The 57,671-nt window shown below is 46.3% G+C and carries 41 protein-coding genes, 4 pseudogenes and 1 other annotated feature; of the genes and pseudogenes, 40 read left to right on the top strand and 5 right to left on the bottom strand.

What is annotated here, in order from left to right; genetic code table 11:
* Positions 1-176: 176 nt before the first annotated feature.
* The 33 genes and pseudogenes from HMPREF1548_RS30420 to HMPREF1548_RS30410 form a co-directional block, all read left to right on the top strand.
* Positions 177-443 (top strand): annotated as a pseudogene (locus HMPREF1548_RS30420) (DUF1016 N-terminal domain-containing protein); the annotation flags it as partial.
* Positions 420-1,040, top strand: coding sequence for a PDDEXK nuclease domain-containing protein (locus tag HMPREF1548_RS30415; protein WP_243003203.1), 621 nt, complete (start codon positions 420-422; stop codon positions 1,038-1,040). The pseudogene HMPREF1548_RS30420 and the gene HMPREF1548_RS30415, both read left to right, overlap by 24 nt.
* Positions 1,041-1,466: 426 nt before the next feature.
* A complete protein-coding gene (locus tag HMPREF1548_RS29855; RefSeq protein ID WP_021634924.1) occupies positions 1,467-1,814 on the top strand; it encodes a DUF6602 domain-containing protein in 348 nt (115 codons plus the stop codon).
* 28 nt (positions 1,815-1,842) lie between these two features.
* A complete protein-coding gene (locus HMPREF1548_RS29850; protein WP_198168616.1) occupies positions 1,843-2,262 on the top strand; it encodes a hypothetical protein in 420 nt (139 codons plus the stop codon).
* Positions 2,263-3,004: 742 nt separating this feature from the next.
* Positions 3,005-3,745 carry a plasmid pRiA4b ORF-3 family protein gene (locus HMPREF1548_RS05825; RefSeq protein WP_021634921.1) on the top strand — a complete coding sequence of 247 codons (741 nt, stop codon included), beginning with the start codon at positions 3,005-3,007 and terminating at the stop codon, positions 3,743-3,745.
* Between the two features lie 176 nt (positions 3,746-3,921).
* Positions 3,922-4,503, top strand: a complete 582-nt coding sequence (locus tag HMPREF1548_RS05815) for a shikimate kinase (RefSeq protein ID WP_021634919.1) — start codon at positions 3,922-3,924, stop codon at positions 4,501-4,503.
* Between the two features lie 226 nt (positions 4,504-4,729).
* Complete coding sequence (locus tag HMPREF1548_RS05810) at positions 4,730-5,995, top strand: MFS transporter (RefSeq protein ID WP_025490817.1); 1,266 nt, start codon at positions 4,730-4,732, stop codon at positions 5,993-5,995.
* Between the two features lie 502 nt (positions 5,996-6,497).
* A pseudogene (locus HMPREF1548_RS29845) lies at positions 6,498-6,782 on the top strand (DUF7309 domain-containing protein); the annotation flags it as partial.
* A 390-nt stretch (positions 6,783-7,172) separates the two neighbouring features.
* Complete coding sequence (locus tag HMPREF1548_RS05800) at positions 7,173-8,837, top strand: hypothetical protein (RefSeq protein WP_021634915.1); 1,665 nt, start codon at positions 7,173-7,175, stop codon at positions 8,835-8,837.
* Between the two features lie 125 nt (positions 8,838-8,962).
* Positions 8,963-12,373, top strand: coding sequence for an nSTAND3 domain-containing NTPase (locus HMPREF1548_RS05795; protein ID WP_021634914.1), 3,411 nt, complete (start codon positions 8,963-8,965; stop codon positions 12,371-12,373).
* Positions 12,366-12,839: a hypothetical protein gene (locus HMPREF1548_RS05790; RefSeq protein WP_021634913.1), complete on the top strand. Its 474-nt coding sequence runs from the start codon at positions 12,366-12,368 to the stop codon at positions 12,837-12,839. The genes HMPREF1548_RS05795 and HMPREF1548_RS05790 overlap by 8 nt, the downstream gene beginning before the upstream one ends.
* A 419-nt stretch (positions 12,840-13,258) precedes the next feature.
* Entirely contained in the window at positions 13,259-14,287 is a 1,029-nt protein-coding gene (locus tag HMPREF1548_RS05780) for an HNH endonuclease (RefSeq protein WP_021634911.1), read from the top strand.
* Positions 14,288-14,308: 21 nt separating this feature from the next.
* Positions 14,309-14,698: an MmcQ/YjbR family DNA-binding protein gene (locus HMPREF1548_RS05775; protein ID WP_021634910.1), complete on the top strand. Its 390-nt coding sequence runs from the start codon at positions 14,309-14,311 to the stop codon at positions 14,696-14,698.
* The gene (locus HMPREF1548_RS29835; RefSeq protein WP_021634909.1) at positions 14,695-15,450 is read left to right on the top strand and encodes an SRA domain-containing endonuclease; all 756 of its coding nucleotides are present in this window, start codon (positions 14,695-14,697) and stop codon (positions 15,448-15,450) included. Before HMPREF1548_RS05775 ends, HMPREF1548_RS29835 begins: the two co-directional genes overlap by 4 nt.
* 11 nt (positions 15,451-15,461) lie before the next feature.
* On the top strand, positions 15,462-15,842 hold the full coding sequence (locus tag HMPREF1548_RS05765) for a (deoxy)nucleoside triphosphate pyrophosphohydrolase (protein WP_025490829.1): 381 nt from the start codon (positions 15,462-15,464) through the stop codon (positions 15,840-15,842).
* Positions 15,843-16,155: 313 nt separating this feature from the next.
* Complete coding sequence (locus tag HMPREF1548_RS05760) at positions 16,156-17,691, top strand: DUF5605 domain-containing protein (protein WP_021634907.1); 1,536 nt, start codon at positions 16,156-16,158, stop codon at positions 17,689-17,691.
* Between the two features lie 287 nt (positions 17,692-17,978).
* Positions 17,979-19,721: a sensor histidine kinase gene (locus tag HMPREF1548_RS05755; protein ID WP_021634905.1), complete on the top strand. Its 1,743-nt coding sequence runs from the start codon at positions 17,979-17,981 to the stop codon at positions 19,719-19,721.
* Between the two features lie 56 nt (positions 19,722-19,777).
* Entirely contained in the window at positions 19,778-22,132 is a 2,355-nt protein-coding gene (locus tag HMPREF1548_RS05750; RefSeq protein WP_025490830.1) for an alpha-L-rhamnosidase-related protein, read from the top strand.
* Positions 22,133-22,209: 77 nt separating this feature from the next.
* Positions 22,210-23,655: an FAD-dependent oxidoreductase gene (locus HMPREF1548_RS05745; RefSeq protein ID WP_025490831.1), complete on the top strand. Its 1,446-nt coding sequence runs from the start codon at positions 22,210-22,212 to the stop codon at positions 23,653-23,655.
* A 224-nt stretch (positions 23,656-23,879) separates the two neighbouring features.
* Positions 23,880-25,565 (top strand): extracellular solute-binding protein, encoded by a 1,686-nt coding sequence (locus tag HMPREF1548_RS05740; RefSeq protein ID WP_162162494.1) that lies wholly within the window; start codon positions 23,880-23,882, stop codon positions 25,563-25,565.
* Positions 25,566-25,673: 108 nt separating this feature from the next.
* A complete protein-coding gene (locus tag HMPREF1548_RS05735) occupies positions 25,674-26,597 on the top strand; it encodes an ABC transporter permease (RefSeq protein ID WP_021634901.1) in 924 nt (307 codons plus the stop codon).
* Between the two features lie 9 nt (positions 26,598-26,606).
* The gene (locus HMPREF1548_RS05730; RefSeq protein WP_021634900.1) at positions 26,607-27,491 is read left to right on the top strand and encodes a carbohydrate ABC transporter permease; all 885 of its coding nucleotides are present in this window, start codon (positions 26,607-26,609) and stop codon (positions 27,489-27,491) included.
* 46 nt (positions 27,492-27,537) lie between these two features.
* Positions 27,538-29,163 carry a response regulator transcription factor gene (locus HMPREF1548_RS05725; protein ID WP_021634899.1) on the top strand — a complete coding sequence of 542 codons (1,626 nt, stop codon included), beginning with the start codon at positions 27,538-27,540 and terminating at the stop codon, positions 29,161-29,163.
* Between the two features lie 2 nt (positions 29,164-29,165).
* Positions 29,166-30,146 (top strand): cupin domain-containing protein, encoded by a 981-nt coding sequence (locus HMPREF1548_RS05720; protein WP_021634898.1) that lies wholly within the window; start codon positions 29,166-29,168, stop codon positions 30,144-30,146.
* Positions 30,147-30,170: 24 nt separating this feature from the next.
* Positions 30,171-32,699 carry a glycoside hydrolase family 3 protein gene (locus HMPREF1548_RS05715; protein WP_021634897.1) on the top strand — a complete coding sequence of 843 codons (2,529 nt, stop codon included), beginning with the start codon at positions 30,171-30,173 and terminating at the stop codon, positions 32,697-32,699.
* Positions 32,700-32,727: 28 nt separating this feature from the next.
* A complete protein-coding gene (locus HMPREF1548_RS05710; RefSeq protein WP_025490834.1) occupies positions 32,728-34,218 on the top strand; it encodes a carboxylesterase/lipase family protein in 1,491 nt (496 codons plus the stop codon).
* A 519-nt stretch (positions 34,219-34,737) separates the two neighbouring features.
* Positions 34,738-36,141: a GntR family transcriptional regulator gene (locus tag HMPREF1548_RS05705; protein WP_021634893.1), complete on the top strand. Its 1,404-nt coding sequence runs from the start codon at positions 34,738-34,740 to the stop codon at positions 36,139-36,141.
* A 60-nt stretch (positions 36,142-36,201) separates the two neighbouring features.
* Complete coding sequence (locus tag HMPREF1548_RS05700; RefSeq protein ID WP_021634892.1) at positions 36,202-38,427, top strand: response regulator; 2,226 nt, start codon at positions 36,202-36,204, stop codon at positions 38,425-38,427.
* A 34-nt stretch (positions 38,428-38,461) separates the two neighbouring features.
* On the top strand, positions 38,462-40,159 hold the full coding sequence (locus tag HMPREF1548_RS05695) for a methyl-accepting chemotaxis protein (RefSeq protein WP_021634891.1): 1,698 nt from the start codon (positions 38,462-38,464) through the stop codon (positions 40,157-40,159).
* Positions 40,160-40,361: 202 nt separating this feature from the next.
* On the top strand, positions 40,362-41,321 hold the full coding sequence (locus HMPREF1548_RS05690) for a hypothetical protein (RefSeq protein ID WP_146045302.1): 960 nt from the start codon (positions 40,362-40,364) through the stop codon (positions 41,319-41,321).
* A gap of 152 nt (positions 41,322-41,473) precedes the next feature.
* Positions 41,474-42,178: a LytR/AlgR family response regulator transcription factor gene (locus tag HMPREF1548_RS05685; RefSeq protein WP_021634887.1), complete on the top strand. Its 705-nt coding sequence runs from the start codon at positions 41,474-41,476 to the stop codon at positions 42,176-42,178.
* A gap of 12 nt (positions 42,179-42,190) precedes the next feature.
* A complete protein-coding gene (locus tag HMPREF1548_RS05680) occupies positions 42,191-43,456 on the top strand; it encodes a sensor histidine kinase (protein WP_021634886.1) in 1,266 nt (421 codons plus the stop codon).
* Positions 43,457-43,682: 226 nt separating this feature from the next.
* Positions 43,683-44,798 (top strand): annotated as a pseudogene (locus HMPREF1548_RS30410) (DUF6070 family protein); the annotation flags it as partial.
* Here the strand turns inward: HMPREF1548_RS30410 and HMPREF1548_RS05670 are convergent.
* Together HMPREF1548_RS05670 and HMPREF1548_RS05665 are read right to left on the bottom strand one after the other, a co-directional pair.
* Complete coding sequence (locus HMPREF1548_RS05670; RefSeq protein WP_025490836.1) at positions 44,798-46,639, bottom strand: BlaR1 family beta-lactam sensor/signal transducer; 1,842 nt, start codon at positions 46,637-46,639, stop codon at positions 44,798-44,800. The pseudogene HMPREF1548_RS30410 and the gene HMPREF1548_RS05670 sit on opposite strands and share 1 nt — an antisense overlap.
* 1 nt (position 46,640) lies before the next feature.
* Entirely contained in the window at positions 46,641-47,027 is a 387-nt protein-coding gene (locus tag HMPREF1548_RS05665; protein ID WP_021634883.1) for a BlaI/MecI/CopY family transcriptional regulator, read from the bottom strand.
* A gap of 418 nt (positions 47,028-47,445) precedes the next feature.
* Here HMPREF1548_RS05665 and HMPREF1548_RS05655 point away from each other — a divergent pair, with 418 nt between their 5' ends.
* Together HMPREF1548_RS05655 and HMPREF1548_RS05650 are read left to right on the top strand one after the other, a co-directional pair.
* Positions 47,446-48,726 carry an AGE family epimerase/isomerase gene (locus HMPREF1548_RS05655; RefSeq protein ID WP_021634880.1) on the top strand — a complete coding sequence of 427 codons (1,281 nt, stop codon included), beginning with the start codon at positions 47,446-47,448 and terminating at the stop codon, positions 48,724-48,726.
* Between the two features lie 149 nt (positions 48,727-48,875).
* The gene (locus tag HMPREF1548_RS05650; protein WP_021634879.1) at positions 48,876-49,733 is read left to right on the top strand and encodes an AAA family ATPase; all 858 of its coding nucleotides are present in this window, start codon (positions 48,876-48,878) and stop codon (positions 49,731-49,733) included.
* Between the two features lie 76 nt (positions 49,734-49,809).
* Here HMPREF1548_RS05650 and HMPREF1548_RS05645 read toward each other — a convergent pair whose 3' ends face one another.
* Positions 49,810-50,484 carry a helix-turn-helix transcriptional regulator gene (locus HMPREF1548_RS05645; protein ID WP_021634878.1) on the bottom strand — a complete coding sequence of 225 codons (675 nt, stop codon included), beginning with the start codon at positions 50,482-50,484 and terminating at the stop codon, positions 49,810-49,812.
* Positions 50,485-50,763: 279 nt separating this feature from the next.
* On the opposite strand from HMPREF1548_RS05645, the gene HMPREF1548_RS05640 reads away from it, so the two are divergent.
* The 5 genes from HMPREF1548_RS05640 to metG all read left to right on the top strand — a co-directional run bounded on the left by HMPREF1548_RS05640 (position 50,764) and on the right by metG (position 56,462).
* The gene (locus tag HMPREF1548_RS05640) at positions 50,764-51,144 is read left to right on the top strand and encodes a RidA family protein (RefSeq protein ID WP_025490839.1); all 381 of its coding nucleotides are present in this window, start codon (positions 50,764-50,766) and stop codon (positions 51,142-51,144) included.
* A 127-nt stretch (positions 51,145-51,271) separates the two neighbouring features.
* Positions 51,272-52,756 (top strand): Na+/H+ antiporter NhaC, encoded by a 1,485-nt coding sequence (nhaC, locus tag HMPREF1548_RS05635; RefSeq protein ID WP_025490840.1) that lies wholly within the window; start codon positions 51,272-51,274, stop codon positions 52,754-52,756.
* Positions 52,757-52,782: 26 nt separating this feature from the next.
* The gene (locus tag HMPREF1548_RS05630) at positions 52,783-53,958 is read left to right on the top strand and encodes a MalY/PatB family protein (RefSeq protein WP_021634874.1); all 1,176 of its coding nucleotides are present in this window, start codon (positions 52,783-52,785) and stop codon (positions 53,956-53,958) included.
* 95 nt (positions 53,959-54,053) lie between these two features.
* Positions 54,054-54,230, top strand: coding sequence for a hypothetical protein (locus tag HMPREF1548_RS29370; RefSeq protein WP_021634873.1), 177 nt, complete (start codon positions 54,054-54,056; stop codon positions 54,228-54,230).
* 148 nt (positions 54,231-54,378) lie between these two features.
* Positions 54,379-54,637, top strand: a binding site (T-box leader).
* Between the two features lie 115 nt (positions 54,638-54,752).
* Positions 54,753-56,462, top strand: coding sequence for a methionine--tRNA ligase (gene metG, locus HMPREF1548_RS05625; protein WP_021634871.1), 1,710 nt, complete (start codon positions 54,753-54,755; stop codon positions 56,460-56,462).
* A gap of 94 nt (positions 56,463-56,556) precedes the next feature.
* On the opposite strand, the pseudogene HMPREF1548_RS28815 reads toward metG, so the two are convergent.
* Positions 56,557-56,679 (bottom strand): annotated as a pseudogene (locus HMPREF1548_RS28815) (GNAT family N-acetyltransferase); the annotation flags it as partial.
* 489 nt (positions 56,680-57,168) lie between these two features.
* Positions 57,169-57,561 (bottom strand): VOC family protein, encoded by a 393-nt coding sequence (locus HMPREF1548_RS05620; protein WP_025490841.1) that lies wholly within the window; start codon positions 57,559-57,561, stop codon positions 57,169-57,171.
* Positions 57,562-57,671 lie beyond the last annotated feature (110 nt).

The following is a 57,671-nucleotide window of genomic DNA, read 5'->3' as shown; positions in this document are numbered from 1 at the left end:
ATGAAATGTATGTAATTTTATGAGGAATCAAATGGAACAACAATTTTATGAACAAATTAAAAAAAATTCTTTCTGAATCCAGAAACAAAGTATATCAAACTGCAAACTTTGCAATGGTGGAAGCATATTGGAATATAGGAAAAAGTATCGTGGAATAGCAGGGCGGAGAGGGAAAGGCAGAGTATGGAGCCAGATTAATAGTAGAACGCTCTAAACAGATGACGGCAGATTTTGGAAAAGGATTTACTGCTGCAAATCTTAAAAATACGCGTCAGTTTTATCTTGCTTTTCCAAAAAGCTACGCACTACGTAGCGAATTGAGTTGGACACATTAGCGCCTGCTTATGCGTGTGGAAAATGAAAATGTTCGTGAATTCTATGCAGAAGAAACAATAAAATCGAATTGGAGTACACGTCAGTTGGAAAGGCATATTAATTCTTTCTTTTATGAAAGACTGCTGTCCTGCCTGAATAAAACGGAAGTTTCAGAAGAAATTCAAAAATTAGAATCCATAAAAGTACCAGAAAATATTATCCGTGACCCATATGTATTAGAGTTTTTAGGATTAAGTCCGAATGATAATTTTTATGAGAGCGATTTAGAAGAAGCATTGATATTGCATTTGCAGATATTCCTCTTAGAATTAGGGCGAGGGTTTTCTTTTGTTGCCAGACAAAAGAGGATTACATTTGACGGGCGGCATTTCCGAATAGGTCTTGTTTTTTATAATTATATTTTGAAATGCTTTGTACTAATTAATTTAAAAATTGGAGATCTGATACATCAGGATTTAGGGCAGATGCAGATGTATGTACATTACTACGAACGTGAATTGATGAATGAGGGAGACAATCCACCGATAGGAATTGTTCTTTGTGTGGATAAAAGTGAATCTGTAGTAAAGTATACCTTACCAGAAAATAAAACGCAGATTTTTGCGTCAAAGTATAAGCTATATCTTCTAAGTGAAGAAGAACTGTCACGGGGATTGCAAAGAGAGTATAGAACATTGGAATATGATAAAGAAAAATCAAGTTAACCTTTCTTAGAGATAGTGTAATTTTGGTAAGAGGGGTAAATTTATTCATCAAGGGGTGATTTTCGTTCAAAAGGGGTAAGAGGGGGGAAAATTTGACGAAGAAATTTATCCCTCCACTATATAATGAAAAAAATTTGCCATGTAGTATAAAATATCCGTCCCACAGCATGTGGAGACGGTCTGCTTGCTATCACGAAAACTGCAGTAAATCAAAGGGTTCTGCGATTTTGGAAGAAAAATGGATGTGTGTTTCTGTTTCCGCAGAGTGATGATATAACCGGAGGTTTACCCCAGGAGATTGGCTTTTGGGAATAAAAGATATATAATTTGGCGAAAGGATACTTTTTGGCAAAAGTGATGTATTTGGGGGGAAGTGATATGGACGGTAAAAGAATTCAAGGGTATTGGTCAAATGAAATGTAGTCCATGTTGTATACTTATAAACAATTTCAAATACTAATTCCAGCAGAGAATAGAGATGGTGCAGCACATAATGGGGAAGATGGACGATATGTAGACACATTGATACGGGAATATCTGAAAAGGTATTTACCTAAAGATTTGGAAGTTTTAACGGGATTTATTTTGAGACCAGCAGTAAAAACCGGACTAAAAAACAAAAGTAGAAAACATGAAGTAGATAGACATTCAACACAATTAGATATATTGATTTATGATAGTGCTAAGTATCCCGTTTTTCAGCGATTTGGAGAAAATGTTATAGTGCCTCCAGAAGGTGTTGTGGGGATTATTTCTGTAAAAAAAATTACATGAAAATGACATAGTGCATGAGACTCAAGCATTGAAAGCTGCATCAAAATTGTGTCATTGTATTGATGATCGAGGACAGCATTTGAGAGGACCGTTTTTAGCACTGGTTTCAATGGATACATTTGAGAAAACAGAAAAAATTACAGAGCAATGGATTTTTGAAAAATTGATTGGGGTATATTCAAAAGAAAATGACTGTTTTGATGATTTGATAGGATATATTGGCTCATTTAATAAATGGAGTATATTTAAAAGGCGTCCGAAGAGCGGAAAAGTTGGTGAATATATATTTTTTAATCACAGTGAAGAAGAAATTCACATGGGTTTTCAGTTTTTATTAACAGGAATATTGAGCGTATATTATGATGAAACTCGTAACTATATTTCACGGCCTGGATTTACAGCATTTCCTTCTCAGCGGGATTGTGATAAGAAATTAGGAGATATATAAGTTAAGAAAATTCGATAACTCCTATGGATGGGGAGGGGTAAAATGTTGCCCCGCTTTAAAGATGTAAGGTTCTCCTTCGCCATGTAGTATAAAATAAAACTTCAGAGGCATGTCGAAACCGCCGCGCTTTTTGTGCGGAAACCTTGATTTTATGCAGGTTTGCAGGAATGTTTGAAGGAGATGGAGTTGTGCTTTTTCGGAAAGTAAGATGGATAAGTTTCCATCTGGATGGGGATAACGCAGGATAGTTCAAAAATAAGGGCTTTTTTGGGAAAATATATACTTTTAAGAAAAGACACGTTTTGGATAAATGTTTTTCTTGCAAAAAATAATAACAAGGGAAAATGGTGATTGCTGATCATACACTGGTGATATAAACAATTATGATTGTAGAATCAAGTCCAGAGGAAAAAGGGATGATGATTAGTGCGGTTATGAATGATATCAAGTAATTAAGACGTATGGGATTCCGCCCAGGGTCAATTCTGCGCTGTGAACATCATTATTACCCACTCAACACATTGCGAGGTTTGTGTGAAATTGTGTCGAAAATAAATATATTTTGGCTGAATTAACTCGTTGAGTTACTTTCATAATTAAACAATAAGAGGAATTTCTTGTTAGTGAGGAATTACCAGAAGGGGTTTGAGTATGTGGAATATTGCTATTAACAAAACCTGTCATATACTCATGGAGATTATGAAAACGGTAAAAACTTTATAGAAGCAAGGAGGAGTGTGTAATGGCTTCACTGCCGATTTATCAATTTTATGTAGAATTGCAAGATTATACACCCATAATATGGCGTCGCTTCCAGGTGCTTGGAAATGTTACTGCGGCAAGGCTTGGCTATATGATCATGACGATGTTTGAAATGCAGGCAAGCCATTTGTTCTGTATCGATGTAATGTACCGTCGAAATTTTTATCAGGCTATGGGTAAATCATTTTCAGCAGAAGAGATAGAAAAACTATTTCCACCAGATAAAATAAAAGAAACCTGCCGTTATGAAGTACAGAATCAAATGACTGTTGATTTTGACGATGAAGAAGCGGAGAATGCAGTGTATGCCAAAATATCACAGTTGGTATCAAACAGCGGTGATGAAATGGTTCTTTTCTACGATTATGGTGATGGCTGGGAGGTTTCCATCACTCTTGAAAAAATATTTGAGGATAAGGAATTGCCGGGCAGAGAGCTACCGCGGGTTCTTGAGGGCAACGGTTATGGGATTATTGAGGACTGCGGTGGACCAGGCGGTCTTAATAAATTGGCAAGGGCATTCAAGAAGAAAAGCGGAAAGCAATACTGGGAATTTTGTAATTGGCTTGGATTTGAGGAATTGGATCTGACATCCTTTGATGTTGACGATATGAATTACAGACTGAAAAAAGTCCCAAGAATTTATGCCGATGCATATGAATTGGGTTTAGAGCCGACAAAACAATCATTAAACTTGCTCATGAGAAAATATAAAAAGTAAATGTTTATTGTAAAGTATGTTTTTATGAAAAGAAGAGGGGACTATCGTGGACAAAAAGCATTGTATGAAACAATTGAAGATCTGTCATTGGCGCTATTGTATTTGACGAGGTTTCAGAATAATTATAAATTCTGCCGGTATATGGATTTTGATGTAGTATTCATGGAGGAGAGCTTTTGATTATATTAATTTTTGGTGTATCCAATGTGGGAAAAACTGCGATAGGAAAGAAGTTATCAGAAAAGCTGAATTATGCCTTTTTTGATCTGGATCATGAAATTAAAGTGTTTTTTCACACTACATTGGAAGATTTTATGAGGGAAAATCCGTGGCCCCATGAAAGATTCATAAAAAAGGGGAGCGTTTTAAAGAAAATTATTTTAGACAACAAGGATAATATGGTGATAGCTGTAAGCCCCATTTATGAGGCGCGTAATTTTAATTCCCTGCTTGATAAGGAACAGGTCATAGCGGTTGAATTGCAGGATACGGAAGAACATATTTTTGAGAGACTTATATTCTCTGATGAAAATGATAATATTTATCAGGATGATGAATATAAAAATGCCCATAAGGATTACTATATAAGAGATATCCATCGAGATATTGTATATGTGAGAAGGATATATAAAAAGATTCAGTGGAAATATTTTGTTGATAACAAATCCATAGATCAGGCAGCAGAGGAATTATTAGAGTTGCTTCCGGAAAAATTCAGGGAGAAGAAAGAGAATTATGGGCAGGAGGTCCGGATTTAAAGGATAATGAGGAAAAATTAAAAACCCTAAATAACCTTGTCTGGAGATAATTTGCTCTGGTTAAAATCAATGCTGTCAAGTATAAAGATTTCCGGATAAGAACTTAGGCTTAGGCATTGAATATATATTCCACAGAACATATAATAGATAAGTATCCGGCTCGACGGAGGCGACGTAATTCCGGATTATATATACTAAAAAAACAGCAGCAGAATGGAGAGCTACAGTGAGCACAGAACAAAAGACAAAATCATTACTAAACCATCCTTTACTCCAATTACTAAAGAATAACAAAGGAAATCCAAGAACATTAATACTGATGGAGCCTCTATGGGGGATCCCCTTTAATTTAATCACACCATTTGCCACCCTGTACATGTATTCACAGGGAGTAACCGACGTCCAAATTGGACTGATTCTGTCGATTGCCATGGTAGTCCAGGTGATTTTTTCTTTCTTTGGCGGAATCTTAACGGATAAGCTGGGGCGGAAATTTACAACTATGATGGGCGATTTCTTCGGGTGGAGTGTTGCCTGCCTGATATGGAGCATATCCAATAACTTCTGGCTTTTTTTGATTGCCATGTTATTTAACTGCTTTGAACAGATTAACCAGACCGCGTGGTATTGTTTGCTTATTGAAGATGCGGAGCCCAAAGATTTGTTGGGAATATATACCTGGGTGAATATAGGCGGTCTGATTGCCATTTTTTTTGCACCGATTTCAGGCTTGCTGATCAATTCGTTTACCGTGATTCCGGTTATCAGGGTTTTATATTTGGTCTTTGCTGTGAATATGCTGATTAAGGTAGTAGTTACTTTTCGGTATTGTAAGGAAACCCGGCAGGGAAAGATCCGGATGGCCGAAACAAAGGATACCTCTTTGTTACATATGTTATATGAATACAAGGAACTGATTCCCAGGGTACTGAAGGATAAGGAGGTTATGAAGGTACTGAGTGTTTCCGTCATACTATATATCACAAATATAGTCAGTACTAACTTCTTCAGTTTATATGTGACGCAATGGCTGGGCATAGAATCTCGTTATCTGGCTTTTTTCCCGATTCTGAACGCGGCTGTAATGTTAATTTTTATGATTGGGATACAGCATAAACTGGAACTTGTAAAATTTCGGATTCCTATGTGGATTGGATTGGCATTATATGCAATAGCAGTGATTCTTCTGATACTGGCACCCACAGGCAGTATACCGTTTGTTATTGTTTATGTCTTCGTTGTAGCGGTAGCCGGTTCTCTTGTTATGCCCCGTAAAGATGCTCTGATTCAGTTGAATATTAATGCGGAAGAGCGGGCCAGGATTAATGCATTAATTATGTCCTTTACAATTGCTTTTTCTTCTCCATTCGGCTATTTTGCCGGATGGTTATCAAGTATTGACCGGCGTCTGCCATTTATGTTTTCCTTTGCTTTGTTCCTTGTGGCAATTATTATTGTAGGCCGAATCCGCGATCCTGAGTTCTCTAAGTAGTCATTTAAGGAATAGTGTCCTCTTATGCCATGGATGATAGAGACTTTGCTATGGGAAAAATACGAAAAATAGAGGCTTGTTATTGACACAAAAAATAGACCTGCGTATAATTATGTTAATAAAAAAATGCTTTTAAGAGGGCTGATACTTAAACGATATCTGTTCGTTGTTCAAATCATTGTTCGTTATCAGACTACACAAAAATCCGATATATATACCGACATTCAGTTGGTCACTGGGAGACAATACTAAAATTAGCCACAAAGAGAGAGTATATAGCACAGCGATGTTATTGCTCTCTCTTTAAATTTATAGAGGGATGCAAAAAAATATTGACAAACCAAATTAAATACAAAAACAGGAAAAGTGAATGAGAACAGAAGCAACGATGGAAGAATTGAAAAAATTATATGAATCGGCTTCAAGGATTCAGAAATTAGAGCCATGGGAATTGCTGTAGGATATGGAAATCATAGGGATATAGGCGGATAAAGATCCTGAAAACACAGTGTTTTACAGCATATTGGGAAAAGGCGGAGACTGTTATTGTATTTCGGTCTATGAAGGATATGATGCTTTTAACAGCTTTGTGATGCTGACTATACAGGAGCGGATGAATTTGTCGGTGGAATATGCAATGTTTAATCAGCACAATCTTACCTGCTACTGGGGAAACCGGGAAGAATTATCAGCGAAGCAGAGAAAAATAATCAAAACACTGGGATATAAATATCGCGGTAAAAATAACTGGCTGTATTTTATGTCTTATGAACCAGGATATTGTTAATACAATCTGAATCAGAATGAGGTGTTACGGATGAGGATCTATAGGAGAATTAAGCAGGGGGTTGAGCATAATAAAAATTCAGAATTTAGGGAATATAAATCGTGAATTGGAAATAATCCAGTAAATAACTGCTAATTTTCTGGCTTTTTAGAATTAATCGGAGATATGAACAATCCCGGAAATTTCTGATATCAATATTGAGATAGTAAAGAAATCAGAAGAATGGGGAGCAATTCTGTCCGCTACAGGCTGAAAGTCAGAACAGACATATAGTTATATGACAAAACGCGGACAAATATAGTTGACACAATTAGTTACCTGCAAATTATTGTATGTTTTTTGAAAAAAATATCTTAAACTGATGATAAAATATGATGTGAGGTAAAAAATATGCTGGAACATACAGGTGTTTTATTTACTTATCTTATTGCGATCAAAGATGATGAAACAGACCGAATATCAGTCAGCGGAATTAATAGTTTGCAATGCCTTTTAAAAGACTTTCCATTGCGTATAGCGGAATTGAAGGAAGAAGCAGAAGGGACAAATCCGGAGGATATCCTTGAAATATACTGTATTTTTGGCGCCAATCCACAGACAAAGGTTTTTATGGATCAAATCAGGAAAGTTCAAAATCTTGTGTATAATAATATTCTTACTAATAAGGATTTTGATTACCAGGCTTTTATTCTGCAGAATTTAGCAGAACAGGAAAAAAAGAAGTGTTTTTCAGAGCATGTCGCCTGGATAATCACTTATCACACATTTTGCTTTGAACGGTTGTATGCTTTACAGCAGTTTCAGTTTACCCAAGCAGACGATATGTTGGAAGTATGCTGTCTGGGACTGGGATTGGAATATGAAGATAACAGATGTCTGTGGATGCAGAGTGCGGTAGAAATATGGATGGAGCGTGAAGCCCCCCGATTATATGGCAGACAGGTAACGATTAACTCCTATTGGCTAAACGATTTAAAGGGAAGACGAATTATTGGAGTGTTGCCTGAAAATGATGGCGACGGATATTTCCTCTTAGTGGAAGGCGGTAAAAAGGTTCGATTGGCAGCTGGTTCGGCAGCTTACAGAAATGAGCAGATTGGAGTTAGGGATATCAATATATTCAGTATCAATGATTTAAATATAATTGAAAATAATCCAATTTATTCTTATGGAATTTACTTTCAGCCTTATGAGATTTTTGAGGATTGGCAGAAAGTATTTCAATATGCTATTGCAGTTCTGGATGTGGAATGGACACCGGATACACTTCAAAAGGTCTATGAATTATTTTTAGATTTTATGAAGAATCAAATTTGTGAATTTGTGGAGACGCCCGCGATCTTGGAAAAAGAAATATTTTTCAAAACTTTTTTGAAGACAATTAATAAAAAGAGAGAATATCTATACTGTAAGGAAGATGCAATTGTTTCGAGTGACTGGTTCAAGACAGTAGAAAACAGGTTTGTTTATCTGAACAATATATATACTTTATTAGAACGGAATTATCCAAAAGAAATTCGTGAGATGAATCATACAAAAACTTTTGAACTGTCGGATTTCAGAGGTTTGTTGGATGCATCGGAGGCGGGGACTGCCTATCAAAAAGGGATGATTTGGGAAGAGACGGCGGCCTATATGTTAGAGCGGATTGAGGGGTTAAAAATAAACGGCAGACGCCTGCGTGTTGACAGGCAGGAGATCGATTTATGTTGTGTCAATGTTTCTGTAAAAGAAGAATTATGGAAGCTTGGTGCTTTAATTCTGGTGGAATGTAAAAATTGGAGCAGTAAGGCGGATGTCAGTGTTATTCGCAGTATTGGACAAATTATGTATATGAAAGGAACTACTGCAACGTTACTGTTTAGCAAACAAGGAGTTACCAGTGAAGCAAAAGATGAAATATTACAGTTGGCACTTAAAGGTGAATATGTTTTATGCATTACTAAAAGTGATTTGTTGGCCGTTAGGGAAAAGGAAGATTTCAATAAGCTTTTACTAAGAAAATGGTGCGAAGTGGAAGAAAGGATAGCGGATGATGTGAGACTTTTGGGATAATAAATTTATTGCACAGAAACACTTTTTTATTTGTGGCCAGACAGAAAATTATAGTATAAAGTGTCTGTACGATATTTTATATAAATGGATGGAATTAAGATGCTATAATGCACAGGAGATAAAATATGGCAGATTATGATTTTTACACTTTATTTGATTCATTGGAATTTCAGGATTTTGCCCGGGATATGGTACAAATACGAGAGGGAATTACTTTTGAATCTTTTGCGAGAGGGACAGATCTGGGAATCGATGGAAGATATGTTTTGAAGGATGGCAGTGTAATTATTTTCCAGGCCAAAAGCATTAGAAATACGAGTGGGAAGATTCTTGATATTGCAAAAAAAGAGAGGAAAAAGCTTGATAAGCTTTCTGGAATGGGGATTAGAATTTTCCGTTATATTCTGGTGTTTTCAGATGCTCTCGGAGTGATTAAAAAGTCACAGATTATGAAACTTTTTTCCCCATATATTTTAGATACTTCTGACATTATAACAGGACCGGATTTAAATAATTATTTAAGTAATATGAGTGAAAAATATCACTCTGTGGAAGAAAAATACTTTAAGCTTTGGATTCAGAATACAAAGACTCTTAAAAAAACGCTCTATGAGGTGGTACATAGTCCATTGATAGATATATCTAAGAGTAAACTGGAGGAGGCTATTGAAAAGGCGCAAATTTTTGTGGAGACAGAAGTGTATGAAGAAGCGAAAAAGAAGCTGGAATATAGCCGTACTCTCATAATATCCGGAGACCCAGGGGTTGGAAAGACTACACTTGCAAATCAACTGGCATTGTATTATTATGCTAAATTTGGATTTCATTCATTTATTTATGCAAGATCCGTGGACGATTTATATGTTTCAGAACATATTGATGCGAAAAAGGTGATTGTTTTTGATGATTTTTGGGGAGATACTGATTTTAATACTATTGGAAATGGGAAAAAGACCAGAGCTCTTGTTTCTTTTATTGAGCATATTCAAAAGAGAAAAGATTGTATTTTGCTTATAACAACAAGAGAGTATATTTTGGAGCAGGGACTTAAGAAAAATGAAGAATTTAGAAAATTGGCAGAGACTCTTAAGTTGAATTGTCGTATAGATCAGTATTCCAGGGAAGATAAACTGCGAATTTATTATGGACACCTAAAGTATACATCCCTGACCTGGGAGCAGGTAAACGTACTTAGCGGTATTGGTTATGAAGTAATATATTCATCAAATTATAATCCACGGGTAATCGAAATGTTCCTTGAGACAATAAACCCTGCTATGTTACCGGACAGATGCAAAGAAGAATTTTTACAGCATCTGGATTGTCCAATGGATTTTTGGGAGAGGATATTCGAAGAATTGTCTCAGGAGGCGAAGGCAATATACCTGCTCATGGCAATAATGCCACTGCCTGTTGAACTGAAAGTATTAGAAAAATGTTATTATACGATTCTTAAGGAGAATGATAAATCTTTAGAATGGAAAGGATTTCCTGAAGTAATTATTGAACTGGAAAAGACGGTGATTCGGACAGATTCATACAATGAGGAAAACAGTGCATTGTATGTAATAACTTTTCAGAATCCATCGGCGAAGGATTATATTCAGGAAAAGATTAGGGAAAATCAAGAAAAATATTGCGATTTTTTGTTGGATAGCTGTTCCTATTTTTCTCAATGCATAGAATTTTTACAAATTATGGCGGAAGTGGAAGATAAGGGGGCCTGGTATCAGAGGGGAATGTCCAAAGCGATACTCCTTGTGGATTCTGATTCAATTGTTTTCTATGACAGATATAAAAATCTTCTGCAAAATAATAGAGAGATAAGTCGTTTTTTACATACGTTTAGGACTGAACACAAAGGACGGGAACAAAAATTTGGTCGGCTGCAGCAATTATTTTTACTGTATGACAGAAGAAAATGTTCGAACCTGAAAAACTATTTTAAGAAGACTTTTTATGCATTTGTTCATCTGATAGATCAATTTCCGGAAGCTGTTCATAGTGAAGATTTGGAGATTTTTTCAGAGACGGCTGTGCATATGATAGAAATGGAAATCTGTACGGATACGAGGTGGTTACTCAATGTTTATATGGATGGCCTGATGAGAAACCGTATGGAATTGCATGGCGGAGCATTTGAAACGTATTACAGCGGTGAGTGGGATAAATACATAATATCAAATAGTGATAAAGTTTCGGCATACCTGGAAAAGTTATATGATGCGGAAATATGTTTAGCTGCAGTAAAAAATGATGCAGAGATTTTTGATGATTGGCTGATGGAATGTGAAGAAGCCTATATTCACTTTAAATTGAAAATACCACAAACTTTTCAGGTTAAGATTGAAAAGTATAGATATTGGTTGACAGAAGAGAATAAGGATGAGTATAAAGAAGAAACTTATGAGGAAAATTCAAAGGAACAGTCCAAATGGATATTATCAGATATCAAAGAGGACTTTGAGAATGAGTATTTGGATGGAGTTCTGCCATTAGAAGTTGATGATTTGGATGAATGGTTTCAATTAAGGGAAATTCCGGTTCAAATAAAAGACATTATGATTGCTGAAGAACTTGCAGATAATGAATATTGGACTTCCTATATGTGGGAGGAAGAAGCCCTGGAATTCTTAGTAGGATTTATTGGCTGGAATGGTGAATTGCCGCTGGATATTACAGAAGCATCATCCGCTGTGGTAAAATATATTTCAGATAGCTGCACGGTATCTGAAGATGTATTGGAGAATTTGTTTAATAAGCTTGCATTATCTGGAAATAATACAGGTATTTTTTCATATGAGGAGCTAGAGCAGATGTGCCCGGAGTTGCTTAGGTGGGATGATAAATTGATACGGGATATGGAGAAAATTCATGTCCTTGTGCATAAAAAGAACTGGTACTATCTTTCGAATTGTCTACTGGCATTAAGTTTTCATTTGTGTAATCTGCATGAGTTGGATGCTGAGACGCTTGGAAAATATTTTTCCTGCATTTTGCTGGAGGGCAAAGAAAAGGTGGAAGGACAGGAGAATCTGCAGGAACTGATTAGAGTTGGAAAAGAATGGCTGAAGCATAAAAAACTGAAGGATGAATTTATTTCTTTTTTATATCATATGGAGCAGAACATATTTTTACAACGGGTGATGGTTCCGTTAGCTGCGGATATGTATAACAAGGCGAATGCTGATACCGAGGAAGAAATAGTCAAAAATATAATGGAATTATTAGATTTAGAAGCCAAATATGCAGAGGATGGAACCTGTGTTGGTGGTTCGCAAAGTTGTATGAAATATTTTTGGCTGGCTCAGATAATTTATAATGATATTATTATGGATGTCATTCCGGATGATTTAACAAAAGAACAGATGAAAATTATAGAGGCCAATACTGATAGGGATGTAGAAGGATGGAGGATTGATGCAAGTCTGCTTAAGGAGGCAGGCTTATTAAAGTCCTTTGGAATCTATGATAAACTGCTTGCTATATGGCAGAATATTTGTCAGCTGAAAGCGGAGGAAAGAAGCGATGGGTGAGAAAAAATCGGGGATAAAGGGGAAAAAAACAAAGGTAGAACTACTCAAAGAGCATTTATTATATGCGGCCGGAAAATACTCTGACTATAGCAGATATGAAAGTTCTCTTGCAAGTACAGAAGAAGAATATGATGAAACCTTAGAACTGTACAACATGGATATATGGTTGGGAAATTCTGAAGGAACAATTCGGGATAAGGCCGCAGAGATGCTGCGTGTAACTACTGAACTTTTTTATGACCTGGCAGATAACGCGGCGCGTGAGCTATATTATGTGATGCGTGAGATAGTTGAATTAGATGAGGACAGCCAGAAGAAGATATGTGGAGTAGTGATTCCGAAAGACATTTTTACTGAGAAAGAGTTTCGGGAAATGTTATCTGAATGGTATGAATATGAGTATGTTCAGGAAGATGCGTTACAGGCTTATTTAGAGATACTCAAGAGGTGGGAGTGGGGGGAATAATTTTGATATTCTCAAACAATAGTATTTTAATCATATGCTTTCAAACAGCTGTACTTTTACAACATAGGAATGATTAATAATATTATGAAGCCGGGGCTATTAAATATATAATGAATGTTTTATAACAAGCTTATTATTTATATAAAAAACATGTATAAAGAAAAGACAGGAGGATTAACTTGTTCTATTGCTTACGGAAATACATTTAAAGAATTACTATTTTCTGTGAAATTGGCCAAAATGGAAAAAGATTCAATTAGAGGGATAAAAATCAATGAACAGGAAAGCTTGTAATGTTGCAGAATAAAATTATTTTATTTTCTAATTATTTCGACATTGCGTTAATAGAACTATATTAAACGCAGACTTAATTTTGAAGCGTTAAATTTCAGTGTAAAAGAATACTTGGAGGACACCCCATGAACTATTTTTTTGTATTCCAAAATAAAACATTCCACGAAGAACATCAAGGCGGCTATTTGTGGGCTCCCCAGTATGGAAACTCTGGAAGAACAGCCTCACACTGGTCAAAGATGAAAGAAGTAAAGCGAGGAGATGTTATCATACATAGCTATAAAAAGCAGATTATAGCGATAAGTGTGGCAAAAAAAGATGTGTATGTGGCGAAAAAGCCAGTAGAGCTTTCCAATGATTGGCAGACAGATGGGTGGAGAGTGGATACTCAATATATCGTATTTCCCAATCCAATTATTACATCGAACTATATGGAAGAGCTTTTGGAATTGCAACCACAGACAAGTGCGCCCTTTAATAGACTTGGGAGAGGTAATACTGGATATTTATTTGAAGCAACTAGAGAAATGTATGAATTCATTATTGCTCAGACAGCGACATACCCACAAAATGAGAATGCGCTAAAACAAGCATTGGAGTTGGTAAATCAGATAGAGCATCCTCAAAATAAAGTATCTGAGGTCGAAGTTGTAATGGAATTGGAAGCATTTAAGGCGAATATTTTATCTGTTGATAAATTAGCAATTCTACTAAAGGAAACAAAGCCGCATAAATCGCAGAAAACGGAAGTAGAAGTACTTTATCGAAGCCCATATTTGAAAAAAATGGTTAAGAGGATGGCCAATGGTATCTGCCAAATGTGTGGTGAAAAAGCGCCGTTTTATGATAGAAATAATGAGCCGTATTTAGAAGAACACCATGTGAAGCAACTGGCAAAGGGAGGAAGCGATACAATGGATAATGTTGTCGCAATCTGTCCGAATTGCCATAGAAGAGTTCATGTGCTTAAAAAAGATGAAGATATTATTATTTTAGAAAAAATGGCAAAACAAAATAATAATAGATATCAAAGATTGCTTGCATACATTGAAAAGATGCAAAATGAACAAAGCATAAATAGTTTGGAAGAAGATATGCTACAGCTTATGGAACTACAAAATGAGGATTCCCCAAATACTAATAGATCGAATTAATCATCGAGAGGTAAAAATGCTATGGATAGAAAGTCGATATTTGCTTGGGTAAAACAAAGCTATGGCACGGCTCCAGAATATTTATGGCAGGATACTCCGTGGAATGCTGTGCTGAGAAACAGTGAAAGCAACAAATGGTATGCCATTGTAATGAAGATTGAAGAAAGCAGATTGGGTATTCCAGGAAATCAGATGATCGATATACTTGATATTAAGTGTGATCCGAATCTGATCGGAGCTCTCCGGCAGCGCCCTGGTTTTTTCCCAGGCTATCATATGAATAAAAACAGTTGGATTACGATTCTTCTTGATGGTACTGTCCAAGAGGAAGAAATTAAAAATCTGATAGATTTAAGCTACCAGCTCACCCAGCCGAAAAAGAAGGCCAAAAAAGTGGAGATAAGAAAATGAACGTGATTGGAGAAAAGGTGAAAAGTCCCAAATTAGGTGTTGGAACAGTAATTGAACAAGAACCTTCCCATATAACTGTTCAATTTGCGACCAAAACAAGCCAGTTTCAATTTCCTGATGCATTTGAACGCTTCCTAATAGCAGAGGACCCAAACATACAAAATACAATGATAGAGCGAATAAATGCTATTAAGGAAGCGGAAGCTCAAAGAAGAGCAGTCGAGGATGCTGCTCGAAAAGCGGAAGAAGAGAGCAAACAGGCGGCTGCACAAGAAAAAGTAAGAGGACAGAGAAAAAGGACAAAAAGTATAGATGATATGTTTTCGGAGGATTATCATGTGGACCATTTAGCGCGACACCCAATCCTTACATATCAGCAGGTTGAAGAACAGTTTGGAATTAAAATAACAGGTTTTGGACGCGGAATTAATGTAACACCATCAAAGGTGGTTCTGATTTCTTCGATAAGTAAGGCAGAGGGTAATTTTGTCTATCACGATAAATGGACTTCTGATGGTGAATACATTTATTCAGGAGAAGGTAAAACTGGGGATCAGGCCATGAGTAAGGGGAATCTGGCAATCAAAAATGCAGCTATGGATGGTAAGGAAATCCATTTATTTGTAAAATTTTCTCCTAAAGACTACTATTACCAAGGAAAATTTGAATTGGTGAGTTATACTTATGAAGATGAGAAAGGTGAAAACGGATGTACTCGTAAGGAGTACAAATTCCGTTTGAAAAAGGTATAGAGATGGAAGAAATAGTTGATGTTGTTGCCGCACTGATTTGGGATAAAGATAAATTTATGATTTGCCAGAGACCAGCACATAAGGCGAGAGGATTGCTGTGGGAATTTGTAGGCGGGAAGGTTGAGGCTGGTGAAACAAAACAGGAAGCCCTTATCAGAGAATGCGAGGAAGAATTGGCAATAGAGCTTTCTGTAGAGGAAGAATTTATGTCTGTAGTACATGAGTATCCAGATATAAAGGTTCGCCTGACATTGTTTAATGCTGCAATCAAAAATGGAGTTCCTCAAAAGCTGGAGCATAATGATATTAGATGGATTCGTAGAGATGAGATTCCCCAATTTGCATTTTGTCCTGCGGACATTGAGATACTGAAACGGATAATGGAAAGCTAAGCTTCATCTGAAGGCCCGCCTTAGGCTAATACAGTTAAAACCATAAATACCCAATACAATAAACGACCAATACCATAATCATCCAAAAACATAAACACCTATAACCCAAAAACCCAAAACCACACCCAACCTGCCGCATATTACCGCCCCTCTCTCCTCAGAAGGCCCCTCTGATATGCAGCAGGTCAATTTTTGCCGGAGCAGGTCAAGAATGTCACATTGTTGATCTGCTCCGGCCGTTTTATACTTTACTAAAGGCTTAAAATGGCCAAAAATCCAATCAGCCACAAAAAACGGAGGAGAAAAAATAAAAATGTATCAATACGAAATGTTCGAATTAAGCCTCACCGGAGAACCGCCCCAGGGCTCCCAGGCGCTGTTCACTTTCCAAACCGTATTCCATCTGGACGGCGAAGAAAAGACCGTAAAAGGCTTCTACGCAGGAAGCAATACTTATAAAGTACGTTTCCTCCCAAAAAAAACCGGCCGGTATTCCTGGAAAACCGAAAGCATTATTCCCTTGGAAGGACCTGTGGCAGGGGAAGAAGAATGCCTGCCGGCAAGGACCGGACGACATGGTATGGTAAAGACAGAGGGCCTTCATTTTGTTTATGAAGACGGTACGAAGTATCTGCCGTTCGGAACCACCATTTACGCCCTTGCCCACCAGAGCGGGGAGATAATTGAACAGACCATGCACACCCTGGAGCACGCCCCCTTTAATAAAGTGCGCCATTGCATTTTTCCGAAGCATTACAGATACAATCACAATGAGCCGCAGTTTTTCCCTTTTGAAAAAAATGCGGAAGGGAAGTGGGATGTGCACCGCCCCTGCATGGACTACTGGGAGCATTTTGAAAAAATCCTGGTCCGGCTGGGAGATATGGGAATAGAAACGGACTTGATTTTGTTCCATCCTTATGACCGTTGGGGCTTTTCCATAATGAGTATGGAGGAATGGAAAATTCACCTGGATTACCTGCTCCGGAGACTGTCCGCCTATCCCTTTATCTGGTGGAGCCTGGCCAACGAATATGATCTGATGTTCAACCGCACGATGGAGGATTGGTATGAGATAGAGGAATTTGTCGCTGCCAATGACTGTTATGGGCATTTGCTGAGCAATCATAACTGTGTCCATTTTTACGATTTCACCCGTCCTAATGTGACGCATTGCTGCATTCAGACGGATGGTATGCATAAGGCGGCGGAATGGCAGGAGAGGTATCAAAAGCCGGTGGTTTTTGACGAGTGCTGTTATGAGGGAAACATCGATATGGCCTGGGGGAATATTTCCGCATTTGAGCTGGTGAACCGTTTCTGGCGCGGCTGCATTCAGGGGGCCTTTGTGACCCATGGGGAAACCTATGTCTCGGAGGACGAGGTGCTCTGGTGGGCCAGGGGCGGCCGTTTGAAGGGGCAGAGCGCGCAGCGGATTGCTTTCCTGAAGGATTTTCTGTACAGTCTGCCATCCTGCATAAGCCCCTGGAAGGAGCCTTTTGTGATGGGGCCGGATGATAGGAACATTACGGCCACAGTTTTTGAGAAACCGGAGGAAGCATATGAACGGTTCCGGGCTTTGGTAAATACAGAGGAACGGGAGCTGTCCCAGGCAAAGGACGCATGCTATTATGGCCATTGCGGGGATCAGGTCTACATAAAATATTTTGCGAGACAGTGTTGCGCTATGTGTTTCCTTACCCTGCCGGAAGATAAAAAATACGAGGTTGAGATCATCGATGCATGGGAAATGACAAGGACGACTGCGCTGGAGGAGGCCTGCGGAAGGGTCGAAGTCAGGCTGCCCGGCAAAGAAGGGATTGCCGTGATTGCAAAACAGCTGCCATAATTAATTAAACAGCTGCAATAATTTGAACGTACCGGACGTTACGTATCTTGAACGCACAATCGGGTTCCTGTATACTGGACTATACAGGGTAAAAAACGGAAACAGGCAGGTCTGCGCATTTACTGCGCAGACCGTGGAAAAACGCGGCGCTTCAGGCATCCGGCCCACAGCGCAGCGTTTAATTGGCCGGAAGCGGTAACGGTTCGGCCCCGTCTGAACCGTTACAAAAAGACGCCCCCGTCCGGCTTCCCGGAGGGGGAAAAAGCTTCTGATATGGGGGAAGGGGCATGAAAAAGCAGGGTATGGTGAGTGTTTTTAAAAAGCTGTACATTCTTTTTGTAATCATCATAGTAATCATCTATGTGAGTACAATCATAATTTTTCTGAAATATGCGAAACAGCAGCGAAATGTGGAAATAGGCGGGATGCAGAGCGCCGTTGTCCATAATGTTTCGGCGCTGGAGCAGCAGCTGGAAATTATTTACAATCTGGAGCGCAATCTGGTCAGCGACGGAAGGATTTCGTCCCTGGTATATGACACCTCCCTGAACGGGTATGAAAGGTCCCAGCTGATGCTGGCGCTGCTGGTGAATATGCAGGGCTTTCAGTCGCTGAATAATATCATTGAGGATATCACCATTATTTTTCCCAAACAGGAGATGGAGCTGAGCGCGGTGGAGGGGCATAGCAGTAAGGAATATGTGCCCATACCCAGGAATGGGGATAATACGGCCCGCAGCCTGGTATATTGCGACGGGAAGGCGCAGATGGAGCTGCTGTACCCTCTGACCTATTCGATAGAGGAGGATTACGTCCCTGATTTCGGCGTGAGCATTACGCTTTCGGAGGATTATCTGCAGGAGCTTCTGGAGCTGTTTGGCAGCGGAGAACAGGCGGGCGCGTTTTTTGTGCTGGATGGCGGGGAAGTGCTTGGTCAGCAGCCTGTGGAGGAGGAAGCGCAGGCGCAGCTGATGGACTGCTGGTACCGGGCATGGGAGAAGCAGGGCGGAGGAGAGAGTTTTCTTGGTAAGGGAAGGTGCCTGGGGACAAGCTATCTGTTTATGTCGGAAAGCATTCCCGGCTACGGGATTACCGTGGTTGCCTACCGCAGCGGCAGAGGGATAGGAAGCTCGGCAATGGTGGCTTTGCTTATGATGGGCGTTGTGCTTTTGGTCATCAGCATACTGTTTTTTGAAATCCTCTATCAGACCAACACCGCCGTGAATAAGCCGCTGAAAAAGGTGGTGCAGGCGTTTGGGCAGGTGCAGGAGGGCAACCTGGAAATCCGGATTTTCCATAAGCCCCAGGATGAGTTTCAATACATATATTCGTCCTTCAACCGAATGGTGGAACGCATCCAGGAGCTGATCGAAAACGTGAAGGAGCAGGGCAGGCTTTTACAGAATGCGGAGCTGATGCAGCTGCAGTCACAGATCAACCCGCACTTTTTGTATAACAGCTTCTATCTGATCCGGATTATGGCTAAAAATGAGTCCTATGATCAGATTATACAGTTCGTCACCTCCCTGGCAAAGTACTACCGTTTCCTGAACAAGGAGGTGGAGCAGAATATCCCCCTAAGCCGCGAGGTGGAGCATATGGAGAATTATATCGACATCCAGCAGATGCGGTTCGGGGATAAAATCACGGTGCATAAAGGGCAGCTGCCGGAAAGTGCGGCCGGCTTCCTTGTGCCGAAGCTGATACTGCAGCCTGTCATTGAAAATGCCTATAATTATGGCATGTCGGATATTTTAAAGGACGGACAAATCGCCATCTCCTATTCCCTTAAGGAGCCATACCTTTGCATTGTAATTGAGGATAACGGAGGCGGCGGAAGCAGCGAAAATATTGAAAGAATGCGGGAATACATCCAGGATTATCAGGGCCGGGCAGCCGGACATGCGCTTTCCAATATAGAACGCAGGCTGAAGCTGGCTTACGGGGAAACAAGCGGCATCCTGCTGGAACAAAGTGAGCTGGGAGGCCTGAAGGTGATCCTGCGGATTGACATGAGGGTAACGCTGTAAGCTGTTGTATACTTTTTTGAAAGGCTGGAATGGCCGCAGAAGGAGGAGGTAAAATTATGTGGAACGAAGCATTATGGCTGGGAGTGCCAAGGGCTGAGATCGAGGAAAAGAAAATATACCAGGGGGATATGAACGGGCGGTTCGCATACTACCGCCTGGATTTCATGCTGGATCAACGGGCAGAGCTGAAGGCGGATATTTCCGCCAATTCCCGCTACCGCTTGTGGGTAAACGGGCAGCCGGTGCTGTCCGGTCCCTGCCGCAGCGATCAGTTCAGGCACTATTATGAAACGGTGGAGTTGGGGGATTATCTGCAAATAGGGAAAAACGTGCTTGCCGTGCAGGTGCTTTTGTGCGACAGCATGTATGTAAAAGAAGGACCAGGGGACAACCGGGCGCCGTTAAACAGCGTGGCGACCCTGCCGGCGGGGCACAGGCTCGCCGTGGAGGGCGTGCTTAAAGGTGAGGAAGGTAATCCGTTGGGGGAGGTGACAACGGGAAAAGCCCCCTGGAAGGTATGGCTGGACAATACGTTTTTCCTTACAAAGGAACCGGTGGTGAATGGGAATATGGGCGCGCTAACGGAAAGGATTGATTTCAATGCGACGCCGGGCGGCTGGAGACTGCCGGATTTTGACGATGGCGGCTGGCGGGCCGGCGATGTGTTGGAGCCGGTAAAATGCGGGTTTGAGATGATGTTCGGCATTCTCAAGACCTTTATGATGGAGGAGCGTCCCATCCCGCTGCTGTATGAGCGTCCGGCCGTCCTTGAAAAGGAGCTGGGAGAAAGCGTTATGAAGGAAGCAGCCTACGTGACGGTGCGGCCGGGGGAACGCAGGACGCTTCTGTTTGACGGGGAAGGGCTTTTCAACGCCTATTTCCGATATCAAATCGAAGGCGGCGCAGGGGCGGAGATTTCCTTTACCTATTTTGAGAAGTTCACGAAGGGCATTGACCAGGTAAAAAGGGATGACTACATCAATGGGGAAATCGGGCAGAACGGGCAGAGGGATACAATCGTGCTGGATGGCGGCAGCCTGCTTTATGAGCCTTTCTGGTACAGGACCATGCGCTTTTTAAAGATTGAAATTCAGGCGGCGGGGGAGGAAGTGCGTTTTTACAGGCCTGCGCTTTTAAAGACCGGTTATCCTTTAAATCCCGGCTCCTATATCAAATCGGACGCTCCCTGGGTGGAGAAGGTGTATGACATGTGCGTGCGCACCCTGCAGGGCTGCATGATGGAAACCTATATGGACTGCCCTTTCTGGGAACAGATGCAGTACCCTATGGATACCAGGCTGCAGGCGCTGTTTACCTATGTGTGCAGCGCGGATACGAAGCTGGCGGAGAAGGCCCTCCGGGATTTCCATGATTCCATGCTTCCCATGGGCCTGATTCAGGGCAGGGCGCCCAGTAACCCGAAGCAGATTATATCCACCTTTTCTTTGTACTATATTTTCATGCTGCTGGAGTATTACAGGCGTACGGGAGATACGGATATACTGAAGCGTTACCGGGCGGATGTGGACAGCATCCTGGAATATTATGACAGGCATCTCGGGCCGCAGGGACTGGTGGAAAATCTGGGCTACTGGGATTTTGTGGACTGGCAGGAAAGCTGGCATGATACCATGGGACGTCCCGCGGCGGTGCGAAAAGGCCCTTCCACCATTATTAACCTGATGTATGGACTGGCCCTGCTTGACGGGGCCGAAATCAATGAGGCCACCGGCAGGTCCGGCCTTGCGCAGGAGTACAGGGAACGGCAGAAAAACATCGCTGATCAGATCCAGAACCTGTGCTGGGATGCAGGGCGGGGAATGTTCCGGGAAGGCCCCTCCTGTCAGGAATTTTCCCAGCATGCCCAGAGCTGGGCGGTGTTAAACGGCATGCTTTCCGGGGAGGAGGCGCGCAGGGTGATGCGCAGGACCTTTGAGGAAAAGGATGTGCTGCGCTGTTATTTTTCCACCTGCTATGAGCTGTTCCGCGCCTGTGAAAAGGCGGGCTGCTATGAGCTCACCGCCCGGCAGATGGACTGGTGGATTAAGCTGCTGGAGGAACACTGCACCACCTGCCCGGAAACACCCTCCAATTCCAGAAGCGAGTGCCATGCATGGAGCGCGTTACCCATGTATGAGCTGATCAGCGTCATGGGAGGCATCCGCAGGGAAGCGGGCAGTCCGGCGCGGGTGGAGGTCTGTCCCCATCTGGACTATGTTCCCAACCTGGAGGGCGGCATGCTCACCGAATATGGGCTGGTTACCTTCCGCTATTATCCAAAGGATGGCGGCATGCAGTATGAGCTGGCGCTGCCGGAGGGAATGGAAGGAAGCTTCCGGGGAGCAAACGGCGGCAGCGCTGTGCTGAGGGCCGGTAAAAATGAAATCTGGGAGCCTGTGAAAAAGGCCTGAAAAACAAAGTGACGGATATAACAAATAGTAAAATATCAGCCGGGGCAAAGCTGTCCCCGGCGGCGTGGAGGTTATTTATGGAACATACGGATGTGGTAATTATCGGTGCGGGAGGCGCGGGCATGATGGCCGCGCTGACGCTGGCAAAGGCCGGCAGGAGCTGTGTTGTGCTGGAGAAGGGAAAGCATTTGTCCGTGAGTAATGCGGCCAGGGCGGGCGGCCCTTCCCTGGCAGATACTCTTTTGCAGGAGGAGGAAAACTGCACCGTTTCAGCAGAAATGTTGTTTAGGCATATGTATGGATTTTCTCGGGGCACCGTGGACGGCGGCCTGCTGTACCGGTGTATCAGAAACGGAAGGAAGGTTGAGGCGCTGCTAAGGGAAAGCGGCATTCAACTGCGGCTGACGGAGGATTTATACAGTGTGGGCTTCAGGGCCAGGCATTTTTTTGAAACGCCGGCGCCGCAGCGGTGGGAGCTGCTTGCAAAGAAGCTTGAGGAATACGGCGGCAGAGTGGTCCTGAATGCCTGCGCCGGGGAGCTTTTGACGGAAAACGGCAGGATATGCGGCGTCCTGGCCGTTGACGGACAAAGCGGGGAACAGACGGCGTATTACGGAAAGGCGGTCATCATCGCCAGCGGCGGTTATCTGGGAAATGAAGAGATGCTAAAGCAGCATTTCGGGGATATTACCGTAGGCCCGCTGGGCAGCCGGCTCAGCGATGGGGCGGGGATCGCCATGGCGCTGAAGGCCGGAGGCATGGAGGATCGCAGCTGGGGAATCTGCGCCGGGGAGTTCGGCGGCTACCACAGCAGGATGAAGGGACGCTTTCCTGGGAATATGCGCTGGGCCATGACCGGCGGTCTGCTGGTGGACCGGGAGGGCCGCCGTTTTATGGATGAACAGCTGCTGGCGGATCAGCCGCTTTCCGTGGGAGGGGAAGTGACCCTGCGCGCCGGAAGCTATTATGCGGTGCTGGACGAAGCTTTTTACCAGGGTATACGTTCTGCCAGGTCGGTATACGACTTTTATGGCCGCCCGGAGGAATGGAAGACTGGAAAGTCCGCCCTTGACAGGGGACCCTGGCCCTTCCCGGAGGATCTGGAAAGGGATATCAGTGAGGGCTGGGCTTTTTGCTGCGGCAGCCTTGAGGAAGCGGCGGCGCATTTTTCCCTTCCTTTTCTGGAAGAAACGGTTACGCGCTACAATGCCATGTGCGAGGCCGGGCAGGATACGGAATTTGGGAAAAACAGCTGGCTGCTGAAGCCGGTGGCAAAGGCGCCCTTTTATGTATTTGCCTATGAACCCAGCGCCTGGTGCACCATAGGCGGCGTGAAGACGGACGCCTTCTGCAGGGTGCTTGACAGGAAGCAGAAGCCAATTTCAGGACTTTATGCGGCGGGTGTGGATAATGGAAGCTGTTACTGCGCCCCATATTATGATACGGAGGGCGCCTGTCTGGGACTGGCCTTCACCAGCGGGATCACTGCGGCGGAACATATTTTGGGTAACTGGTCCGCCTGATTGGTCCGTCATATTATGAATGGCATGGCTGAACAGTAAACATTTTGCAGGCGGCAGTTCGGGTAATGGGGCGCTGTTTGGGAACAGGTCAATTTTTGAACCGGGATATCAAGAAAGTTGCATTGTTGGATTCCGTTTTCCTTTTTATACTGGCCTTAGATGAAAAACACAGCCGGGAAGGCAACGGACGGCTGGAGGAAAACAAAACTCAAGGAGGAAAACACATGAAGAAGAAAATTGCGTTATTGCTGGCGGCGGCAATGACCGTAAGCCTGATGGCAGGCTGCGGCGGGGATTCCGGCAGTGCACAGACAGCGGGAAACAGTGAAGCGGCCAGCGCTGTCACCGAGGAAGAGGTGGATCCCAGGTTTAAATATGAGGAACCGGTTACCCTGACCTCTTATTTTGAAATCTCACCGGCTTTGGGTGAGTTCAATAAGGAAGACATGCTTAACAGCGTTTATTACACCAGGATGACCGAAGAAACCAACATTTCCATCGACTGGCTTTGGTATGCGGCAAACACGCCGGATGATTCCCAGCAGAAGAAGAGCGTGGCCATTGCCTCCGGCGAAATCCCGGATTTCATGATTGTCAACAGCTCCCAGCTTTCCCTGCTTGCCAAGAGCGACCTGATTAACCGGAACATCGGTGAGGTATTTAAAAAATATGCATCCGATGAGCTGATGGCATGGACGACCGGGGAAGGAGATGCCGCGCTGGAGGCCGCAACCGATAAGGGAGAAATCATTGCGATTCCGCTGGTGGATTCCTCCATTGATAAAGCCCCCATGCTGTGGATCAGAAGAGACTGGATTAAGAAGCTGGGCCTGGAAATGCCCAAAACCCTGGATGAACTGTACAATGTCATGGTTGCCTTCCGGGATCAGGATCCGGACGGAAACGGGAAAGACGATACCATCGGCATGGTATTCCACAATAATTTCCTCAGCGCCGGACTGGGCGACGGCGTGGGCGTTTTCAACGGCTTTGGCGCTTATCCCACCGCCTGGATTGAAGACGGGAACGGCGGTCTGGTATATGGCTCCGTGAAGGAGGAAAATAAGGATGCGTTAAACTTCCTGGCAAAAATGTATCAGGAAGGGCTGATTGAACAGGATTTCTCCTCCAATGACGAGGTAAAGGCTTCCGAAGCGGCGGCTTCCGGACGGGCGGGCATCCAGTACGGCCTGATGTGGAACGCCAACTGGCCCCTGAATTCCACAGTCCAGAACGACATAGAAGCCGACTGGGTAGCCCTTCCCATTCCCACGGCTGTGGACGGGGATGCAAAGCCCCAGATTTCCCTCGCTATTACAGGCTATGTTGTGGTAAACAAGAAATGTGAGCACCCGGAGGCAGTGGTGAGGATGCTGAACTTCTGGGTAGATAAATACGGATATTCCGGAGAGGAATATAATGATTATCTGGTGAAGGATGCCAACGACGTCCTGAACTTCCCTCTCCACTGGGTTATGCTGAAGACCTGGTTCCCCTTAAAGAATCTGACAATCCACAACAATATTGTGGCGGCGCTTGAGAGCGGCGACAGCTCCTCACTGAATGCCGAGGAGCTGGTAAGCTATAATGACATCCAGAATTACCTCTCGGGCGATATCGTGACCAGCTACGGCGGAATGAAGACCTTCGGCAATGACATGTCGGCTTACGATACCATGAACGAATATTATGAGAAGGATATGTTCCTGTGGGATAAGTTCACCACCGGCCCCACACCGACCATGGGTCAGAAGATGTCCACCGTGACGGATAAGGTGATGGAGTATTACACCAAGGTTATCATGGGCATTGAGACTACCGACAATTTCGATGATTTTGTCAAGGAGCTGAATTCTCTGGGACTTGATAAAATAACGGAAGAAGTAAACGAGTGGTACGCAGGTAAGTAATCATGAAAGGGAGCTGGGCATAAAAGACGTGAGAGTTCACACAACGTAAACTGTTGCGAAAGGGCCTCGCTCCCTTTTTGTGAAGCAAGCAGAGAGAAGGGGACTGGGATGAAACAGAAAAAAAGCCTGGGCACAATTATGAAGAGGGAATGGCCTCTGCACGTAATGCTGCTGCCCGCAATCATTTTATTAATCATTTTTGCCTATCTTCCCATGGTAGGTATTGTAATCGCCTTTCAGGACTTTGTCCCGTCGGGCGGGATGAAAGGGTTTTTCACCTCCGAATGGGTGGGACTTGATAATTTCAAATATATTTTCGGCATGAAGGATTTCCGGCAGGTGCTGGTGAATACGCTGGTCATCGCGCTTTTGAAAATCATTGCGGGCATTATCGTGCCCCTGGTTCTGGCTCTTTTGTTAAATGAAGTAAATAACAAGGTGTTCAAGAAAGCGACGCAGACGATCATCTATGTTCCGTATTTCCTTTCCTGGGTGGTCCTGGGCGGTATTCTGGTGGATATTCTTTCGCCTACCAGCGGGATTGTAAATACCGCGATTACCGCACTTGGCCATGAACCTGTCTTTTTCCTGGGAAGTCTGGAAACCATCCGGGGAACCCTGGTGGCCTCCGATGTATGGAAAGGCTGCGGCTACAATATGGTAATCTTTCTGGCTGCGCTGACTGCCATCGATCAGAGCCAGTACGAGGCGGCCAAGGTAGACGGCGCAGGCTATTTTAAACAGATGCTTTATATTACGCTGCCCGGCATCCTGCCGCAGATCATCCTGGTGACGGTCCTGGGCATGGGCAATATCTTAAACGCAGGCTTTGACCAGGTATTTAACCTGTACAGCCCCATCGTTTATCAGAAAGCCGATATCCTGGACACCTATGTGTACCGCCTGGGTATGCTGAATCTGCAGTACAGCGTTTCCACCGCAGTGGGGCTGTTCAAATCAGTGATTTCCTTTATCCTGATCGCCTCATCCTTCACCCTTGCAAAGAAATTTGCAAATTACAGAATTTTTTAGGAGGCCGTTATGAAAATAAAATCATCTCCTGCAAGAAAGGCATTTCTGGTAGTCAACTATTTTTTCCTGACGCTGGTCATGTGTATCTCCCTGTTTCCGCTGGTGCATGTGTTCGCCCTTTCCTTAAGCTCCAATTCCGCGGCGCAGGCGGGCTGGGTAACCATCCTCCCGGTGGATTTCACCCTGGATTCCTATCAATATATCCTGGCAAAACCGGAATTTTTCCAATCCTTCGGCGTGTCGGTGGTCAGAGTGGTCCTGGGGACCCTGCTCAGCATAGGGCTCACAATCCTGTGCGCTTATGCCATGGCTCAGCCGGATGAAAGATTCCATGCGAGAAAATATTATGTCTGGGTGTTCCTGGTGACCATGGTATTCTCCGGCGGGCTGATCCCTCTGTTTATCGTAGTGAAATCCGTGGGAATCTACAACAGCATCTGGGCGCTGATACTGCCCGGCGCGGTGCAGACCTTCAATATCATACTGATGCTGAACTTTTTCAGGGGCCTTCCCTATGCGCTGACGGAATCCGCACTGATTGACGGGGCAAACCACTTCCAGATCATGACGAAAATTATCGTGCCGGTATCCAAGCCCTCTCTGGCGACCGTGGGTCTGTTCACCATGGTAAATCACTGGAATTCCTGGTTTGACGGCATGATTTACATCAGCGATACCGCCAAGTATCCGCTGCAGACCTACCTGCGTAACGTCATCCAGTCGGTGGATATCGCCAGCATCGACCTGACCAGCGTGGGCGCCATGACAAATGTGTCACAGAAAACCGTGACGGCGGCGCAGATTTTCGTGGCGATTATCCCTATCCTTCTTGTTTATCCGCTGCTCCAGAAGTACTTCATTACCGGTATGACGCTGGGAAGTGTGAAGGAGTAGCAGCAGGCGGTACTGGCCCAAAAAGCGGCAGGAGTGAGAAGAAACTATGTACAGTGTTTTGATTGTTGATGATGAAAAAATGATCCGGGATGACGTATACGGCCTGCTTTCCATGGAGGAATCCCTGGAGCTTGATCTGACGACGGCGGCCAGCGGGGTAGAGGCGCAGGCCATCCTGGAAAAAAGGAAGATAGATATCGTGATTATGGATATCAACATGCCGCAGATGTCAGGTCTGGAGCTGTACGATATCGTCAGGGAAAGATGGCCTTTCTGTAAGGTCATCTTTCTCACGGGCTATTCTGATTTTGACTATGTATATAAGGTACATAAGCATGCAAAATATGTGCTGAAGGCGGAGGAAGATGAAAAGATACTGGAGGCTCTGCGGGAGTCTGTGGAAGAAATCGAGAACAGCCTCCTGCTGGAACGCCTGACCGATCTGCAGCGGGAACAGCAGAAGAAACCGCTGCTCCATGAAAGAAGCATGTTTTTACGGGAGCTTTTTGAAGGATACAGGGGCCTGTCCCAGCTTACCGGGGAGCTGTCGGTACAGCTTGGGATCAATCTGGATCCGGAAAAAGAAGTGTATTACCTTCTCCTCAGGCATGAAGCCTGGTACTGTGAGAATTACCAGGAGCAGCAGAATAGCACCCAGGACTGTTATCAGCTGCTGGAACGGTATTTCCTGGATTTCATGCGGGGCGCCTTTTTTGAATACAACAAGAATTACATCGTACTTCTTCTCCAGCCTGAAAAGCTGCTGCATGAGGAAACCATTGTAAAAATGCTGGCCGGCGCGGGGGAGCTGTTCCAGAAGGCGCTGAAAAAGAACCTGGGCAGGACGGTATCCATCCTGGTGGGGGAACGGCCGGTCACCCTGTCACAGCTATTGCAGGAATTTATCGGCATATGCGACCGTATGATCTGGCTGTCCGGGGAAGAGCTGGTGCAGGAGGGCCTGCAGAAGGAGGCACTCGCCAAAGAAACCCTGCCGGAGCACAAAAAGCAGGAGCTGATGCAGATGCTGTGGCGGCTGGAATATTATCTGGAAGGGATGGAGGAAGAAAATTCCCTGAATGTGCTGCGTCAGCTGCAGACAGAGCTGCAGAGCGTCAAGAGCATGCACGATCTGTTCGCGCTGGAGGCATACTGCACCATCAGCTCCCGGCTGATCGGCTGGATCAAGCGCCTGGAGCTGCACGAGGAGCTGGCCTTTCGGGTAGGCACCCTGAATTTGTACAATGTGTCAATGCATGCCAACTGGCAGGATGCCTTCGGCTACCTGCGGCATGTGGCGGAGAGCATTTTTTCCCTGAAAAACCAGAGTGTGGAAAAGCAGACCGAGGACGTGGTGAACCAGGTGAAAAAGTACATTGTGGAGCATCTGGACGGCGACACCTCCCTGTACAACCTGGCGGAGCAGGTACATTTCAGCCAGGAATATCTGCTGCGGATTTTCAAGAAAAAAGAAGGGATTACCATCCTTCAGTATATCAATGACTTAAAGCTGGCTGCGGCCAAGCAGCTGCTCACGGATTCGGAGCTGCAGGTAAGAGAGATTGCGGACCGGCTGGGCTTTGCCAGCCAGGGTTATTTCGGTCGTTTTTTCCGGAATAAGACAGGCCTGACGCCCAATGCCTACCGGGAAGCGGAAAAGAGGAAACAATAATTATGGAAGACAATACAAGATATCTGGTACGCTGTGAAGAAGCCTCCGACTGGGTCCGCCATGTGGATGAGGGCACCCAGATCGTGAATGATTTCTATCTGCCCCAGGGACCTTTTGAAAAAAATGAAATGAGCGATACGATCTATCACGCAGGGACAAAGGTGAACTATCATGAACACTCCCAGGGCTATGAAACCTTTTTTATTGCCAGGGGCTCCGTAGAGTGCACCATCCGCGGCAAAAAGGCAGTGGCGCAGACCGGGGATATCGTACACCTGCCGCCCTATACCCCTCATGGCTTCGTATTTCTGGAGGAGGGCACCATCTGGCGGGAGCTGTTCCAGGAAATTAACATGCAGCAGGGAATCCTGAACAAAAACATGATATTGAAGCACTATCCTGATTTATATGAGGATCCGGAATTTATCGGGATGTACCGGGAGGCTAACGGATCCTTTGTCCGGGAGAAGGAGGTGCAGGACATCGCACCAGTAGTTCCCAAAAGTGAAATCCCGGAAATCCGGGAGCCGGGCTTTGCCTGGGCCAGGCACTGCGGCGACGGCTGGGAGCTGAAGCTGAAGGTGGGCCGTTTTGAGTGCAACGGGGCAAAAGAGGTATGGGAAGCGAATCTGGATGCGGGTATTACCATAGAATACCAGGATCCCCACCCTTATTTTGAGCTGTATTATATTACGAAGGGCAGGGTGAGGTTTACCATTCTGGAGGGCTTTGCGGACGAGGCTGTGTTCGTAGCCGAAGCGGGGAGCATTGTACGGATTCCGCCCTATGCGAAACATAAAATTGAAGTGGTGGAGGCAGCGCAGCTGTTCGACAACGGATGTGAAATCCGGCTGATGAGCATGCTGGAGGATCTGGCGGCCATACGGGCGGCGAGACCACAGGTGCTGGAGGATCCGGTAATGAAAAAGAAGCTGCTGCGAAAATATAAATGCTTCGTCACCGCATTTTATAAAAAAGCCTGAGTATTGCAGAAAAGGGGAAAAGGGATGGAATTAAAAAAGCGTGTCAGAACATACAGCGGGACAAAGGAAAACGCGCCCGGCGAACTGGAATTACGAAACCGTAAAATTGCCCGGAGGGCTGCGGCAGAAGGAATCGTATTGTTAAAAAATGAAGGCGTGCTGCCTTTAAAAAAAGGGGCGAAGGCCGCTTTATTTGGAGGCGGCGCCGTGGGGACAATCAAAGGAGGAACCGGCTCAGGAGATGTGAATGCCCGTGAGACTGTGAGCATTTACCAGGGCTTTGTGGATGCGGGAATCCCCCTTATCAACAGGGACTGGCTGGAGGAATATGCAGAAATTTACCGGCAGGCCAGAGAGGAATGGAAAGAAGAAATACTTTCGGAAGCGGCCAGACGGGGGAAGGGTAAGTTCTTTGAGGTATATTCCTCCCATATTTTCCGCATGCCTGCCGGAAGCGCATTGAAGCAGGCGGATGTGGAGGGCGCTGACGTGGTGTTTTACGTGATCAGCCGCACCGCGGGCGAGGATGCGGATCGTTTCCTGGAGCCGGGGGATTATTATCTGACGGAGGAAGAAAAAGCGGAGCTGGCCTTTCTGGATGCCGCCTGTGAAAATCTGGCGGTCATTTTAAATACGGGAGGCGTCATTGATCTGCAGGATATCCTGGGTCTGACCCATTTGAAGGGGCTGGTGCATATTTCCCAGCCCGGCATGGAGGGTGGCAATGCGCTGGCGGATGTGCTGACGGGGAAGGTTACGCCCGGCGGAAAGCTCACCGGCACCTGGGCGAAGGATTATGGCGATATCCCCAATGCGGAAAATTACAGCCACAACAACGGCGATGTGCAGAAGGAATATTATACGGAAGGGATTTATGTGGGCTACCGCTATTTTGACAGCTTCCGGAAGGAAACGGCATATCCCTTCGGCTTCGGGCTGTCCTATACAAGCTTTTCCATACGGACGGAGGAGGTCTGCCCGGAAGAAAAGGGCGGGGCATACGTGACGGTGACGGTAAAAAACACCGGAGATACCTGGGCGGGCCGGGAGGTGGTGCAGGTATATCTCTCCTGTCCCCAGGACGGGCTGGAAAAAGAATACCGCAGGCTGTGCGGTTTTGCCAAAACGAAGCTTCTGGAGCCGGGAGAGGGCGAACAGCTGCGTATCCCAATCCCTTCTAAAAATATGGCCTCCTTCTCGGAAGAAAAATCAGCCTGGATAGTGGAAAAAGGACAGTACGGCGTATGGGTGGGAAATTCCTGCGCCGACTTGGAAATCTCCGGCGTGCTGGAGGTAGAGGAGGATACCGTTATTGAAGCGGTGAAGCATATCCTGCCTTTGCAGGAGCCTTTAAAGGAGCTGTCCTGTCCCAAAGACCTGCGGCTTTTGATGGAGCGGGCCTGGAAGGAGGAAGCGAAGGCGCGGGGCATCCTTCCAATCACCTGTGTTCCCGTAAAGGAAACCGCCGGGAGCTATCCTGTGACGGAGGCGGAAAAAATGGCGGAGGAGCTGACTGCAAAGCTTTCGGAGGAACAGCTGACGGCCATGGTCATCGGGGAAATCAGCAAAGGACAGGGGCAGGCGCTTGGCTCCGCGGGCATTATGGTGCCGGGAGCCGCCGGAGAGACCAGCAGCTGTTTGGAGGAAGCATACGGAGTGCCCGGAGTGCCTATGGCGGACGGCCCGGCGGGGCTGCGGCTGATGAAGTCCTATGAGGTGGATCGGGCCACCGGGCGGATCAACAGCCAGGGGATTTTCGGGGCGCTGGAGGGCGGTATTTTCGCCGACCAGACGGTGCATGAAAATACGGATACCTATTATCAGTACGCCACCGCCTTCCCGGTGGGCACCCTTCTGGCCCAGTCCTGGGATACCGGGCTTGTGGAGGAAGTGGGCCGGGCCGTGGCGGCGGAAATGGAAGCCTTCGGAGTGAGCTGGTGGCTTGCCCCTGGCATGAATATCCACAGAAACCCGCTCTGCGGCAGAAATTTTGAGTATTTTTCCGAGGATCCGCTGTTAAGCGGCAGTATGGCGGCGGCCATTACGAAGGGGGTTCAAAGCTGTAATGGCGTGGGAACCACCATCAAGCATTTTGCCTGCAATAATCAGGAAGACAACCGCATGGGCTGTGACAGCATCGTTTCCGAAAGAGCGCTCAGGGAAATCTATCTGCGGGGCTTTGAAATCGCGGTGAAGACGGCGCAGCCCATGGCGATCATGACCTCCTATAACCTGATTAACGGCGTGCATACAGCCAACAGTAAGGATCTGTGCACCGTGGCGGCGAGGGAGGAATGGAATTTCCAGGGGATTATCATGACGGACTGGACGACGACGATGCCCCGGGGCGGAAGCAGCGCCTGGGGATGTATAGCGGCTGGGAACGATCTGATTATGCCGGGCTGTGAGGGGGACAAGGAAAGTATCCTGAAGGCCTTGGCGGAAGGAACTTTGGACAGGGAGGAGCTGAAGGCCTGTGTGAAGCGGATGCTGCGGGTGATTTTCCAGACAAACGCCTATGAGGCTTCGGTTCCCTATGAGGCGGGCCGGTAAATGTGTACCGGCCGGAAGGAGAAAGAAAATGGATAATTTTGTGATTGAGACAGCCTCCGGAAAGGTCAGGGGCTTTGCGGAGGACGGCCAGATCGCTTTTCGCGGCATCCCCTATGCCATGCCTCCCGTGGGAGAGCTGCGGTTGAAGCGGGCGGTTCCGGTAAAGCCCTGGGAGGGCGTGCTGGATGCGATGGCATACGGCCCCAAGGCGGTGCAGTATAATGACGGCGTATGCGAAGGCTCAGAGGACTGCCTGACTTTAAATATCAGAAGACCCATGGAGGGAGAGAACCTTCCGGTACTGGTTTATATCCACGGCGGCGGCTACAACTCCGGCTGTGCCTCCGACGAGCTGTACCACGGCAAATCCTTCGTCAGCCACGGGATTGTATATGTCAGCTTCCAATACCGTCTGAACGTCTTCGGTTTTTATGATTTTACCGGCTATCCCGGCTGTGAGGAGTTTGACAGCAACTGCGGGCTGTCGGACCATATTGTTGCCATGCAGTGGATTCATGAGAATATCCGGGCCTTCGGCGGCGATCCGGAAAGGGTGACGATAGCCGGGGAATCCGCCGGGGGAACGTCCATGATAGCGCTGATGGCCGCGCCGGGCGCAAAGGGTACCTTCGGGCAGGTAATCGCTTCCAGCGCCCTGCCGAACTGCTTTTTTACCAAAGAGACGGCAAAGAAAAACATTGACCTTTTTCTGGAGGGAATAGGCTGGACAGAAAAGGATCTGCCGAGACTGAAGGAAATCGATGCCTATGAGGTACTAAAGGGAAACGAATATGTGGCAAAAGAGCATCAGTACCGCAATCCCGGCATTTTCCTGCCTACCGTTTCCATTGACGACCTTTTGCCGGAAAGGCCCCTGGAAGCGATAGCGCGGGGGAGCGCAGAAGGAATCCGTCTGATGATTGGCTCCAACCTTCATGAAGGAACCATGTTTGTCCGCCCGGAACAGACGAATTTCCCCAATTCCTGGGATATGGTAAGGGAAATGTTTGTGAAGAACCACAACGAGGCGGGCTTTGCGCGGATCAAGGATTATTATGAAAAAGGAAATGATGGCAGCGTCAATGGGGTGGAGATGGCTTTCATCAATTTTGCCACGGATTATGCGTTCCAGATGCCTGCGGTGAGGACGGCGCAGGCCCAGAAGGGCCATGGCCCGGTATGGATGTACCGTTATGAATTTATATCGCAGATGGCGCGCAAGACAGGAATGCTTTGTTCCCACGCCATGGATCTGCCCTGCGATTTCAACTGCCTGGAATTCGGCTTCAGTGCGTTTGTATTTCAAGATGAACCGAAGGAAAATGTGGAGAAGATCGTCAATGATGTGCATCTGCGCTGGGTAAATTTTATCAAGACAGGCGATCCCGGGCAGGACTGGCCGCAATATGCAGGCTATGACTCCCCGGTCATGATCTATGACCGCACGAGCGGGGCGCGGCAGCTTGACAGGACAAAGCTGATGGATGTGTGGGGTGATATGAGGTTTTATGAGGATTAGGAAAGCTGTGCGCCCGGAATCCTGAAAGGGCGGCGGCTTCGGAGAAAAAAAGAAAGTACGGATCCGTCATAGCGGTCATTAGCTGACTGCTGTGGCGGATCTGTTTTTTATAGGAAATTCCTGTTAAAGTTTGCCCATAACCGCCGCCATTTCATATCCGAAACAATGCAGAATGGATTCCCTCCAACGGTTGAAGGAAAGAAAAAGATTATGTTTTTATTTGGAGATAGCTCTGTGCAGCCGTTGGACGGATTTATGTTTTCTGTAATGAGTTTGTTATCTTCATGCCTGTTGTAATGAAACGTGCCAGAACCGCCATCATAAGGAAATATCCATTGCGTATACATTTAAAGCGTGCTATAATTGAGCCTGTAACCAATGTGAGCAGGGATAAACTGATATGAGCAGGGTTATTCCAATGTGAGCAGGAAAGCAAAAAACTATAAAAAACGCTGCTTTGTTGGAAATTGCTGAGTGGCGGCAAACATAAGAGCGGGCGTGCCATGCTGGAGGGCAGGAATGGAAAAAGATAATTTGCTGAGCGAGCTGATTTATGAATACTACGAATCGCGTATCCTTTTTGGCATGTATCGGTATGGGGATCAGTTACGGTCGGTTTCACAAATCTGCGCTTCGTTTGGGCTGGCTCGGAATACGGTTCAGGCTGCTCTGAATAAACTGGAGGCAGCAGGGTACATAAAAACAGAACAACGTAAGATGGCCAGGATTGTGTACCAGGGAACGGAGGAAACCTTCAGGGAGAATGCCATAAAGTATTTTGTACCGCGCAGAGAGGGGATGCTGGATATTAACCGACAGGGACCTCTGCTGTTCTCTCCGGTTTGGGAGAGGGGATTGAGGAACTTTGAGCGGAGTATCTCAGAGGGCACATATAGGAAAACGAATCCAACTGAGATATTGGGCGGGGATCCAACAAAGCTGTATTATGATGTCCTGAGAACATTCAACAATCACTTAATGGACAGTCTGTACTGGCAGTTTTTGCGTTATCTCAATTATTTTTATCCAAATAAAGAGTATGGAATGGGCGATTATATGGAAGACGGCCTTTTGTCAGTTGAGAAGGCCAACCGCATGAAGGCGGAGACGGATGCTTACTATTATCAGAACTTCCTGGAAGTCCTGGCGTTTGTTGATTCAATCTCCGAGGAGCATCACTTGAAGGACGTGCAGCAGATTCCGTTTACATGGATGATCTACCGGAAACGGCCGCAAGTGCGGTATACCCTGGCAGCCACCATCATTCGGGAGATTCTCTGGGAGGTCTATCCCGTTGGCAGTTATCTGCCGTCCCTGCCTAAAATGGCAGAACAGTATAATGTATCATTGATCACGGTACGCCGGACCCTGGATGTGCTGCATTCACTGGGAGTGACTAAAACCTATATGGGGGTCGGGACCCGGGTCTGTATGGAACCCATCCAGCCGGATATACTTGACACGCGGGAAATTCAGGAGAATATGATGCTGCACAAGGAGGGAATGGAACTTCTCTCCCTGACAGTCTATAATGTAACTCTCTTTACTCTGGAATCGATTACCGGGGAAAAGAGAGAAGCTTTACTGCAGGAAATCGGCAGGCTTCGCGGTAAAAATAACAATATTCTGTGTATTGATGTCCTTTTAAAGTTTATCTCCACCGAAGTTCCATCTGCATTCTTAAGGGAGTGTTATGGTAAATTGAGGGAGCTGATGGCGTGGGGATATATTTTCTATGCCGTGTTGAGAGGATCCGGAGAGCAGCCGGATACGGATTTGAACAATTTTATTACCCGGCTGGAAACAGATATGATGGCGGATAATTGGACTGCGTGTGCAGGATCGTGGCAGGCGTTTATTGAGGACAGGCTGGACTTTTTACGCTCAAGGTTTCCGCTGGGGAACCGCCAGGATGAGATATGACGTGCGGTGGCGAAAAGGTTCGTGTATCGTAAAATATGAGAGAATTTGGAGCCAGGCGCGATGAGTAGAGAGAAAAAACCCCCATTAAAGCTATCAAAACTATCACTGATTATCTGCATCGTGGCATTTATTTTTTCGGGTATCAGCATCTGGATTTCTTATGGAATGAATGAAAATGCGCAGCGGATGTATGAACATCCGTATACTGTTTCAAACAGCGCCAGGGCGATGCGGTCGCGGCTGTGGGATATGAAAAGTTTTTCCGGGATCCTTCTGACGCATGAATTTCATACAAAGGAGGATAAGGAATCCTTCTTCCAGGCGCGTTACGACATGCAGAACGGGGAGATTGAAACGATTCGCAGTCTGTACCTGGGACCGTCCCGGGATGTAGATGCCCTCAGGGAGGCAATGGATGCCCTGATCGAAGTCCAGACGAAAGCGTGCGGCTATGCGGAGGGCCATTCATCGGATGAAATCCAGGAATATATGGATACGAATGTATATCCGTGCTATGACCGGGTCAGCGACTGCCTGACGGTGATCATTAATTTTGCGGATACCAAGATATATAGTTTGAAGGAGCAGGTGCAGAAGTCCGGGATTGCGGCCACCATCGTTTCCCTGATGATTGCTTTTTCAACCATCGGGCTGACAATCCTCTCTAACCGGCAGGAGCGGCGCAATATCGAGGCGCTGACCGCCAGGGAACATGAGCTGAAGGATGCGCTCTATCTTGCCCAGCAGTCCAGTGACGCCAAAAAGGATTTTCTCTCCCGGATGTCCCATGAGATACGGACGCCCATGAACATCATTGTGGGCATGACGACGATTGCGGGAGCAAACCTGGAGGATAAGAACCGGGTAAAGGACTGCCTGTCGAAGATCGCATTTTCCTCCAAGCATCTTTTGTCGTTGATCAATGACATCCTCGATATGTCGAAAATTGAAGAGGGAAAACTCACTGTCAACAATGAACTGTTCAGGCTGCCCCAGATGTTTGAGGCGATCGTTCCAGCGATCTACTCCCAGGCAGAGGCAAAGGGGAGCGTGTTTGAATGTAAATTTGATGGCATGGTGTCCGATACGGTCATTGGCGACTCCCTGCGGATCAATCAGATTCTGCTCAATCTGCTCTCGAACGCAGTGAAATTTACACCCGCAGGCGGAAGCATACGCTTGAGTGTGAGCCAGGCGCCTGTAAAAAATGGGAGGACCAGGCTCACCTTTAAGGTGGAGGACAGCGGGATTGGCATGAGTGAAAAATTCCAGCAGCATCTCTTCACCCCATTTGAGCAGGAAGACGGCACAGTGTCCAGGAAATACGGCGGCACCGGCTTAGGGATGGCGATCACTAAGAACCTGGTCAGTTTACTGGGAGGCGTGATCTATGTAAAAAGTAAGCAGGGGGAAGGAACTTCGTTTACGGTGGAGTTACCGGTGAGGGTTCCGGAGGAAGATGAAGGGCAGGAGAGCGGCGTCCTGGACGATCTCAAGGTGCTGGTGGTGGACGATGATGAGAGTTCCTGCACCCACGCGGGCATGCTGCTCAAAAAGATGGGGATTGATGCGGAGTGGGTTCAGCAAGGCAGCGAAGCCATACAGATGGTGTTAAAGGCCCATGAGGAGTACCGCGATTACAATGCATGTCTGATAGACTGGAAAATGCCGGGCATGAATGGAATCGAGGTAACCCGGCGGATCCGCAAGGAGCTTGGGCCGGACACGCTGGTTATTATCATCTCTTCATATGACTGGAGTGAAATCGAGCACGAGGCAAAAGAGGCGGGGGTCAATGCCTTTATTGCAAAGCCGCTGTTTGAATCCTCCCTCTACCAGGTTTTGGCGTCCGCCACCCGCAAGGATCATGCTGTGACGGAGGCGTCCAAAGGCTCAACTGTATCATTTGAGGGAAAGCGTTTCCTGCTGGTGGAGGACAATGAACTGAACCAGGAAATCGCGGTGGAGATTTTGAAAGGGACAGGCGCCGAAATCCAATGTGCGAGAGACGGGAGAGAGGCGGTTGACGAGTTCAATACCTCCGCAGCAGGTTATTACGACCTTATATTGATGGACATACAGATGCCGGTTATGGATGGATACGAGGCGACTAGGGCCATACGCCTCAGCAATCATGAGGATGCTGGCCGTGTACCGATTCTCGCCATGACAGCGAACGCGTTTCGGGAAGATGAGACGGCGGCATTGGCGGCGGGAATGAACGGCCATATTGCGAAGCCGATTGAAGTGGACATGCTTTACAGGAAGATATTGGAACTGTTATAGGAGTGATGTGAATCACCATCGCCGGGAGAAAATTATGTTGAAGAAAATACGGAATATGAAACTAAAGTCCAGGCTGTTATTATCGTATGCGGTAGTAATCGCAATATGTCTGTCGGCCAGTGTTGCCGCTCTGTTCCTAATGAATCGGATTGGCGATAATCTTTCCTCTTTTTATAAAAATAACTACACAGTGACGGTCAATGTGTGGATGGCCAAGAGGGAGATGCAGGCTGCTCGGGGGGATATCTTAAATGCCGTTTTGGATTCTGATGCGGAAGAGTCCATGCAGTTCATTGAAAATGCGAAGGAAAGCCTCAGAAACATGCGTGCGACATTTCCCGTAATCCGTAAATCCTTCAAAGGGGATATTGCGATGGTGGACCGGGTGGATGAGCTGCTGCAGCAGGCAATTGTCTACCGCGACCAGGTATTCGGACTGGTGGAGACGGGAAAGACGGATGAGGCCTACGAGGTCATGAAGTCAAACTATGTTCCGATTCTGAATCAAATGGCGGATCTTCTCCAGCAGATCGCGGATGTGGCGGGGGAGAACGCACGGACCATGGTGAAGGAAGGGGAATATGCGCAGACATCGGCGATCATTGTCATTATGCTCATCATGGCTCTTAGCATCATGGCTGCGGCGTTGTTGGGTATTTATATTTCCAATAGCATCCGGAAGCCTGTGAAGGAGATTGAGGACGCTGCCGTCCAGCTGGCAAACGGCAAGCTGGACGGAGTGCATGTTACCTATATGTCAAGAGATGAGTTGGGGCAGATGTCGGACAGTATACGGGATTTAATCAGCTACCAAAAGACGATTATTGAAGATATCAGCGATATCCTTGGCGATATGTCCGAGGGAAATTTTAAAGTCCAATCCAATGTAAAAGAATACTACAGGGGACGTTATGACTGCATCCTGGTGGCGATGCGGAAGCTGCGGAACAGACTCAGCAATACCCTTGGGCAGATCAGCCAGTCCGCAAGGCAGGTCGCGGATGGCAGCGAACAAATATCCTCAGAAACACAGCTCCTTGCCATCGGGGCTGAGGAACAGGCCTGTTCAATTGAAAAGCTTGCTGCAGCCGTAAATGAGATATCTGAGCATGTCAGGGAGACAAAGGAGAACGCGAATGAAGCGCGCGGGCAGACGGACCAGGCAGGTGAACAGGTCTTTGAGAGCAACCAGCAGATGCAGGAAATGATCCGCGCAATGAACATAATCAGTGAAAAGTCCAGCGAGATCTACAAGATTGTGAAGACAATTGAGGATATCGCATTCCAGACGAATATCCTGGCGTTAAATGCTTCTGTGGAGGCAGCAAGGGCCGGTGAACCGGGCGCGGGATTTGCGGTGGTCGCGCGAGAAATCCGTGCTCTGGCGGATAAGACAGCGATTGCCTCCAAAAACACGGCGGCATTGATCGAGGAATCGGTGTCGGCGGTAAAAAATGGAGAAATGGTTGCCCGCGCAACGGCCGATTCACTGTTGCAGGTTGTCAAGAGCACAAAACAGGTTGTTTTGGTTGTGGACAGGATCGCTTCTGCTACAGAGAATGAAAATGTATCCATTTCCAATATCACAGCGGAGGTGAGCCAGATCTCAGATGTGGTGCAGAATAATGTCTCGACATCCGAGGAGTTGGCGGCCGCCAGCGAGGAGTTCTCCACGCAGGCGCAGATACTTGGCAATATGATTGGGCAGTTTAAGCTGTATGAAGAGAATTAGGCGGTATAAGGACGGGTGGAAGAGGCCCGTCCTTTTTGAATGTAATTTTAAGCAGGCAAAGACCAGTGCGGCCGCGCGGGAAGAACACGGCAGCTATTTTCACCGGAAACAGATACAAATTTCGAATTGTACAAAACTTTTCTTCCTTTTCATTATACTATAAGGATATATTTATCTTCTTACAGGAAAGGAGACCATAAAAATGGCGTGTCGATTAAAAATAATTTCCGGTGTTACTATTTTTTGTATCCTTACCGGATGCGGAAGAAGTTATGCAGATGGTTTTTCAGTTTCCGGCTCTTCGAAAGATTTTAATGAGAGCGGGACTTTTTATGAGCAAGACAGCGAAAACAGAGAAAGGGGAAATGGTAATAGTTATTTTAGTAACTTTTCGGTTGCTGGTTCCTCTGAAGATTATCATATGAAGGGGACACTTCATATGGAAGGTGTGGAAGAAAATGAAACCTGGGAGCGCATAGCAATTGTAAAGTCGAAAAAAAATACAACCATAAATTTAGAGGGAACCCTTGAAAACGAAACGGGCAGTATAAATATCAGATATCTTGCGCCGGATGGTTCGGAAAATCTTATATTTAGTGATGAAGGTACAATAAAACAAAATGTAGAGATAAAAAAAGGAACAGGTGAAATCTTTTTTGTTGGGGAAGAGGCGGAAAACAGTATTGATTTTGATTTAAAGATTTGCTTTCCTGAGGAGGTGCGTCTGACTCTTGTGCAAAACAGCTTAAATGATTTGGTTGAACCAATTCTGGATGATATTATTCCGGATGAAATAATCCCGGACGAAATAATTCCGGAGGATAATGAACAAAAACAATATTGGAGAACGGCTGATGATTGGGATATGGATAACTGGCCGGATGGTTTCGGCAGGATAAATAAGGGACTTTATGCAAAAGATTTAAGTATTCAACTTCCGGTCGATAATCCGGGTACAGCAGTGATAGAAGCTGAAACTAAAAAAGGCAGGATAGACCTGAAAATCGTGGATGAAAAAGGCAATATCTGTTTTAATAAAGAGGACATGGGTTCCGATAAATATGAAGTCTTTTTGGACCATGCCGGTAATTATCTCATTATAATTAACGCTGAATGCCACACTGGCAGCTTCAATATAAACATGCTCCGGGAAAAGGAATAACCAGATTGCAAATAAGGGAGGCACCTGCCGTGTGATGCCTTCTTTTTTATACATTTTTCCAGTGAATAAAAAGTCAAAGGTGTATTCTGGTTTTTAATCATATAGAATATAGACATCAATTATCTTATTCCCGTTTGCAGAAGGAGAATATTATGTATAAAATTGGAATCTGTGATGACAGCAAGCTTACATGCACAGAACTTGAAAATATGCTGAGAGACATTATGCAAAGCCTGAGAATAGAAGCAGAAATTGAACCATGGTATTCCGGAGAATCGTTATGCAAATATCTGGAAGCCGGGAACCGGTTTGATCTGATTTTTCTGGATATAGAATTGTTAAAGTTAAGTGGGATTGATGTTGGAAACTACATCAGGAATTATCTGGATGATTTAAAAACCAGCATAATTTATATCTCTTATAACAGAAGTTATGCAATGCGGCTGTTCAAAATACAGCCGCTTGATTTTCTGGTAAAACCGCTGCAATACAATTCGGTCAGAGAATCGGTTGAGATGTTCCTGAAACGTGCCGGAAGAAAGAAGACATTTCTTGAATACCGGACAGGTAATAATTACTGCCGGGAAATGTGTGAAGATATCATATATTTAACCAGTGATAATAAGAAAATCCATTTGATTACAATAGCAAATAAGGAGATAGAATTTTATGGAAAACTCAAAGCGCTGAAATCACAGCTGCCTTCTAATTTTATTCAGATCCATCAGTCTTATATTATAAACGAGGATTATATGGTAGAAATCAATTATGAGCAGGTCCAAATGTCAAATGGCGCTATTTTGAATATCAGTAAACCATACCGGGTGGAGGTACGAAACCGGCTGTTGAGAAAATAGAGGGATTTCATTATGAGAATCAATGATGTGGTAATTACAGCAATATCCAATTTATTTCGTGTTTATATATGCTGGAAATTTATTCGGTTTTTCTTTGATGAAAGAAAAGTGGAAGCCAGGACAGAGAAAGCCGTCTATTTCATCTTTTATATAGGAACACTGCTGTTTTTTGTCTGTTTGCAGTCCCATGGAATCAATCTGATTGTTAACCTGGCTGGAATCTTTTTGCTTACTCTGATTTATAAGGGAAGCCTGAAAAAGAAAGCCCTGGCAGCTGTATTAATTTATATAATGAACTGTGGATGCGATACCCTGGCCTATTTCCTTTTCCTGAATTCCAACCAGGATATACCGGAAACCCAGACCTTTTCCATAGTCACAGACCTCCTTCTGTTAATTTGTGTGATTGTAGCTGCCGGAATTCTTGGAGATAAGGCAAAAAAGGAGTTGGAAAAAGGCTTTTGGGTTCTGGTAATGATTCCTGTCCTGAGTATATTGATGATTGTGGGAATTGGCACCCTTGGGCTTTCAAAACAGGGCATTATGCTGTGTATAGGCGTTGGTACGCTGATTATAAATATGGTTGTATTGTATCTATATAATATGCTGCAGGAAGCGCACCAGAACTTCTATGAGAAAGAACTTTTGCAGCAGCAGATAAAAGTATATTCAAATCAACTGGAAACCATATCGCAGACTCAGAAAAAAATACGCCATGTCAGACATGACATGGTACATCATATAAAGGAATTGTACGGCCTTGCCGTAGCTGATAAAAAGGAGGAACTCCTGGCTTATTTGAAGGAAATGGAAGAGGCAGTAGTTAATCCCAAAGAACATGTCTGCACGGGAAATTATAAAATTGACGGTATTTTGAATTATATGCTTGAAAAAGCGGAGAACGAACTTAAGAAGGTTGAGGTAAAAGTAAAGATTCCTGAATGGTTGCATATGGACACGTTTGATCTTGTAATTATTATAGGCAATCTTCTTGATAATGCCATTGAGGCTGCCAGGCAGACGGATGAAAAATATCTGTCTTTCAAAATGACGCTGGAAAAGGGTGTCCTTTTTATTGATGCAGCCAACAGTTACTGTGGAGTAATAAAAATAAGAGAAAGTAAAATCCTGACATCAAAAAGAGATCCGGGAGATCATGGTTTCGGCCTGGAAAGTGTTCAGGAAATTGTCAGAAAACATGACGGAGTGACTGATGTAACGTATGGCAGGGATACGTTTAAAGTAAGAGTAATGATTTACATGAAATCGGTTCGGTGAAAAAGCAGTAAAAAGTTTCATGCTCACATGCTATTCCTGTTCAGCCTGGTTTACAAGCATAGTTTACAAGCCTGCTTTAGCGGAAGAAAAAAACTTGACTTTTAAATCTTACATATGTAATATATAGAACATAACAGTAAATTGACGCACAAAAAATATTTCTTACATGCGTAGGAAAAGGAGAAAATAATTGAAAGAAAAAGGGTTTGCTTCTATTTTATTCATTATGATAACAGCGGCTTTGGCAATAACCGGCTGCGTTAAAAACGCGGCGGTCACGCCTTCAGATAAAGAGGAACCTGTGAGAATAGAAAATACCGGCATTCCCGCAGCCATAAAAGAAGAACGGACGTCGGAAGAAACAGCGGAGCTTTACCGTGACATTTACGAAAGCGCCGCCTCCAATCCGTCTGTCACTTCTGCCGGCAGCGCAGCTTCATACTATGACAGGCTTCCGGTCATCCGCCAAATCGTAGAAAGGCTTGGTTCTTACGGATACGCGGCCATTGACTCAGAAAACAAAAACCAGCTTAACATGGTCAATCCCGGGCTGATAGAAGACTTTTGCAGGAAAGTGGAGGAACAAAAGGAGGCCTGTGCCACACTTTTTTCAGTTATGGAAAATCTTGGTTTTATCCGTTTTGATTTCGTTACTTCAGAAGAAATGGAAGGAAAAGTCCATGTTACAAGAAGCGTCCTCTGCTGGATTGGCGGTATGCCCAGGGTTACTGATAAATACAGCTATAACGCGGCCGTATGGGAATACACAAAAGAGGGCTATCTGTTTTTCGAAGAAAATACGCCTGTGGCATACGACGGCCCGCCCGGCTATACGGCAGTGAGGGTGAAACCCTTGGAGGAGGAATGCAGGGAACTGAACCGGCGTTATATCCTACCCATAGGCTATGGCGCCAACAATATGTTCCTGACGGACTGGAAGGAAGAAAATTTCGGGGAGCTTGATTTTTATGATCTGTTCCAGCTGCTGTACCCCCTTGTATACTATAGGAATTCTCCCTACGGGCTGACCGTTGACGGAGCAAAATATCGGGTGCCGGAGGAGGAATTCAACCGCGTGATCATGACATATTTTAATATAGATGAAGAGACCCTTCACAGCAGTACGAAATATCTGGCGGAGGGAAAATGCTATGAGTACCTCACAAGAAGCTTTCTTGATTATGGCAATTCCCCCAATACCCCCTGGCCGGAGGTGACTTCCCGGAAAGAAAATGCGGACGGTACGATCACGCTGACGGTAAGTGCGGTGTGGCCGCAGCGCCATTTGGGAAGGGCGATGTCTTCGGAAGTAGTAATCAGGCCTTTGGAAGACGGCGGTTTTCAGTATGTTTCCAACCGCATCATCGATTCGCCGGAAAATGTGGAACCTGACTGGTATGAAATCCCCAGCCGGGATAAAATGTCTTCTGTGATTTCCGCGGCCCTGCTGCCTGCCGCGCCGTCGCTTCCCTGAATATTTGCGGCAAAGCAGTATACCTGTCCTCTGGTTTCCACATACCCTACGAACCAGCCGTTCACGTCTTTGCCATCCACCCGTCCGGTTCCCGTTTTACCGTAAAGGCTGCCGTCCGGAGTTTGGGACAGAAGCATTGCATCCTTTACCGCCCGGATATTGGCAGGCGCAAAGCCGAAGTCATTGCGGTACAGCTTTATGAGAAGCGCGGTCTGCTCCATGGGAGAAATTTTCAGGGAAGCTTCCAGCCAGTAGGAGGACAGCCCTGCGCTGCTGTCTTGGTTTCCATAACTTATTTTGTGCAGATAATCCTGAACCCTCCCGGCGCCCAGCCGGGAATCTATGGACTGAAAATACCAGTTAACAGAATTTTCCATAGCGGATGCCAAATCCTGATCGGAGTTCCAGGCCGCAAAGGGATAGGCCGTCCCGTCCCAGGGAAGAACGGAGGCGTCGGGTGCGATGACCCCTTCCTCCAGGCCGAATAAGGCGTCGTAAACCTTGTAAGTGGAGTCCGGGGAAATACGTCTTTCCGCCTGGGCGCGGTTGTAAACATACCAGGTATCCTCCTGCATGTCATATAGGACAAAGCTTCCGTCAAGGTCCCCGAAATATTCCCCATAATCAACAGAAACCACATTCTTAAGAGCCGCCGTTGTAAGCGCGTCCTCATCCTGCGCAGCGCGGACGGACAGGTATGGAGTAAAGCTAAACAGCAACAGTGAAATAAACGTAAACACAGCGGCGCTCAACGCTTTTTGGCGGAAGGAGGGAGCCTTATAGGAAGCTATGCTGCGGATGCGCCGCTTCAGCTGCTTCATGCTGCCGCTCATACCGGCGGTGAAAGGAAACGGCCGGAGAGAGATTTTTTCGGCAAGGCTGATCAGCGTGTTCCCATAGGCGACGTATTCTTTTTCCCCAAGCAGTTCCAGCACGGAGGTATCGCAGGCCGCCTCCCTGTCGTTCTGCATTTCCTTCAGGGCGGACCATACAAAAGGATTGAACCAGTAAAGGATGCCGGCCAGATTCATCAGATGATTGCCAAACGCGTCCTTATGCTTATAATGCTGCAGCTCATGAAGCAGCATATAACGCATATCCACGGAATTAAAGTCGGATATCAGGTGGATCGGCACGTAGATCCGCGGAAAAAAGAGTCCGGTAATCACAGGGGATTTCAGAAAAGCCGTGCTGTAAACCGGAACCGGTTTTTTCAGCTTCATCTCCCGCAGACATTCCCCGTATAAGGCGCGCACCTCCAGGTTCTGCAGGGGAAGCGCCGACTGCCTGATCCGGTATAATTCAGCCTGCGTTTTTATGACCCTGAAAAGCATAACCATGATTCCTGGCAGCCACAGAAGAAAAAGGGCGCGTCCGGCACCGGAGGACGTCCTTCTGCTGACTGATACTGCAAAGTCAGAAAACTGTCCCTCAGACGCTAAGGCCCGTGCACCTGCGCCTTCCTGCAGGGAGGGCAGCAAGGCTAAAGAGGAATGTAAAAGATCTGCTCCTCCCGGCAGCTTCAGAAAATCGGCCGGTATCAAAGACAGAAAAGGCGCCGCAAGAAGCATAAGAAAACAATACCACAGACTGTACTGCATCCTGTGGGTGAGCACCCGTCCCAAAAGCTGTTTTATGCCAAGGAAAGAAACTGTCAGCAGGCTTAGGAACAGATTGTTCATTAAAAAGCGAATCATAAAATCAGACATATCAGTTTCCCTTGTCATTGTCCGCATCGTCCAGAATCGAACGCAGCGTGCCGATTTCTTCGGCGGAGAGTCTGTCGTTTTTGATATAGGCTGACAGCATGGCAGTGATATCGCCGTCATAGAAGCGCCGTAAAAAAGAATTGCTCTGCTGGCTGATATATTCATTCTCCTTTACCAGCGGCGTATAGACGTATACCCGCCCTTCTTTTTCATAGGTAAGGGCGCCCTTATTTGTCAGGCGTTTGATCAGGGTCTGGATGGTTTTGGCACCCCAGCTGGTGGTTTTCATTAAACGGTCGGTTATTTCATTGGTGCTGACAGGCGCATACTGCCATACGATTTTCATAACCTCGAATTCGGCCTCGGATATCTGTGGTAAACGGTTCATAAAGCTTCCTCCAAAATCTTACGTTTGTAATAAAAATATTATATAACCACTTCCCCGACGTGTCAAACATCCTGCCTTCTTTTCCAAAATCAAAGACCCCGCTGCAAGCAACGGGGTATCAAACTTGCAGCGCTGCAGAGCAGCGGGGTATTTGATCCTCGCGGCAGTCGCCAAATATCCATGCAAGCATGGTTACTTGGCTCGTTGCTCGCGGGAATAAATGTACAGACCGCTAATAAAAACGTCGTCATTGTGCCTGAAGTCACTGCGCCTGAAATATGGCGGAAGCAGACGAAGGAGCATTTCACAGGCCGTAAAATCCGGGGTGCAAATTCTCCCATATTTATGTTGAATAAGCCGGAAATAAATGATAGGATGGATCGGGGGACAGCCCTGGGGACTGTGAACGAAACCTGCGATGATGATTAAAAAGGAAAGGAAAAAGAAGATGGAGGAAAGCAATAAAAAATATCAGATTGACACAGAAGAAAACAGAAAATTTTTAGAGGAGATCCGGGAAGGACTGCTTAGCTTCGGACATAAATTTCCCTCACCGGGAGGAAGCTCCTATTACCTGGGGGATGACGGTACGCCGTGGACGGACCGGAACCGTGAAACCTGGATAACGAGCCGTATGGTCCATGTATACAGCCTGGGCTGCTTCCTGGGCCATCCCGGAAGCGAAGCTCTGGCGGATGCCGGGTTGAAGGGGCTTAAGGGCGAGCTTCATGATGAGAAAAACGGCGGATGGTATGCGGGGCTTACTTCCGACGGGGAGATACTTCCCAACAAGCAGTGCTACGCCCATGCATTTGTGATTCTGGCGGCATCTTCCGCCGTCCTTGCCGGAAGGCCGGGGGCGCAGGAGCTGCTTGAGGATGCGCTGAAGCTGTATGACCTGCGTTTCTGGAATGAAGAGGAAGGGCTTTCCTGCGATACCTGGAATACCGAATTTACCGTACTGGATGACTACCGCGGGCTGAATGCAAATATGCATACAGTGGAGGCATTTCTGGCGGCATCGGATGTGACCGGCGATGAAAAATACCGTGTGAGGGCGGGCCGCATCATTGATCATGTGGTGGGCTGGGCTTCCCGGAATGAATGGAGGATCCCGGAGCATTTTACAAAGGAATGGGTGGCGGATCTGGAATGCAATAAGGAAAAGCCGGATGATCAGTTCAAGCCTTACGGGGCAACTCCCGGACACGGCATTGAATGGGCAAGGCTGATTGCACAGTGGGCGCTTTCTACATATCCGGAGGAAAAGGAAGCGGCTTCCAAATATATTGAGGTGTCCGAGAATCTTTTCCGCCGTGCTGTCAGCGATGCCTGGAATGCGGACGGCGCGCCCGGTATCGTGTATACCACGGACTGGAGCGGAAAACCGGTGGTGCATGACAGGATGCACTGGACGCTTGCGGAAGCCATCAATACCTCCGCGGTGCTTTACCATGTGACGGGAAAACAGGAATATGCGGATGATTATGCGCAGTTTATGAAGTATCTGGACGAAAAGGTGCTGGATCATGTGAACGGATCCTGGTTCCATCAGCTGGATCGGAATAATCAGCTGATCGGTACCGTATGGCCTGGGAAATCTGATATTTACCACGCGCTGCAGGCGACGCTGATTCCCTGCTATGACGCGGGTCTTTCCATTGCCCCGGCGGTAAAGGGCGGAAAAAAACTATCCTGAAAATAAGCTTCCGGCAGTGCCTTCAGGGCTGCTGATTCCCGAGGGCAGCGGGCCAGGCAGCCATGCCTGCAAGGATATTTGGCGGCTGCCGCGAGTGAATTACAGGATGTTAAAAGACGCTCAGAAAGACAGGCAGGAGGAGGCGCGCTATGATTTATCTGTCACAGTTTTCCTTCCCGGACATAGAGGAGGAATATGATTTCCTGATGGCACAGGCCAGAACCTGTTATGATTCCTATTATCCTTTCCAGATTATTTCAAAGCATCGGCTGCGGATGCTGGATTTTGAGCCGGTTACTTTTCTTTATGGAGGCAACGGATCGGGGAAGACGACGGTTCTCAACTGTATCGCGGAAAAGCTGCGGCTTAACAGGGATACCCGTTTTAACCGGACTGATTTCTTTGAAGACTATACGCGGATGTGTTCTTATACGGCGGATTATGGGATACCGGAGGAGAGCAGGATTATCACCAGTGATGACGTCTTTGACTTTATCCTGAATATGAGGGCGATTAACGACGGGATTGATGAAAAGCGGGAAGAGCTGTTCGAAGAGTATCTGGATGCCAAATACTCTGATTTCCGGATGAAATCCCTGGAGGATTATGACCGGCTGAAGAAGGTCAACATGGCGCGCCGGAAAACGCAGTCGCGTTATGTGAGAAATAACCTGATGGACAATGCGAGGGAGCATTCCAACGGGGAAAGCGCCTTTCTTTATTTCTCTGAAAAAATAAAGGAGGACGGGCTGTATCTGCTGGATGAGCCGGAAAACAGCCTGTCCCCGGAGCGGCAGCAGGAGCTGGTGCGTTTCATTGAGGATTCCGCCCGGTTCTTCGGCTGCCAGTTCGTGATTGCCACGCATTCGCCGTTTCTGCTGGCGGTAAGGAATGCCAGGATTTACGATATGGATGAAGAGCCGGTGGATGTGAAGCGGTGGACGCAGCTGCCCAACGTCCGGGCCTATTATGATTTTTTTAAGAAGCACAAGGAAGAATTTGAATGAAAAGGAGGCCGGTCAGCAAATGACCTGCCTCCTTTTTTCAGCTACCTTTCAGGGCGCGCCTGGCGGCGCAGGTTTCTCAGCTCTGGTTTTTGAAGTTCCTGATGTGCATGTATACCGTGTTTTTTGAAATATTCAGCTGTTCGGCCACCTTGATTACAGCATCCTTCAGGTTGAAAATGCCGCGCTGGTAAAGCTGGAGGACGATTTCCTTATTTTTATTGGCGGAGGAAATGTTCGGGTCGCTGTAAACGGCCTCCCTCGTTTCGGAAAGTGAGGAGAGGATCAAATCATCAATGCTGTCGGAGAAGGTTTCCGCAGGCGCGGCTGCGGCGGTAACCGTGCTCTGGGGCGGCGCAAGGGTCTGCAGGATATTGGAAAGAGGGATTTCCATGTGGAAATTCATGCAGAGCAGGCCGATGATGCGCCCGTGCTCCCCTGTAATGGGGATGGTGCAGGAGCGGAGGACGGAACCGGATTTGTTCTTATTATAATAGGGAGAAACCGTCCGGCCCGGATCCTTTTCCAGTTCCCCCAGCATTTTCAGGGCCAAATCCGTAATGGGAGAGCCTTCCTTCCTTCCGGTGTAATGCCCGTTGATTATTTTTATGACGGAATGATCCAGGCTTTCCAGGCTGTGGAGCACCAGCTCGTAGCCTTCGCCCAGATAAGCGCCCAGCCCATCCAGCATGAGGGCGTAGGAATTCAGAATCTGTCTGTCGGTTGGGGTAAGTTCAATAAAAGGAGTATCCATAGTTGTCACCTGTGCCTTTCGGGGGGATAGTTTTTCTTTGTAACCTTGAAAAGTGAAATAATTACGATAATATGTAATTTCACAAGGGTTTAATTAGTGAAAATTATTTCAGTGCGGTTTTCTGATTCTATTATAATGGAGGGGAGGGAAATGTGCAAGAAATTAGTGAAATAATTTTTAGTAAATATACAGAATAAATAAACAAAAGTGTATTGACTAAAATATATTTTATTGATATAATGCAGTTATCAAGTAAAAACGAAGAAAGAGGTGGAGAAATTGCTGAAAAAAATTTACACAAAAAATGCTCCGGAAGCTATTGGCCCTTATTCGCAGGCGATCCTATTCAATGAACTTTTGTTCAGTTCAGGACAAATCCCGGTGGACCCGGCTACCGGAGAGGTTGTGCAGGGAGACATTACGGCTCAGGCGGAGCAGGTAATGAAGAACGTGGGAGCAGTGCTTGCGGAAGCGGGGACGGACTTTGAGGCTGTTATCAAGACGACCTGTTTCCTGAGCGACATGGGAGACTTTGCCGCATTTAACGAGGTGTACGGAAGGTATTTTACCGAAAAGCCGGCGCGTTCCTGTGTGGCGGTGAAGGCGCTTCCCAAGAATGTGCTGTGCGAGGTTGAGGTTATCGCAGCGGTTGGGAAGTAAAGCAAAAGTTTATGGTCCGGACTGCTGAAAGCAGAAATGCAGAGTTCAAATTAAAGAGCTGATATGTAACAAAACGTGAAATAGCACAATGCGGGAGTGTATTGTGCATAAGGAGGGGAATTTTTCCATGAGTGAAAAAAAAGTAAGAGAAAAAAAGAAACCGAGTTTTTTCCTGGCAGTGCTTCCGATTCTGGCAATGATACTGCTGCTGGGCGTAGGCTATGCGGTAATGGGCTTAAGCCCTGAGGTTCTGATGCTGGTATCCGCGGCAGTGGCAGCGGTGATTGCCGTTTCGCTGGGTTATACCTGGGACGACATCATGAATTCCATCGTAGGAAAGCTTTCCAAAACGATGCCGGCTATTTTTATCCTGATTATCGTAGGCTTCCTGATTGGTTCCTGGATGATCGGCGGCACCATCCCGATGATGGTTTATTACGGACTGAAAATTATCAGCCCCCGTTATATCGCAGTTACTTCTTTTCTGGTAACAGCAGTGGTTTCCCTGTGTACCGGAACCTCCTGGGGTTCTGCGGGAACCATCGGCGTGGCCCTGATGGGTGTTGCGGCAGGTATGGGCGCTCCGCTTCCGCTGGTAGCAGGCGCTGTTGTATCCGGTGCGTATTTCGGCGACAAGATGTCCCCGCTTTCCGATACCACCAACCTGGCTCCCATTGCAGCAGGCTCCAAGCTGTATGACCATATCGGACATATGTTCTACACTACGATTCCCGGATGTATTATCTGTCTGATCGTTTATACCATAGCCGGATTTTCGCTGGCAGGCGGCGGTGCGGTGGCAACTCCTGAAAAGGTGGATACCATCCTGACAACGCTGGAAGGGATGTTCCGCTTCAACCCGCTGGTAATCCTGCCTCCGATTATCGTACTGTACGGTTCCATCCGCAAGAAGCCTACCATCCCGGTAATGCTGATTTCCAGCGTGGTTGCTTTCTTTAACGCCACGGTTTTCCAGGGCTTCTCCCTGCAGCAGTGCTTTACCGCAGCTATCAGCGGCTTCAGCCTTGATATGGTTACCAAAGCCGGTTTTGATGCGGCTGCCCTGATTCCTGATATCCCGAGGCTGCTGGAACGCGGCGGCATGCTTTCCATGCTGAATACGGTTCTGATTGCATTCTGTGCTTATGGTTTTGCCGGAACCCTGGCTGTTACAGGTTCCCTTGATATCGTGCTGAATAAGCTGATGAAGTCCGTAAAGAGCACGGGCGGCCTGATTGTATCCACAATCGTTTCCTGTATTACCGCAGTTTTCGTAACAAGCAACGGACAGCTCTCCATCCTGATTCCCGGAGAAATGTTCTCCAAGACCTATATCAAAAAGGGCCTGCAGCCCAAGAACCTTTCCAGGACACTGGAAGACTCCGCAACCGTTGTGGAACCCATCGTTCCCTGGACGGCAGCAGGTGTTTACATGGCAACAACACTGGGCGTGCCCACGCTTTCCTATCTGCCCTGGGCGATCCTGTGCTACACCGGCGTGATTTTTGCAATCATCTGGGGCTTCACCGGCTTCGGTATTGCCAAGATTAAGCCCGGTGACGATTACTATGAGGAATATCTGGCTCTTCAGAAAGAAGACAAAGCAGCATAAGCGCTGTCCCGGGAGGAGGTTTTACAATGGGAATGCATTTTGATTTTGACACTATGACGGACCGCAGGAATACAAACTGTGGGAAATGGGACACCATGGATAAAAAATACGGCCGGAAGGACATGATTCATCTGGGCGTTGCGGATATGGATTTCAAGGCGCCGGCGCCTGTCCTTGACGGGCTGCGTGAAGTGCTTGACATGGGCGTCCTGGGCTACACGGACTTAAGCGATAAGTTTTTTGAAAGCATTCAGCGCTGGTATAAGAAGCAGTACGACCTGGAGGTGCCCAGGGAGTGGATCGTATTCTGTCCCAGAATCAATATTGCCTCCAGTATCTGTGTGGAAACCTATACGGAAGCGGGCGACGGCGTCATCATGAATACGCCTGCCTATGGCCCGCTGCAGAGCGCGATCCTCAAAAACGGCAGAAGGATGCTTTCCAGCCCGCTGAAAAGGAACGGGGATCGGTATGAACTGGATTTTGACCATATGGAAAGCCTGGTGGACGAGCGGACGAAAATGCTGATCATGTGCAATCCCCACAACCCGACCGGGCGTTCCTGGACAAGAGAAGAACTGGCGCAGGCAGCCGATTTCTGTAAAAAGCACAACCTCGTTCTTTTTTCAGATGAAATCCACGGGGATCTGACAGCAGAAGGGGTGAAGCACCAGTCCACCCTTTCCGTAACAGCGGATGTGAACGACAGGCTGATTCTGGCAACCTCGCCTGCAAAGACCTTCAACATCCCGGGCGTTATTGTTTCCTATATGATAATTCCCAATGAGGAGCTTCGCAGCCGGATCGCTGCCGACATTGACAGGATCGGCATGCATAACCCCACTATTTTTGCAGTTACCGCCGTGGAAAAGGCGTATACGGAATGTGACGACTGGTATGAGGCGGTAAAGAAGTATATTGATGAAAATGAAAAATATACCCGCAGTTATTTTGCGGAGCATTTCCCCAAGCTTCATATCATGCCCAGAGAGGGCACCTATCTGTTATGGATTGATTACCGGGAAACCGGCATGAGTGAAGAAGAGCTGGAGCAGTGGTTCCTGCAGGAGGCCAACGTATCCGTATATATGGGAAGCGTGTTCGGGGAAGCCGGCCGCGGCTATATCCGGCTGAACCTGGCGTCACCCAGAAGCCTGCTGGAAGAAGCGTATGAAAGAATGCGCGGGGCGTGGAAACGCTGATGCGTGGAAGTGTTTTTAAAATACCATGCAGGAAATGTTATGCAGCAAAATGTTGTGCGGTAAGATGCCATGCGGTCGTATGCGGAGAACGATACGTGCTGCAAAAGCGCAGTGCAAATTATTTTCAGCAGTTAAGAAAGACGTTCAAAAAAATGGAGCAGAAAAGCCGTCTGCCGGGAAAAGCCCGGTCAGGCGGCTTTTCTTGTCAGGCGGAACTCCATTCAATGGATGAGCAGTTTCAAACCACAGCGAAAATGAGTGCATTGGTGTGAAAAAATGTCTGTGTACCTGCCTGTAAAACAAGCATCCGCCTGAGAAAAAGGTGCCAGGCATCTGGCTGCTAAACAACGTCAGGCATCTGCCTGAGAAACAGTTGACAAACCCAAACGCCCTGTATATAATAAAACACAATTTCATATATAAAAGGCGAAGAAGAGAAGAGTAGGCGGCAGGCGCTTTTACAGAGAGTCCAGGTTGGTGAGAATGGATGAAGTAAATGCAGCTGAACATGGTCTTGGAGCTGCGCACCGAAAACCTGTGGGTTCAGGCTGCGACGGAAGCACCCGTTAGCGTGATATACTATCGATGAATCATTTCTCATCCGTAGTTGATAAGGTCTGCGCCGTGAGGCTCAGGCGAATTTGGGGTGGTAACACGAAGCGAAGCTCTCGTCCCCGAAAAAGAAATTTTTTCGGAGAGGAGGGATTTTTTTTGCCCTCAGTCCGGGAAAGCCGGACTGTAGCGGAGCGGGCATCCGCGTTATCATAACAAATTCAGGAAATGAGGGATATTAAATGAAAAATATTTTAATCGGAGGAGCCTGGCCCTACGCCAACGGCTCACTTCATATCGGGCATATAGCAGCGCTGCTGCCGGCGGATGTGCTGGCGCGTTATCACAGAGCTGCCGGTGATAGGGTGTGTTTTGTATCAGGAAGCGACTGCCACGGGACGCCGGTGGCCATCCGGGCAAAACAGGAGGGGAAAACGCCTGAGGAAATCAGTGACTTATATCATGAGGAATTTTCCCAATGCTTCAGAAAGCTGGGATTTAGCTATGATTTGTATACGAAAACCTCGTCCTCGGCGCATAAGGATTTTGTCAGTAAGTTCCATAAAAAACTGTATGAAAGCCCTTATGTTTATGAAAAGGAGGTGCCGCAGGCCTACTGTGAATGCTGCCATGCCTTTTTGGCGGATCGTTTCGTGGAAGGGCTCTGCCCGGTCTGCGGGAAAAGCGCCAGGGGGGATCAATGTGATGAATGCGGCGCGGTGCTGGAGGCGGAAAACCTGCAGCAGCCGGTATGCGCGGTCTGCGGTTCCGCGGTTTCCTTCCGCAGCAGCAGGCATCTGTTTATTGCGATTACCAGGCTGAAGGACAGACTGCAGGAGCTGGTGGACACCCACGAAAACTGGAGAAAAAACGCGGCGGCATTTTCCAGGCGGTATCTCGGCGAAGGTCTGCGCGACCGGGCGCTGACGCGGGATCTGGAATGGGGCATCGATGTGCCGAAGGCGGGCTATGAAGGAAAGAAAATATATATCTGGGCGGAAAATGTGCTGGGCTATTTATCTACAAGCCACGAGGCGCTGAAAGGCTGCCCGGGGGAATTTGAAAGGCTCTGGGGGCTGGACGGAGGCTGCGGAAGCGAAGCAGAGGCGGAGACGGAAGCCCCGGAAACCGGCACCGCGGGAGAAAACGCGGAGATCAGGCATTATTATGTGCATGGGAAGGATAATATCCCCTTTCATACGATTATTCTCCCTTCGCTGTTGATTGCCAATGGCAGCGGCTGGCATCTTCCTGATGAAATCATTTCCAGTGAATATCTGACGCTGGAAGGGCGCAAGATTTCCACCAGCCGGAATTATGCCATCTGGATAAAGGATATGATAGATAAGTACGATGCGGATTCCCTGCGTTATTATTTGCTGGCAAACGGACCGGAGAAAAAGGACGCCGATTTTTCCTGGAGAGAATTTGTCAACAGCCACAACGGGGAGCTCCTTGGGGCCTACGGCAATTTTGTGAACCGGACGCTGGTATTTATCCGGAAGTACCTGGACGGAACTGTCCCCTGCGGCACGCCCGATACGGTGCTGGAGGAGGAACTGGAGAAGCTTTTCGCCGATACGGGCGCGAGGATTGAAAAAGGACGCTTTAAGGATGCGGTGGACGGGATTTTTGAACTTGTAAGGAAGGCAAATAAATACTTTGATTCCACCCAGCCCTGGATTACAAGGAATACGGATGCCGGGAAATGTGCGGATACTCTGTATAACTGCGTACAGCTGATAGCCGGACTGGCGGTTCTTTTATATCCTTTCCTGCCATTTTCTTCTGAGAAAATCTGCGGCTGGCTGCAGCTGTCCGCAGAATGGAAGCCTCAGCAGGTGAAGGCAGGATATCCTGTTCCGGAAGTGCAGGTGCTCTTTGAACGGCTGGATAAGAAGGTGGTTGAGGAAGAAACAGAAAAGCTGGAGAGGCTTTTGCCGGAGAATTAGGTATATAATCGAAAGCATAAAGAGGGTTCGGGATGAGGTTCCCGGGCCCCTTTTTAAATGAAAGCATGTATAGCCGGAATGTTTTTTCAGCTGTTAGATAATCTACCATAAGCTTTACTGCATCAGTAGCAATCCTTCTATGCCAATATGATTTATTTATTCGATAGCCAATCGCTACTTGATTTTTTTTATAATCAAACATTTTTGCTAGTCCTATGAGCCTGTCAAGTCATTATGCATATCCTCACAGGGCAATCGCTTACGAAAAGAGAATAAATAGGAAAAGGCTTCCTCCATAAATTAAAAAGTGGTATCCTCTAAAGAAAGGATACTGATAAGATATGGGACGAGGATTGGCAGAAGTATTGAAGGAAGTATATAGCATTGTACTTTTTAGCATTGTACCTTTTCAAAGGGAAGGGAAAATGTGAATATGCGAAGACATCAGAAAAAGGACATGGATGCTATGAGACGCGGGAATGCTATGCGGCAATGGACAGCAGCTGGCTGCCGCAAAAAAAACGACTGGGAAGACATATGCGTGACAGGAATGCTGGTCAGCGAAAAAAACTGCATTGAGTACTGGACGTAGAATTTGATGAGGATCATATGCGGATGCGGAAACAAGGAGGATATGATTTATCCTGCCCCCCGAAACCGGGCATCCACCTAACCTCATAAACTTTTATTTATCGGGCTTCAATACTTACATCCAGGGCATAATCGGAGGCAGTATACAGAACGGATGTCCTGCAGGGTCAATCATCACCCGCCAACGGTCGTCATATTGGTACTCCGATAAGCTTGCGCCGCACGACAAGGCATATTTCACCCCTTCTTCAACATCCTGAACGTGAAAGTCCAAGTGCGCCATTTGCTGCTGCGCATCCAGTGTAGCAGGCCACACGGGCGGCACATAATCATCCACCTGTTGAATGGTAATCCAGGTTGGAGTTCCTGTTTGTTCCAAATTTACTAAGACTGTATATTCTTCACCCTTGAACCGCGTCCAGCCAAGCAATTTTTCATAAAATGCAGACAACTCGTCCGCGTGATTGGAATCCAAAACGACATTCCATCCCACAAGATTAAGTGCCATTATACAATCCCTCCACATTTTCTAATCTGACAGGTACGCCTTATTTGCCTGAGGCGTACAAACGCATAACCACTTTTTTCATTTTAATATGACAGTTTGGATATGTCAAA

The organism is Clostridium sp. KLE 1755, assembly GCF_000466465.2.
Taxonomy (GTDB): domain Bacteria; phylum Bacillota; class Clostridia; order Lachnospirales; family Lachnospiraceae; genus Eisenbergiella; species Eisenbergiella porci.
Note: the sequence above shows the minus strand (reverse complement) of the source record. Positions and strands in the feature narration are given on the sequence as shown.

Bases quoted from the DNA above. Each gene is read 5' to 3' on its own strand.
- HMPREF1548_RS29855 (WP_021634924.1), top strand. From the start codon at position 1,467: ATGTTGTATACTTATAAACAATTTCAAATACTAATTCCAGCAGAGAAT.
- HMPREF1548_RS05825 (WP_021634921.1), top strand. From the start codon at position 3,005: ATGGCTTCACTGCCGATTTATCAATTTTATGTAGAATTGCAAGATTAT.
- HMPREF1548_RS05800 (WP_021634915.1), top strand. From the start codon at position 7,173: ATGCTGGAACATACAGGTGTTTTATTTACTTATCTTATTGCGATCAAA.
- HMPREF1548_RS05795 (WP_021634914.1), top strand. From the start codon at position 8,963: ATGGCAGATTATGATTTTTACACTTTATTTGATTCATTGGAATTTCAG.
- HMPREF1548_RS05790 (WP_021634913.1), top strand. From the start codon at position 12,366: ATGGGTGAGAAAAAATCGGGGATAAAGGGGAAAAAAACAAAGGTAGAA.
- HMPREF1548_RS05780 (WP_021634911.1), top strand. From the start codon at position 13,259: ATGAACTATTTTTTTGTATTCCAAAATAAAACATTCCACGAAGAACAT.
- HMPREF1548_RS05775 (WP_021634910.1), top strand. From the start codon at position 14,309: ATGGATAGAAAGTCGATATTTGCTTGGGTAAAACAAAGCTATGGCACG.
- HMPREF1548_RS29835 (WP_021634909.1), top strand. From the start codon at position 14,695: ATGAACGTGATTGGAGAAAAGGTGAAAAGTCCCAAATTAGGTGTTGGA.
- HMPREF1548_RS05760 (WP_021634907.1), top strand. From the start codon at position 16,156: ATGTATCAATACGAAATGTTCGAATTAAGCCTCACCGGAGAACCGCCC.
- HMPREF1548_RS05755 (WP_021634905.1), top strand. From the start codon at position 17,979: ATGAAAAAGCAGGGTATGGTGAGTGTTTTTAAAAAGCTGTACATTCTT.
- HMPREF1548_RS05750 (WP_025490830.1), top strand. From the start codon at position 19,778: ATGTGGAACGAAGCATTATGGCTGGGAGTGCCAAGGGCTGAGATCGAG.
- HMPREF1548_RS05745 (WP_025490831.1), top strand. From the start codon at position 22,210: ATGGAACATACGGATGTGGTAATTATCGGTGCGGGAGGCGCGGGCATG.
- HMPREF1548_RS05740 (WP_162162494.1), top strand. From the start codon at position 23,880: ATGAAGAAGAAAATTGCGTTATTGCTGGCGGCGGCAATGACCGTAAGC.
- HMPREF1548_RS05735 (WP_021634901.1), top strand. From the start codon at position 25,674: ATGAAACAGAAAAAAAGCCTGGGCACAATTATGAAGAGGGAATGGCCT.
- HMPREF1548_RS05730 (WP_021634900.1), top strand. From the start codon at position 26,607: ATGAAAATAAAATCATCTCCTGCAAGAAAGGCATTTCTGGTAGTCAAC.
- HMPREF1548_RS05725 (WP_021634899.1), top strand. From the start codon at position 27,538: ATGTACAGTGTTTTGATTGTTGATGATGAAAAAATGATCCGGGATGAC.
- HMPREF1548_RS05720 (WP_021634898.1), top strand. From the start codon at position 29,166: ATGGAAGACAATACAAGATATCTGGTACGCTGTGAAGAAGCCTCCGAC.
- HMPREF1548_RS05715 (WP_021634897.1), top strand. From the start codon at position 30,171: ATGGAATTAAAAAAGCGTGTCAGAACATACAGCGGGACAAAGGAAAAC.
- HMPREF1548_RS05710 (WP_025490834.1), top strand. From the start codon at position 32,728: ATGGATAATTTTGTGATTGAGACAGCCTCCGGAAAGGTCAGGGGCTTT.
- HMPREF1548_RS05705 (WP_021634893.1), top strand. From the start codon at position 34,738: ATGGAAAAAGATAATTTGCTGAGCGAGCTGATTTATGAATACTACGAA.
- HMPREF1548_RS05700 (WP_021634892.1), top strand. From the start codon at position 36,202: ATGAGTAGAGAGAAAAAACCCCCATTAAAGCTATCAAAACTATCACTG.
- HMPREF1548_RS05695 (WP_021634891.1), top strand. From the start codon at position 38,462: ATGTTGAAGAAAATACGGAATATGAAACTAAAGTCCAGGCTGTTATTA.
- HMPREF1548_RS05690 (WP_146045302.1), top strand. From the start codon at position 40,362: ATGGCGTGTCGATTAAAAATAATTTCCGGTGTTACTATTTTTTGTATC.
- HMPREF1548_RS05685 (WP_021634887.1), top strand. From the start codon at position 41,474: ATGTATAAAATTGGAATCTGTGATGACAGCAAGCTTACATGCACAGAA.
- HMPREF1548_RS05680 (WP_021634886.1), top strand. From the start codon at position 42,191: ATGAGAATCAATGATGTGGTAATTACAGCAATATCCAATTTATTTCGT.
- HMPREF1548_RS05670 (WP_025490836.1), bottom strand. From the start codon at position 46,639: ATGTCTGATTTTATGATTCGCTTTTTAATGAACAATCTGTTCCTAAGC.
- HMPREF1548_RS05665 (WP_021634883.1), bottom strand. From the start codon at position 47,027: ATGAACCGTTTACCACAGATATCCGAGGCCGAATTCGAGGTTATGAAA.
- HMPREF1548_RS05655 (WP_021634880.1), top strand. From the start codon at position 47,446: ATGATGATTAAAAAGGAAAGGAAAAAGAAGATGGAGGAAAGCAATAAA.
- HMPREF1548_RS05650 (WP_021634879.1), top strand. From the start codon at position 48,876: ATGATTTATCTGTCACAGTTTTCCTTCCCGGACATAGAGGAGGAATAT.
- HMPREF1548_RS05645 (WP_021634878.1), bottom strand. From the start codon at position 50,484: ATGGATACTCCTTTTATTGAACTTACCCCAACCGACAGACAGATTCTG.
- nhaC (WP_025490840.1), top strand. From the start codon at position 51,272: ATGAGTGAAAAAAAAGTAAGAGAAAAAAAGAAACCGAGTTTTTTCCTG.
- HMPREF1548_RS05630 (WP_021634874.1), top strand. From the start codon at position 52,783: ATGGGAATGCATTTTGATTTTGACACTATGACGGACCGCAGGAATACA.
- metG (WP_021634871.1), top strand. From the start codon at position 54,753: ATGAAAAATATTTTAATCGGAGGAGCCTGGCCCTACGCCAACGGCTCA.
- HMPREF1548_RS05620 (WP_025490841.1), bottom strand. From the start codon at position 57,561: ATGGCACTTAATCTTGTGGGATGGAATGTCGTTTTGGATTCCAATCAC.